The 41,147-nt window shown below is 68.3% G+C and carries 37 protein-coding genes and 3 pseudogenes; 16 read left to right on the top strand and 24 right to left on the bottom strand.

What is annotated here, in order from left to right:
- The first annotated feature begins 353 nt into the window (after nt 1-353).
- Nucleotides 354-968 carry a transcriptional regulator gene (locus tag AB1I47_RS11150; protein WP_354683811.1) on the top strand — a complete coding sequence of 205 codons (615 nt, stop codon included), beginning with the start codon at nt 354-356 and terminating at the stop codon, nt 966-968.
- Between the two features lie 30 nt (nt 969-998).
- Here the strand turns inward: AB1I47_RS11150 and AB1I47_RS11155 are convergent, their stop codons facing one another.
- On the bottom strand, nt 999-1,946 hold the full coding sequence (locus tag AB1I47_RS11155) for a helix-turn-helix domain-containing protein (protein ID WP_354683812.1): 948 nt from the start codon (nt 1,944-1,946) through the stop codon (nt 999-1,001).
- Nucleotides 1,947-2,450: 504 nt separating this feature from the next.
- On the opposite strand from AB1I47_RS11155, the gene AB1I47_RS11160 reads away from it, so the two are divergent.
- From AB1I47_RS11160 to AB1I47_RS11170, 3 genes are all read left to right on the top strand, one after another.
- Nucleotides 2,451-3,266 carry a transcriptional regulator gene (locus AB1I47_RS11160; RefSeq protein ID WP_354683813.1) on the top strand — a complete coding sequence of 272 codons (816 nt, stop codon included), beginning with the start codon at nt 2,451-2,453 and terminating at the stop codon, nt 3,264-3,266.
- Nucleotides 3,267-3,547: 281 nt separating this feature from the next.
- A complete protein-coding gene (locus tag AB1I47_RS11165) occupies nt 3,548-5,251 on the top strand; it encodes a hypothetical protein (RefSeq protein WP_354683814.1) in 1,704 nt (567 codons plus the stop codon).
- 165 nt (nt 5,252-5,416) lie between these two features.
- Entirely contained in the window at nt 5,417-6,538 is a 1,122-nt protein-coding gene (locus tag AB1I47_RS11170; protein ID WP_354683815.1) for a hypothetical protein, read from the top strand.
- A 59-nt stretch (nt 6,539-6,597) separates the two neighbouring features.
- Here AB1I47_RS11170 and AB1I47_RS11175 read toward each other — a convergent pair whose 3' ends face one another.
- Both AB1I47_RS11175 and AB1I47_RS11180 read right to left on the bottom strand, forming a co-directional pair.
- Nucleotides 6,598-7,947, bottom strand: coding sequence for a CitMHS family transporter (locus AB1I47_RS11175; RefSeq protein WP_354683816.1), 1,350 nt, complete (start codon nt 7,945-7,947; stop codon nt 6,598-6,600).
- A gap of 251 nt (nt 7,948-8,198) precedes the next feature.
- Nucleotides 8,199-9,239, bottom strand: coding sequence for an isocitrate/isopropylmalate dehydrogenase family protein (locus tag AB1I47_RS11180; protein WP_354683817.1), 1,041 nt, complete (start codon nt 9,237-9,239; stop codon nt 8,199-8,201).
- 313 nt (nt 9,240-9,552) lie between these two features.
- On the opposite strand from AB1I47_RS11180, the gene AB1I47_RS11185 reads away from it, so the two are divergent.
- Nucleotides 9,553-10,503 (top strand): LysR family transcriptional regulator, encoded by a 951-nt coding sequence (locus AB1I47_RS11185; RefSeq protein WP_354683818.1) that lies wholly within the window; start codon nt 9,553-9,555, stop codon nt 10,501-10,503.
- A 15-nt stretch (nt 10,504-10,518) separates the two neighbouring features.
- Here AB1I47_RS11185 and AB1I47_RS11190 read toward each other — a convergent pair whose 3' ends face one another.
- Both AB1I47_RS11190 and AB1I47_RS11195 read right to left on the bottom strand, forming a co-directional pair.
- Nucleotides 10,519-10,653 carry a hypothetical protein gene (locus AB1I47_RS11190; protein WP_475572028.1) on the bottom strand — a complete coding sequence of 45 codons (135 nt, stop codon included), beginning with the start codon at nt 10,651-10,653 and terminating at the stop codon, nt 10,519-10,521.
- 108 nt (nt 10,654-10,761) lie between these two features.
- Nucleotides 10,762-11,865, bottom strand: coding sequence for a malate/lactate/ureidoglycolate dehydrogenase (locus AB1I47_RS11195; protein WP_354683819.1), 1,104 nt, complete (start codon nt 11,863-11,865; stop codon nt 10,762-10,764).
- Nucleotides 11,866-12,055: 190 nt separating this feature from the next.
- Between AB1I47_RS11195 and AB1I47_RS11200 the strand changes: the two genes are divergently transcribed.
- On the top strand, nt 12,056-13,750 hold the full coding sequence (locus AB1I47_RS11200; protein ID WP_354683820.1) for a thiamine pyrophosphate-binding protein: 1,695 nt from the start codon (nt 12,056-12,058) through the stop codon (nt 13,748-13,750).
- A 23-nt stretch (nt 13,751-13,773) separates the two neighbouring features.
- Here the strand turns inward: AB1I47_RS11200 and AB1I47_RS11205 are convergent, their stop codons facing one another.
- The gene (locus AB1I47_RS11205; protein ID WP_354683821.1) at nt 13,774-14,472 is read right to left on the bottom strand and encodes a GntR family transcriptional regulator; all 699 of its coding nucleotides are present in this window, start codon (nt 14,470-14,472) and stop codon (nt 13,774-13,776) included.
- Nucleotides 14,473-14,650: 178 nt separating this feature from the next.
- Between AB1I47_RS11205 and araD the strand changes: the two genes are divergently transcribed.
- The 6 genes from araD (at nt 14,651) to AB1I47_RS11235 (ending at nt 20,892) form a co-directional block, all read left to right on the top strand.
- Nucleotides 14,651-16,390, top strand: coding sequence for an L-arabinonate dehydratase (gene araD, locus AB1I47_RS11210; protein ID WP_354683822.1), 1,740 nt, complete (start codon nt 14,651-14,653; stop codon nt 16,388-16,390).
- 33 nt (nt 16,391-16,423) lie between these two features.
- A complete protein-coding gene (locus AB1I47_RS11215; protein WP_354683823.1) occupies nt 16,424-17,143 on the top strand; it encodes a ribonuclease activity regulator RraA in 720 nt (239 codons plus the stop codon).
- A gap of 58 nt (nt 17,144-17,201) precedes the next feature.
- Complete coding sequence (locus AB1I47_RS11220) at nt 17,202-18,203, top strand: Bug family tripartite tricarboxylate transporter substrate binding protein (protein ID WP_354683824.1); 1,002 nt, start codon at nt 17,202-17,204, stop codon at nt 18,201-18,203.
- Between the two features lie 182 nt (nt 18,204-18,385).
- On the top strand, nt 18,386-19,387 hold the full coding sequence (locus AB1I47_RS11225; protein ID WP_354683825.1) for a tripartite tricarboxylate transporter substrate binding protein: 1,002 nt from the start codon (nt 18,386-18,388) through the stop codon (nt 19,385-19,387).
- A 42-nt stretch (nt 19,388-19,429) separates the two neighbouring features.
- Nucleotides 19,430-20,368 (top strand): 2-hydroxyacid dehydrogenase, encoded by a 939-nt coding sequence (locus AB1I47_RS11230; protein ID WP_354683826.1) that lies wholly within the window; start codon nt 19,430-19,432, stop codon nt 20,366-20,368.
- A gap of 200 nt (nt 20,369-20,568) precedes the next feature.
- On the top strand, nt 20,569-20,892 hold the full coding sequence (locus AB1I47_RS11235) for a hypothetical protein (protein WP_354683827.1): 324 nt from the start codon (nt 20,569-20,571) through the stop codon (nt 20,890-20,892).
- Here the strand turns inward: AB1I47_RS11235 and AB1I47_RS11240 are convergent.
- The 14 genes and pseudogenes from AB1I47_RS11240 to AB1I47_RS11305 all read right to left on the bottom strand — a co-directional run bounded on the left by AB1I47_RS11240 (nt 20,776) and on the right by AB1I47_RS11305 (nt 34,626).
- Nucleotides 20,776-21,807, bottom strand: coding sequence for a vWA domain-containing protein (locus AB1I47_RS11240; RefSeq protein WP_354683828.1), 1,032 nt, complete (start codon nt 21,805-21,807; stop codon nt 20,776-20,778). The genes AB1I47_RS11235 and AB1I47_RS11240 overlap by 117 nt on opposite strands.
- Nucleotides 21,804-22,358: a tetratricopeptide repeat protein gene (locus AB1I47_RS11245; RefSeq protein ID WP_354683829.1), complete on the bottom strand. Its 555-nt coding sequence runs from the start codon at nt 22,356-22,358 to the stop codon at nt 21,804-21,806. The genes AB1I47_RS11240 and AB1I47_RS11245 overlap by 4 nt, the downstream gene beginning before the upstream one ends.
- On the bottom strand, nt 22,355-23,347 hold the full coding sequence (locus AB1I47_RS11250) for a vWA domain-containing protein (protein ID WP_354683830.1): 993 nt from the start codon (nt 23,345-23,347) through the stop codon (nt 22,355-22,357). The genes AB1I47_RS11245 and AB1I47_RS11250 overlap by 4 nt, the downstream gene beginning before the upstream one ends.
- Nucleotides 23,347-24,198: a calcium incorporation protein MxaA gene (locus AB1I47_RS11255; protein WP_354683831.1), complete on the bottom strand. Its 852-nt coding sequence runs from the start codon at nt 24,196-24,198 to the stop codon at nt 23,347-23,349. Before AB1I47_RS11255 ends, AB1I47_RS11250 begins: the two co-directional genes overlap by 1 nt.
- A gap of 50 nt (nt 24,199-24,248) precedes the next feature.
- Nucleotides 24,249-25,121: a DUF58 domain-containing protein gene (locus tag AB1I47_RS11260; RefSeq protein WP_354683832.1), complete on the bottom strand. Its 873-nt coding sequence runs from the start codon at nt 25,119-25,121 to the stop codon at nt 24,249-24,251.
- A gap of 12 nt (nt 25,122-25,133) precedes the next feature.
- Nucleotides 25,134-26,153: an AAA family ATPase gene (locus AB1I47_RS11265; RefSeq protein ID WP_354683833.1), complete on the bottom strand. Its 1,020-nt coding sequence runs from the start codon at nt 26,151-26,153 to the stop codon at nt 25,134-25,136.
- A gap of 119 nt (nt 26,154-26,272) precedes the next feature.
- Nucleotides 26,273-26,935, bottom strand: a pseudogene (locus AB1I47_RS11270) (HAD family hydrolase); the annotation flags it as partial.
- A gap of 52 nt (nt 26,936-26,987) precedes the next feature.
- Nucleotides 26,988-28,205 (bottom strand): annotated as a pseudogene (gene pabB, locus AB1I47_RS11275) (aminodeoxychorismate synthase component I); the annotation flags it as partial.
- Nucleotides 28,206-28,233: 28 nt separating this feature from the next.
- Nucleotides 28,234-28,767 (bottom strand): formaldehyde-activating enzyme, encoded by a 534-nt coding sequence (gene fae, locus AB1I47_RS11280; RefSeq protein WP_354683834.1) that lies wholly within the window; start codon nt 28,765-28,767, stop codon nt 28,234-28,236.
- Between the two features lie 48 nt (nt 28,768-28,815).
- Nucleotides 28,816-29,637: a formylmethanofuran dehydrogenase subunit C gene (locus AB1I47_RS11285; protein WP_354683835.1), complete on the bottom strand. Its 822-nt coding sequence runs from the start codon at nt 29,635-29,637 to the stop codon at nt 28,816-28,818.
- Nucleotides 29,634-30,548 (bottom strand): formylmethanofuran--tetrahydromethanopterin N-formyltransferase, encoded by a 915-nt coding sequence (gene fhcD, locus AB1I47_RS11290; RefSeq protein ID WP_354683836.1) that lies wholly within the window; start codon nt 30,546-30,548, stop codon nt 29,634-29,636. Before fhcD ends, AB1I47_RS11285 begins: the two co-directional genes overlap by 4 nt.
- A gap of 23 nt (nt 30,549-30,571) precedes the next feature.
- On the bottom strand, nt 30,572-32,281 hold the full coding sequence (locus tag AB1I47_RS11295; protein WP_354683837.1) for a formylmethanofuran dehydrogenase subunit A: 1,710 nt from the start codon (nt 32,279-32,281) through the stop codon (nt 30,572-30,574).
- On the bottom strand, nt 32,278-33,636 hold the full coding sequence (locus AB1I47_RS11300; protein ID WP_354683838.1) for a molybdopterin-binding domain-containing protein: 1,359 nt from the start codon (nt 33,634-33,636) through the stop codon (nt 32,278-32,280). The genes AB1I47_RS11295 and AB1I47_RS11300 overlap by 4 nt, the downstream gene beginning before the upstream one ends.
- Nucleotides 33,637-33,888: 252 nt before the next feature.
- Complete coding sequence (locus AB1I47_RS11305; RefSeq protein WP_354683839.1) at nt 33,889-34,626, bottom strand: HisA/HisF-related TIM barrel protein; 738 nt, start codon at nt 34,624-34,626, stop codon at nt 33,889-33,891.
- Between the two features lie 12 nt (nt 34,627-34,638).
- Here AB1I47_RS11305 and AB1I47_RS11310 point away from each other — a divergent pair, with 12 nt between their 5' ends.
- The 3 genes from AB1I47_RS11310 (at nt 34,639) to AB1I47_RS11320 (ending at nt 37,433) form a co-directional block, all read left to right on the top strand.
- Nucleotides 34,639-35,637 carry an ATP-grasp domain-containing protein gene (locus AB1I47_RS11310; RefSeq protein WP_354683840.1) on the top strand — a complete coding sequence of 333 codons (999 nt, stop codon included), beginning with the start codon at nt 34,639-34,641 and terminating at the stop codon, nt 35,635-35,637.
- A complete protein-coding gene (locus AB1I47_RS11315; RefSeq protein WP_354683841.1) occupies nt 35,627-36,733 on the top strand; it encodes a hydantoinase/oxoprolinase family protein in 1,107 nt (368 codons plus the stop codon). The genes AB1I47_RS11310 and AB1I47_RS11315 overlap by 11 nt, the downstream gene beginning before the upstream one ends.
- Before the next feature lie 109 nt (nt 36,734-36,842).
- Nucleotides 36,843-37,433 (top strand): amino acid kinase family protein, encoded by a 591-nt coding sequence (locus AB1I47_RS11320; RefSeq protein ID WP_354683842.1) that lies wholly within the window; start codon nt 36,843-36,845, stop codon nt 37,431-37,433.
- 23 nt (nt 37,434-37,456) lie between these two features.
- Here AB1I47_RS11320 and AB1I47_RS11325 read toward each other — a convergent pair whose 3' ends face one another.
- From AB1I47_RS11325 to AB1I47_RS11340, 4 genes are read right to left on the bottom strand one after another with little or no spacing between them, the layout of a single operon-like run.
- Nucleotides 37,457-38,164, bottom strand: coding sequence for a (5-formylfuran-3-yl)methyl phosphate synthase (locus AB1I47_RS11325; protein ID WP_354683843.1), 708 nt, complete (start codon nt 38,162-38,164; stop codon nt 37,457-37,459).
- Nucleotides 38,161-38,748: a DUF447 domain-containing protein gene (locus tag AB1I47_RS11330; protein ID WP_354683844.1), complete on the bottom strand. Its 588-nt coding sequence runs from the start codon at nt 38,746-38,748 to the stop codon at nt 38,161-38,163. The genes AB1I47_RS11325 and AB1I47_RS11330 overlap by 4 nt, the downstream gene beginning before the upstream one ends.
- Before the next feature lie 31 nt (nt 38,749-38,779).
- Nucleotides 38,780-40,165 (bottom strand): DUF6513 domain-containing protein, encoded by a 1,386-nt coding sequence (locus AB1I47_RS11335; RefSeq protein ID WP_354683845.1) that lies wholly within the window; start codon nt 40,163-40,165, stop codon nt 38,780-38,782.
- Entirely contained in the window at nt 40,144-40,743 is a 600-nt protein-coding gene (locus AB1I47_RS11340; RefSeq protein WP_354683851.1) for a flavoprotein, read from the bottom strand. Before AB1I47_RS11340 ends, AB1I47_RS11335 begins: the two co-directional genes overlap by 22 nt.
- Before the next feature lie 103 nt (nt 40,744-40,846).
- On the opposite strand from AB1I47_RS11340, the pseudogene AB1I47_RS11345 reads away from it, so the two are divergent.
- Nucleotides 40,847-41,147, top strand: a pseudogene (locus AB1I47_RS11345) (RNA-guided endonuclease InsQ/TnpB family protein); the annotation flags it as partial.

Genomic DNA, 41,147 nt, shown 5'->3' on the forward strand with positions numbered 1-41,147 from the left:
ACCTTTGCTTCGCGCCAGTCGGTTTTTGAGACGCATGGTCAAGTGCGAGAGACCGCCGAAGCTAGAGTCTTGCGTCGGCATTGCGCGCAACGCGGTAGTGCCGATCTCAAGCCGGTGTCACGGCAATTCTTCCGCAGGATGCAGCAGACATGAAAGGGAACGCTTTTACCCGCGATGAGCTGGACGCCTATTTTTCGTCCTTCGTAGGGATGGAGGGAGGCAACCCTGCAGCAGCGGTCTGGATTTGCGATCATGTGCCCACCACGGTGGGCTTGCCGCTGGCGGCGCCGCTGGCTCCGCAGCGATTGCCGAACGCCTGGGACGCGCACTTTCGAGTCGCTCACGCACGCGATATGGCAAGGTGGCAAACGCACCAGCGCATCGCGCGCATCATGTCGGCCGCCTGGGAAATGGTGTTGTTCGGCCGGCGCGATAACTGTAGCTCGCAGCGCTATCTGGCCGAGTATCTCTACCGTGCGCGCGGTTGGGAATTCAAGCTGAGCCTGTTTCCGCTGCCAATCCGCGCGGACAACGGGCTGCCCTGGAAGCGGCTGTATGGCGCGCAGCCCGAGCTCAACCCGAAGGTCAATTACCTGTCACTGTGCCGCAACGGCGGGCGCTTTCGCTTCATCAGGGCATTGCGCCGGCGCCAGCGCCCCAAGGTGGTGATCTGCCTGGGCGAGCGTCACGAGGATGACTACCTGCATGCGTTTGGCATGCGCGGCCGGCCGTACACGGAGCATATGCTGAAGCCGGCCGACCAGGCGCGGCTACTGCGGGTCTACCAGGACCAGGGCACGCACCTGATTATCTGTCCCGCGGTGGCCGGCGCTGCCGGCCTGGCGTCGGACGTCCTGCTCAATGCGATGGGGCACTTCATCAGTCAGTGGCTGACGATCGCCGATTTCCAGATGCGTCCGGAAGTGCCCGAGCGACATCGGCAGGCAGAGTCAGAAGCCGCGGTGTGACACCGTCTGGCCACAGCGGCCGTGCTGCCATCACGCGGCATGACGCTGTATCCATTGCTGATAATCCTTGCCCTGGACGGCGTTCGCGGCTTGCCAGAAGGCGCGGTTGTCGGCGTCGGTGGCGTAGGCTCGCAGGTCGCGCGGTGACATGCCGAGGGTGCGGCGGAATGCGCGCGTAAAGTCGGACGGGCTGTTGAAGCCCAGCCCGTAGGCGATGTCGTTGACAGCCAGGTGAGGGTAGCGCACCAGCTCCCGCGCGGCAGCGCGCAGCCGGCTCTTGCGGATATAGGCTTGCACGCCGCCTTCGGGTTCGAACAAGCGGTAAAGGGTGGCTCGCGAGATTTCCAGCTTTGCCAGCAGCCGCGCGGGTGACAGTCCGGCCTGTCCGGGATCGGCGTCGATCAGCCGACGGGCGCGTGCCAGTACAGCGCTGCGCACCGCGGCGCGAGCGTTGCCGTCCAGGCCCGCGCCCTGGCGCAGGGAGCCGACCAGCAGCTCTACGCCGGTGCGCATGGCGTGCACGGCGGCCTCCGGTGTCATGGTTGGCAGATCGTGACTGAGTGCGACGGCGTGTGCGACGGCCAGTCGGCTCAGCGGTGTGTCGGTCTCCACGATGCGTCCGTGCGCGGCCTCGGCTTCCATGAAAATTTCATCCATGGTGATGCGCGGCACGAAGAATGAGAGCGCGCGTGTTGCCTCGCGCCGCATCTCAACAGGCTGCCCAAGGTCCGTCAGCAGAATACCTCCGTGGCGCGGCTGTGGGTTGCGGCGCTCGCCCGCCACTACGCCAGCGCTGCCTTCGACGAAGACCTGTATCGCGTGGTGCCGTGCAGAGTCAGTCGAGATACGCGCCAGGCTGCGTTGCAGCGTGACGCCGTCACAGCGGCAGTCCGTGAACGACATGTCCGCGATCAGATAGCGGTCGATGGCTGCGTGGAAGGGCGCAAGCAGGCTATCGCGCGTGACTTGCAGGTCCATGACGTGCCCGACGCGTTGTCGCCACGCAAGTATCTGACCCTTGGCGGCCTGCGATCCATCGGCACCTACCTCGAAGTGGCTGTGCGGCAATCGTTCAGGTTCGCTGCGCGTGAGCTGGGCATGGTGGCGCGATGGGGCAGTGTCGTTTTGCACGATCGAGGACGCGAAGCTTGATGACTGTTCCCAGACGGTACAGAGCATTGGCATGTGAGGGTTACTTTAACCCAAAGGCACCTACCTATGTGTGACAGCCGGGCACGTTTGTAGCTTGACTTGCTACGCGCTCATTGGGGCCGTATCCCGCGCGCGTATTTGCCTTGGTATCGCGCTCAGCGTTACCCCGCTCAAGAAGGGAAACGAGATGACAACGCCTCCCTCGAATGGGGGGAGAAAACAGTCGGATTCGCGCGCAGAATCCGGCCGCTGCCTAGTTTGTTGTGGTGCAACAAAACGCTGAGCAGGCCTCAGCGTTTTGGCATCCTTCACTAACCACGCGGGAGAGGCATGAAAACAGAACTTAACTCTGTATTTACGCGTGAGCAATTGGACCAGTATTTCGCGTCGTATGTAGGGATGGAAGGGGGAAATCCCGACGCGGCAGTCTGGTTCTGTGACAGTTCACCGCATCCGAAGGCCGTGTCGCTCGTAGCGCCACTGGTGCCGAAGGCGTGTCCCAGTGCGTGGGACGATGCGTACCGCGACAAGCACCGCGACCACATGGAGCGCTGGCAGTCGCACCAGAAGATCGCGCGGATCATGGCGGCGGCGCGCGCGCAGATCTTCAACGCTTCGCTGGGCGAGCGCGACTGGAAGGATTACTTCGATCATCACCTGTACGAGCCGCATGGCGCGGAGTTCAAGCTCAGCCTGTTTCCGCTGCCAGCGCGCCTGATCAACGAGATCCCGTGGTCGAAGGCATTCCGCGGCCAGCCCGAGCTGGTGCCCAAGCAGCGGTATCTCGACCTGTGCCGGGACGGCAAGCGCTTCGCGTTCATCAATGGCATCCGCCGGCTCTGGAAGCCAAAGGTGGTGGTATGCCTGGGCGAGCGGCACACCGACGATTTCATTCATGCGTTCGGCCTCGAGCAGGTCCGTGCCACCGATCACATCCTGCAGCCCGCTGATCTCGCCAAGACACTGCGCGTGCTGGAGCACGACAGCACCACGTGGATCATCTGCCCGGCACTGGCCGGCGCAGCGGGACTGACGTCTGACGTTTTGCTTGACGCGATGGGGCAATACATCGCGCGCTGGCTGAGGCCGAAAGACTTTCCCGCGCCCTGCGCCAGTGCGGACAGACAGATGGCGAGGTCGCAATGAGTGAGCGTGAGCGCGTGTTCGCGATGCCGCGATTTGCGGCTAAAAGGCTGCACGCAAGGCCGGACTTTCCCCCGCCAAGTAGGGGTGACACCGATTTGGGTATTTGTTTATCTCTGTGCTGGCGTGAACTGCAAGCTGCTGCCGCAGGATCCGTTCCGCCAATTCAAGCGTGGCACGACAGGCAGCGTAGGGCGCTGGAAACCGTGCGCAGCGGGATCCCGTCGCAGCATTCCCACACCATCCATCGACGTATCGAAGTATCGATCTGAGGAGAAAGCAGCGTGCAAACCAAAACCCGAAACATCTTCACTCTGGGCATCGTATCTGCCGCCGTGGCCGCGCTGGTTGCTTGCGGAGGCGGGGGCGACGACGATTCGCCCACGACGCCGCCGCCTTCCGCCACGGTGAATGGCAAGGCGGTTGACTTCTACCTGGCTGGCGCGACTGTCACCTTCACCGATTGCGAGAGCAAGACCGCGACGACGAATGCGACCGGCGACTTCACCTTCCCGGCCGGTTGCACCAGGAGCGCGCTGCGCGTGACTGGCGGCACCGATATCGGGACCAACCAGCCGTTCACCGGCGTGCTGCAGGCACCGGCCGTGGACTACCAGGCTGGTGTGACACCAGTGGTCTCGCCGCTGACCACGCTGGTTGCGCAACTGGGCCCGGAGCAGGCCGCGGCACTGGCGACCAGGCTCGGCCTGGAAGGCAAGAACCTGGCCACGCTGGATCCGATGCTGGACGCAGCGGCACTCCAGGCCGCGGTCGTGGTACAGCAACTGGTGGATCAGGTCAGCAAGACGCTGACAGGGCTGGCCCCGGGCGGCACGCTGACTGCCGAGGAAGCGGCCGCGGCGGCGGCGAAGGCGGTCGCCACCACCGTGGCCGGCGCGACGGGCACGGCTGACCTGACCAGCAGCGCGCTGGTGACGACTGTGGTGTCCACCGCTGTGCACAACGCCCAGCCCGATCTGCCCGCGAACCTGCAGTCGAACATTGACGCCGTGGCCACCAACGTGGCCGCACTGGCCGCTCCGCTGATCACGGCCCAGGTAACGAGCGTGGACGCGGCGATGGAAGGCATCGACCTGGGCAGCAACCCGGCCGATACGCTGGCGGACCTGCAGGCAAGCGGGGCGCTCAACGTCGTGTCGGAAAGCAACGCGTCCACGACGACCACGGACCTGGTCGAGGCCGTGACGCCGGCCGCGCTGACGGATGCGTCGAACGCGAGCGGGCTGGCCGCGCTGGGCGATGCCGTGTCGACCGGCGATGTCGCGGCGATCGATCAGGCGGCCGCGAACCTGGGCAACGCGGTGAACGGCAACGCGATCGACGCGGTGGCGAACGCGGTGAGGCTGACCAACTACATCCAGCTCGCCAACCTGACGATCAACGGCTTGTCCTACCCGATCGAAGACGCGGTCACGGTCACGGGCGGCACGCTGAGCTCGATCCAGGTGGCGGTGTCGCAGCAGGGTGATGCCTTTGCGGGTGGCCCGTCGCAAGTGCGCGCCGCCCTCAGCTACACCTACGGCGGCAACCAGGTCGATGTCATTATCGAAAACGTGACGCTGACCTTCAACGGCTCGCAACTGGTCGATGCGGTGGTGCCGGCCAACACGACGTACTCGTTCCAGATCAGCGGCAACGTGTCGGCGCAGGCAACCCTCACCAATCAGGTGGCGGACAGCCTGTTCTCCAGCGTCAACGGCGGCTCGCTGAACCTGCCGTTCACGGTGTTCCTCGGCAAGCTCAGGGCCGCTGGCGCGCTGAGCCAGGCGCAGATCGATGCGCTGACGCCGACCGCGGTCAGCACGTTCCCGCTGTCGTTTGCGACGACGGGGATCAGCGGCAGGGACGTCAAGCTGGGTATGCTGGTCGATGGCAGCGTGCAGAATGCGAAGACGGTCAACATCAAGAGTGGCGAGGCAAAGGTGACCGGCGACGGCATCAGGACTACGGTCACCCTCAACCCGTGACCGGCGCGTAGTGCTGCCTTCCCTCGCCTGGGGGAAGGCGACGCCCCGGTCATCCGCACGCATGCCCAAGGGCAAGCACCGCGGGTGGCCGGGTTCTTTTGTGTCCGCGTCGAGCCTCCGGGGCGCGCCAAGCATCAGGCTTGCCCCGCGGCTTCGGAGTTTCCTATGCAGCTGTTTCGCAAGCGCCGGCTGGACCAGGCGTGTGCCCTGATGCTGGGCCTTTCATGCGCAGGCGCGGCCAGCGCCGCGCCGGACGATGTCTTCATGCAGGCCGAGCCCGCCACGGGCGAATTCACCTCGGTGCGGGTGGAGGCCAGCTACGACATGGTCAATAGCACGGTAGACATCTTCAATCTGCGCGGGCGGCAGGGCCCCGTGTCGGACAACGCCGGCGACTATCGCGGCGGCAAGCTGATGCTGGGCTACAAGTTCTCGCCGTACATATCGACGTCGGCCACCTACTGGCGCCGCGGCATCGACTACGGACAAGACCACAACCAGATCGACAGCTGGATGCTGGCGCTGCACTACGACCCGCTCGCCGAGCCCGGGGCACGCGATCGTGTCATGGTGCGCTTCTCGGTATGGGGCAACCATGCCGGCACGCTGGACCGCTCGTCGCCGGTCACGGTTCGCAACACGACCTTCAACAGCCTCACGGTAAAAAGCGCGAATGACATCCAGGCGCAGGCCGATGTCATCTTCTCGGGCGAGCTGACCGAGCGCAACCAGCTCACGGGCTTTATCGGCCTGGGCGTCAGCCGCGTGACCATCGACAGCATCCAGACGCGGCTGCAGCGAGGCAACTGCAATTTCAATGTCGCCATCGGCGCTGACAATATCGCCAATGGCTCGCTGGCCGCGCCTTGTACCGCCGGCAACGTCACGCTGCAGTCGGCCTCGTTCTCGACCGATGCCGGCCAGTTCGGGCTCGATTTCAACGACGATTTCAACTACACGGCCGGCTACCTGAACCTGGGCGGGTCCTGGCGCTGGAAGTACGAGCGCTTCAGCGCGCGGCTGGGCTACCAGTTCCAGTACCTGTTGCGCAGCAATGTCGACAGCCGCACGCGCAGCTACGGCTTCTCGCCGATTCGCTCCAACCATACGCTGGGGCTGGAGCTGGCGTACGGGGTCACGAAGAACGTTGAAGTGTTCCTGCGCGGGCAGGCGTCGCTGTACAACTTTGTCGGCACCATCCCGTTCCTCTACAACGCCGCGACCGCGGGCAAGCTGGACCGATACTACGGCTACGGCTCGATCGGCATTCGCTTCTCGGGGTTCTGAAGCGGGCGTCGATGCCGTAGCGCAGCGCAGGTGTGTGGGTGGTGTAGCGAGGTTCTGCCTCAGGCCGCCCGGCCGACGATGGGGATCACGCCGAACGCAACCGTGGCCAGCATCATGACCACCGCCGCCGACAGCGCCCACAGCAGCGTATAGCGCTGGTGATCGCCAAACTCGACCTCCGCCAGTCCCACCAGCAAATACGTCGACGCGACCAGCGGGCTCAGCAGGTGCACCTGCTGCCCGATCAGCGACGCGCGCCCGATCTCCGCCGCGCCGATGCCATAGACCGCGGCCGCCTTGGCCAGGATCGGCAGGATGCCGAAGTAGAACGCGTCGTTCGAGATAAAGAACGTGAACGGAATGCTCAGCACGCCGGTCACCAGCGCCATGTAGGGGCCCATCCAGTCGGGCACGGCGGCGATGACGCTGTTGGCGATCGCGTCGACCATCTTGGTGCCCGACAGGATGCCGACAAAGATGCCGGCGGCGAAGATCAGCGCCACCACCGGCACGACGTTGGCGGCATGCGCGCCGATGCGCGCCTTCTGTTCCTGCAGGCTGGGGTAGTTGACCATCAGCGCGATGGCGCAGGCGACGATAAACAGCGCGGGCAGCGGGAAGGTGCCGAGGATCAGCAGCGCCATCAGCCCGAGGGTCAGCAGCAGGTTGAACCACAGCAGCCTGGGGCGGGCGATCTTCGGATCGGTGGCCATCAGTTCGGGCTCGGCGTGATCCGCATGACCGGAATGACCCGCCTGAGCGGAATGCCCGGCCCCGCCGCTCATCAGCGCGATGCTGCCGAGCCGGTTGCGTTCGCGGCGGCCGAGCAGGAATGCCACGAACAGGCCCCAGAAGCCGGTGACCACCATCGGCAAGATCATCGGCACGAACAGCGACCCCACGTCGACGCCCAGCGCGCTGGCGGCACGCGCGGTCGGGCCGCCCCAGGGCAGGATGTTCATCAGCCCGCCGGCCATCATGATCACGCAGGCCAGCACCAGACGGCTGATGCCCAGGCGTTTGTACAGCGGCAGCATGGCAGCGCAGGTGATCATGTAGGTGGTCGAGCCGTCGCCATCAAGCGACACCAGCACGGCCAGCACGAACGTGCCCATGATGATCTTGACCGGGTCGCCGCCCACTACCTTCAGGATCGCGCGCACCACCGGATCGAACAGGCCGGCATCGATCATCAGCCCGAAATACAGGATGGCGAACATCAGCATCACGCCGGTCGGCGCCAGCTTCTTGACGCCGTCCAGCATCATCGGGCCGAGTTCGGGGCCGAAGCCGCCGATCGCGCCGAACGCGATCGGAACGAGGATCAGCGCCACCATGGCGGAAAGCCGCTTGGTCATGATCAGTGCCATGAACACGATCACCATCGAGTAGGCGAGCAGGGTCAACATCGTCTTCTATATCTCTTTTGCGGGTCGGTCCGAGTGGAGCGCCAACGGGGGCGACCGGGGACTCGGTGAAGGCGTGCGTCCGTCGGGGCGCACGAGGTTAAAGGCGCAGCCGATCCCGCCGGCGCGCCAGTGCGTGCCGGGATATGGATGGACCGCGGAGGGTGGCAGTCTTGCGCGCATGCCCGTGCGGGCAGCGCCGGCAAGACTGGTCGCGCCGCGCGGCAGGCGTCGCCTGCCGCAGCGGGCGTGGATCAGCTGCCGGGCGCGATGCGCTTGACTACCGCGTCGGCAAACTGCAGCGTGGTGGCCGTGCCGTGCAGGTCGCCGGTCTTCACGTTGTCTTCGCTGAGCGTCAGCTCGATAGCCGAGCGCAGCCGCGTCGCCAGGTCCTGGCGGCCGACATGGTCGAGCATCAGGCCGGCGGCCAGCATCAGCGAGATCGGGTTGGCAATGCCCTTGCCGGCGATGTCGGGCGCCGAGCCGTGCACCGCCTCGAAGATCGCGGCATGGTCGCCGATGTTGGCGCCCGGTGCCATGCCCAGCCCGCCGACCAGCCCGGCGATCTGGTCCGACAGGATGTCGCCGAACAGGTTGGTACAGAGCAGCATGTCGAAGCGCCACGGATTGAGCACGAGCTGCATGGCGCAGGCGTCGACGATGATGTCGTCCATCTCCACGCGGCCGGCGTAGTCCTTCGCCACTTCGCGCGCCGCTTCCAGGAAGATGCCGGTGAGCGCCTTCAGGATATTGGCCTTGTGCACCACCGTGATTTTCTTGCGGCCGTTTTTCACGGCGTATTCGAACGCGAAGCGCGCAATGCGGCGGCAGGCGTCGCGCGTATTGGTGCCGGTGGACACCGCCACCGCGTGCGGATCGTCGCCGACCGGAATGTAGTAGTCATGCGCCACATAGAAGCCGCCGACATTCTCGCGCACCAGCACCAGGTCGATATTCTCGAAGCGGCCCGGCACCAGCGTGCGGGCAGGGCGCACATTGGCATAGAGGTTGAACGCTTCGCGCAGGCGCACATTGACCGAGCGGAAGCCGCCGCCCACCGGCGTCGTCAGCGGCCCCTTCAGCGCGAGGCCGGTGCGGCGGATGCTGTCCAGCGTGTCGTCCGGCATCGGATCGCCGCTGTACTCGACGCCGGCCATGCCCGCATGCCTGACATCCCAGGCAAACGGGGCGCCCAGCGCATCGAGCACCCTGACGGTGGCATCCACCACTTCGGGACCGATACCGTCGCCGGGGATCAGCGTGGCCGGGATCTGATTGCTAGCACCGTTTTCCATTTGCTTTCCTGTCGTGAAGTGTGAGTCGGCTGGCCGGCCAATGCGCTCGGCGCGTTCCCGCAAACCAGGGGCCAGATTCTAGGAGAGGAAGGCTGTCAGCTAACTGTCAATGTGCCGGCCTGGTCATCGGGGTTTACGCTGAGAAGCGGAAAAAGGTTGGCGCGGTGCCGTGCACGAAGCCCAACGGCGCCGCGCTGAAGTGCTTTCCAGAGTTGGACTTTGTGACCGGCGCTGCGCGCGACCGGGCTGCCATCGGCGCGCCGACGGTTAGAATCGGCGCTGACCCGCACGCTGACCGGAATGCGCAACGCCCATGAGCGCGAATGCTCCCGCCCCATTGAATTCTGAAGACCTGGCCTGTTTCGTCTGCGTTGCCAACACGGGCAGCATCTCGCGCGCGGCGCTGGAGCAGGGCGCCGACCAGTCCACCGTCAGCCGCCAGATCGCCCGGCTGGAAGCCAGTTTCGATACCCGGCTGTTCCATCGCACCGGCCGCGGCATGATCCTGACCGAGGCGGGGCAAACGCTGCTCGGCTATGCGCGGCAGGTCTCGGCCACACTCGCCGAGGCCCGCGAGGCGATCCGGGCATCGACCGCGCAAGGTCCGGCGCAACTGATCATCGCGGCGATGCCGACCATCGCCAACACCGCGTTCGCCAGCATCGGGACCGCCGTCAAGCAGCGTTTCCCCGCCACCCGCGTGCGCTTCGTCGAAGGGCTGGCCAGCCCGCTGCTGGGATGGCTGGCCGCCGGCGAGGTCGACGTGGCCCTGATCTACCTGCCGGACCAGCACGGCGCGCTGAAGGTCGACGTGCTGCTGGAGGAAGACCTGACGCTGGTCACGCCGACTTCATGGGGCCATATCGGGCCGACCTTCCGCTGTGCCAGTCTGGACGAAGTGCCGCTGATCCTGCCCAGCACCGGTCACGGGCTGCGCGTGCTGGCCGAGAACCTGGTGGCGCGCGCGGGCAAGTCGCTGAACATGGCGATGGAGTGCGATGCGTCGAATACCGTGTCGATGCGGCTGGTGGAAGACGGCTGCGGCGCCACGCTGCTGCCTTTCGCCGCGGTGGCGGACCGCGTGGCGCAGGGGCGGCTGCGCTGCGCCAGGCTGATCGAGCCGGTGGTGACGCGGCAGGTGGCGCTGGCCACCGCGCGCAACCGGCCGCCGGTGCCGGAACTGTGGGACATCATGCAGACCGTGCGCCAGTCGGTCCGCAATACGGTGATGTCGGGGGCCTGGCCGGGCGCGCGGCTGGTCTGAGGGCTTCTTCTTTCGTCAGCTGGTGAAGCGCTCGCGCAACGCCTGCGTGGCCTGGCGCAGCATCACGTGGTCCAGCCCGACGGCGACAAAGCTGGCGCCCATCTCCAGGTAGCGCCGCGCGTCGGCTTCCACCGGTGTCAGCGTGCCCACCGCCTTGCCGGCCCGCTGCGCGGCCGCAAAGATGCGCGCGATCTCGGCCTGCAGGCGATTGCGTCATGGGCGGGCGAAGCGGAAGAGGTTGGGTTGGATGGGGGCGGGCTACGCCGCGAGGCGCGACAGCGGCCCGGGCGAGGTACCGCGTGCTGCCTGCACGCGCGCCGCGGCGTCATCGAGCTGGGCGAGCGTGCCGCTGTCCACGGGAATAGCTTCGGCACGTTCGCGCCGGCGCTGCCGTTCGGGCTCGCCGGGCAGGGCGATGCCGTCATGGCCTGCCTGCTTTCGTGACGACCGCACCCAGTCGGCGAAGGCCAGCACTTCATCGCCGAAGCTGGTGCTGGTGCCGAGCCGCGCGGGGTCGAACACGATCGCCAGCATGTTGTTCCACACCGCGTGGCGGTGGGTCAGCGTCTCCGGGCGGATGGTGTGGCCACCCGTGACGGCGGCGCCGAGCAGTTCGCACATGACCGCCAGCGCATAGCCCTTATGGCCGCCGGACTCGCCGCCGAATGCCTGCAGCGCGCCGTGCGCCTCGCCTTCGGCGGGAAACATCACGCCGGGGTTTGTGGTCGGCGCGCCATCCGCATCGAGCAGGCAGCCGGCCGGCACGTCGACGCCCTTGTTGTTGGCTACGCGCACCTTGCCCAGCGCGATCGCGCTGGTGGCGAAGTCGAGCACCAGCGGCGGCGCGCCGGCCACCGGCACGCCGATCGTGAAGGGATTGGTGCCAAAGCGCGCCTCGCTGGCGCCGTGCGGCGCGACGATGGGCCTGGACAGCACGTTGACGAAGTGGATCGAGATCATGCCTGCCGCGCACGCCTGCTCGGCCCAGTGCCCGACGCGCCCGAGATGGTGCGACTGCCGCAGCCCCATCACGCAGACGCCATGGGCTTGCGCGCGCTCGATGGCCAGCGTCATGGCTTCCTCGGTGACGGCCTGGCCCATGCCGCGGTTGCCGTCGAGGCTGAGCATGCTGCCGGTGTCGTGCAGCACGCTGACGTGGCGGTTGAGCTGCAGCTCGTCGGCCTGCCACGACAACACGTACTTGGGGATCATGCCCACGCCGTGCGAATCGTGGCCGGTCAGGTTGGCGGCGACCAGGTGATCGGCCGTCAGGCGCGCTTCGCGGGCGTCGGAGCCGGCTGCCAGCCAGAGATTGTTGACCCAGCGGTGCAGGCCTTCAGTCGGAATATGGTGTTCGCTCATGTCTTTTTCTGGGATGGTCTGCAGAGTTGGTTGGCTGCCGGACGCTGCGGGCTGCCAGCAATCTACCGTTCAGCAGCGGATCGAGCCTTGCATTTTCTGCATAGCAGGCATGCAGGAAGACGCGGGCAGTGGCAGCGGAGGCAAGGCAACAATCTGCGCTGTGCATCCCCATCGTATCCGCTGACCCGCCATGACGCCTCAATCCGCCTTGTCCTATTCCTCCGAACCCCACACGCCAGCACAGCGCACCGGCGGCCGCGTGCTGGTGGATGCGTTGCGCCTGCATGGCACCGACCGCATCTACTGCGTGCCGGGCGAGAGCTTTCTCGACGTGCTGGACGCATTGCACGACCAGCCCGCCATCGAGCTGGTGGTCTGCAAGCATGAGGGTGCGGCGGCGAACATGGCCGAGGCCGACGGCAAGCTGACCGGCCGCCCCGGCATCTGCTTCGTGACACGGGGGCCGGGCGCTACCCATGCCAGCATCGGCGTGCATATCGCCGCGCAGGATTCGACGCCGATGATCCTGTTTGTCGGCCAGATCGCGCGCCAGCACATGGGGCGCGAGGCGTTCCAGGAAGTGGATTATGTAGCGATGTTCGGTGGCATGGCCAAGTGGGTGGCGCAGATCGACGATCCCGCGCGTATCCCGGAACTGGTCGCCAGGGCCTTCCAGTGCGCGACGTCGGGCCGGCCCGGTCCGGTGGTGCTGGCGCTGCCCGAGGACGTGCTCGATGGACTGTGCGAATGCGCCGATGCGGCACCGTACCGGCCGGTCACGGCGTCGCCGTCGCAGGAAGAGGCCGAGGCATTGCGCGCCGCGCTGGCCGGCGCCGAACGCCCGCTGTTGATCGCCGGCGGCGCGGGCTGGACCGCGGATGCGGCCGGGGACTTTGCCGCGTTCATCAAGGCATGGGACCTGCCGGTGGCCTGCGCCTTCCGCCGCCAGGACGTCTTCGACAACCGCGATGCAAACTATGCCGGCCACCTGAGCCTGGGCGTCAACCCGCGCCTGGCGCAGCGTGTGCGCGATGCCGACCTGATCCTGGCATTCGGCACGCGCCTGGGCGACATCGCGACCGACGGCTACCAGTTGCTGGAGCCGCCGCGGCCGCGCCAGCGGCTGGTGCATGTCCATGCCGACAGCGCGGAACTGGGCCGCGTGTACCAGGCCGAACTCGCGATCCAGGCCGGCATCGTGCCCGGCACGCGCATGCTCGCAGGCCTGGCCGCCCCCGAATCGCCGCGCTGGGCGCAATGGACCCGCGCCGCGCGCGCCGACCACCTGGCCTTCGCCGCACCGCCGGCGCCGAACGAAAAGCTGCGCGGTGTCGACCTGACCCAGGTCATGCAGCATCTCAACCAGACGCTGCCCGACGATGCCATCCTGAGCAACGGTGCGGGCAACTACACCGTCTGGCTGCACCGCTTCTATGCCTACCGGCAGCCGCGCACCGAGCTGGCTCCCACTTGCGGCGCGATGGGCTACGGCCTGCCGGCAGCGATCGCCGCCAAGCTGAGACATCCTGAACGGACCGTGGTCTGCCTTGCCGGCGACGGCTGCTTCCTGATGTATCCGCAGGAACTGGCGACCGCGGCGCAGGCGGGGGCCAATGTCATCGTCGTGCTGGTCAACAACGGCATGTACGGCACCATCCGCATGCATCAGGAGAAGCGCTATCCGGGGCGCGTCAGCGGCACGGGCATCCGCAATCCGGATTTCGTGGCGATGGCGCGCGCTTGCGGCGCGTGGGCCGAGCGGGTCGAGCATGCCGACGGGTTTGCCGCTGCCTTTGAACGCGCCCGCGCCGCCGGCACGCCGGCGTTGCTCGAACTGGTGACCGATCCGCGCCAGATCACGCCGGCGATGTGGGTGGAACGGTGACGCGGGCCGGCGCAGGGGCCGCCTCAGCGGAAATAGTCCGAGAATCGCGCGCGGATGTCGTCGATATTGGCCAGCGTGCCGGACAGGTGCGCGCGCAGCGCGGCCTCGGCGCGCGCCGGATCGGCGGAAGCGATCGCGTCGACGATGGCGTCGTGGTCGCGCAGCACGGCCAGCGCCTTGCCGGGGATGGGCAGGTGCAGGCGGCGCAGCCGGTCCAGGTGGCCGCTTTGCCGGCGCACCAGGCCCCACAGGTCCGGCACCTTGGCGGCGTCATAGAGCTCGCGATGGAAGGCCTGGTCGGTGACGCTGAATTCGTCGAGGTCCTGCAGCTCGAGCATCATGCGCTGCCGCGCGACCGTGGCGCGCAGCCGTTCGACCAGCACCGGGTCGGCCTGCTGCGCCAGCGTGCGCACGATCTCGAGCTCGACCGAGCGGCGCAGGAAGTGCGCCTGCGTGGCGAGGGCGACGTCGATCGGGCTGACCACCGTGGCGTGCTGCGGAAAGATATCGATCAGGCCTTCCTCGCCCAGGCGGATCAGCGCATCGCGCACCGGCGTCTGGCTGGTCCCGTACTGCTCGGCCAGTTCCGGGCGCGACAGGATGGTGCCGGGTGGCAGGGCCAGCGAGAGGATCTGGTCGCGCAGGTGTTCGAACACCTGCGGGGCGGCATGGCGGGTGCGGTCGAACTGAAAGCGGGCAGGCGAGGAAAGTGCGGCTGGCATGGCATGAAGCTGGGCCGGGGCGCCTGAACCGCCACACTGGCGGTCCTGGTGCGTCCCGAATGGTCGGGATTCTAAGGGATTCGTCTCGAATTGACGTACTAATATATTAGTGCTTTAATGTTTTTCATTAAGCCCGGCCCGATGCACGGGGCATCTGACAACAAGGTGGAAGAGACAAATGACGGCTCGCAAGAAGACGCCGGACGCGCTGCGCAGCGCGCGCTGGTTCGCTCCCGATGACCTGCGTTCATCGGGCCATCGCTCCCGCATCATGCAGATGGGCTACTCGCCGGGCGAGTGGATGGGCAAGCCGATCATCGCCATCATCAATACGTGGTCGGATATCAATCCCTGCCACGCCCACTTCAAGCAGCGCGTTGACGATGTCAAGCGCGGCGTCCTGCAGGCGGGTGGCTTCCCCATCGAACTGCCGGCGATCTCGTTGTCGGAAAGCTCGGTCAAGCCGACCACCATGCTCTATCGCAACTTCCTGGCGATGGAGGCCGAAGAACTGATCCGCTCGCATCCGGTCGACGGTGCCGTGCTGATGGGCGGCTGCGACAAGACCACGCCGGGCCTGCTGATGGGCGCCACCAGCGCGGGCGTGCCGGCCATCTTCGTGCCGGCCGGACCGATGCTGCGCGGCAACTACAAGGGCAAGGTGCTGGGCTCGGGCTCGGATGCGTGGAAGTTCTGGGATGAGCGCCGCGCGGGCAATCTCAGCGAGGCGGCGTGGACCGGCATCGAAGGCGGCATCGCGCGCAGCCACGGCACCTGCATGACGATGGGCACGGCCAGCACCATGACGGCCATCGCCGAAGCGATCGGCATGACGCTGCCGGGCGCCTCGTCGATCCCGGCCGCCGATGCCAATCACATCCGCATGTGTTCAGAGGCCGGCCGCCGCATCGTCGACATGGTGTGGGAAGACCTGACGCCGCAGCGCATCCAGTCGCGCCAGTCGTACGAGAACGCCATCGCCGTGGCCATGGCGATGGGCTGTTCCACCAACGCGATCATCCATGTCATCGCCATGGCGCGGCGCGCCGGCCATGACATCGGGCTGGAGGACTTCGATGCCGCCAGCCGGCGCGTGCCGGTGATCGCCAATATCCGTCCCAGCGGCGACAAGTATTTGATGGAGGACTTCTTCTACGCGGGCGGCCTGCCCGCGCTGATGAACCGCATCAGCGACCGCCTGCATCTCGACGCGCCGACCATCACCGGCCGCACGCTGGGCGAGTCCATCGCCGGGGCCGAGGTCTATAACGACGACGTGATCCGCACGCCGGAGAACGCGCTTTACCAGGAAGGCGCGCTCGCCGTGCTCAAGGGCAACATCGCGCCGGACGGCTGCGTGATCAAGCCCAGCGCCTGCGAGAAACGGTTTTTCAAGCACACCGGCCCCGCGCTGGTATTCGACGACTACCCGTCGATGAAGGAAGCGGTGGAGCGCGACGACCTCGACGTTACCGCCGACCATGTGCTGATCCTGCGCAACGCCGGTCCGCAAGGCGGGCCAGGCATGCCGGAGTGGGGCATGCTGCCGATCCCGAAGAAACTGGTGAAGCAAGGCGTGCGCGACATGCTGCGCATGTCCGATGCGCGCATGAGCGGCACCAGCTACGGCGCCTGCATCCTGCACGTGTCGCCGGAATCGTATCTCGGCGGGCCGTTCGCGCTGGTGCAAAGCGGCGACCTGATCTCGGTCGATATCGAGCAGCGCAGCATCCACCTGGAAGTGTCCGATGAAGAGCTGGCGCGCCGCCGCGCGCAATGGACGCCGCCGCCGCCGCGTTTCGAGCGCGGCTATGGCTGGATGTTCTCCCGGCATATCCGCCAGGCCAACGAAGGCTGCGATTTCGACTTCCTGCAAACCGACTTCGGCGCGCCCACCGGCGAGCCGAGCATCTACTGACGCGGCCACGCGCGGCCGCCGGCAAGGACCACCATGACCCAACTCAGCCCCTCCGTACGTGAACAGCTCAAGACCGTCAGCACCGCCACGCTGTGCACCGCGCTGTTCAAGCGCGGCCTGCGCAACCAGTTCATCCAGGACGTGCGTCCGCTCAACCCCGAGGGCGGCAACATGGTGGGCGAGGCCTTCACGCTGCGCTACATCCCGGCGCGCGAGGACCTCAACCCGATCACGGTGTTCCAGGATCCCGCGCATCCGCAGCGGCAGGCCATCGAGCAATGCCCGCCGGGCGCGGTGCTGGTGATCGACAGCCGCAAGGACGCACGCGCGGCCTCGGCAGGGTCGATCCTGGTCACGCGCCTGATGCAGCGCGGTGGCGCGGGCATCGTGACCGACGGCGGCTTCCGCGATTCGCCCGAGATCGCGCGGCTGGCCATTCCCGCGTATCACCACCGGCCGTCGGCGCCGACCAACCTGACGCTGCACCAGGCGCTGGAATTCAACGTGCCGATCGGCTGCGGCGATGTGGCCGTGTTCCCCGGCGACGTGGTGGTGGGCGACGGCGAGGGCGTGATCATCATCCCCGCACATCTCGCTGAAGACATCGCCGCCGAGGCCGTGGAGATGACGGCGTTCGAGGACTTCGTGACCGAGGAAGTGAACAAGGGGCGCTCGATCATCGGGCTGTATCCGCCCACCAGCGAGCAGGCGCGCGAAGACTTCGCGGCCTGGCGCGAGGCTACGGGGCGGTGATCGCACGCACGCCAACCACACAGACAGGCCGGCACGACCGGCCACGGGAGGAGACAACATGCAACAACGCTTTATCGCCGCGACACGCGGCGTCCGCGCCTTGGCCGCGTGCCTGGCGCTCGGCATCGGCGCAGCCTGTGCGCCGGCCCATGCCGAGGACAAATGGCCGTCGCGCCCGATCACCTGGGTGGTGCCGTTCGCCGCCGGCGGCTCGACCGACATCGTCGCGCGCACCATCGGGCAGGAAGTCTCGCGTGCGCTTGGGCAGCCGGTGGTGGTGGAAAACCGGCCCGGCGCGGCCGGTGCCGTGGGGGCGGGGTATGTGGCGCGTGCCAGGGCCGATGGCTATACGGTGTTCGGCGGCACCATCAGCACGCATGCCATCAATGCGAGCTTGTACAAGAACCTGTCGTATGACCCGGTGAAGGATTTCGAGCCGGTCAGCCTGGTTGGGTACGTGCCGAACGTGCTGATGGTGAATGCTGAGTTGCCGGTCAACAACGTGCAGGAACTGATTGCCTACGCGAAGAAGCAAAACGGCCTCAGTTTCGCTTCTTCCGGCGCGGGCACGTCGACCCACCTGGCCGGCGAACTGTTCGCGGACCTGATCCATGTGCCGATGACCCACGTGCCGTACAAGGGCAGCCCGCAGGCGGTGCAGGATGTGGCCGGGGGCCTCGTGCCGTTCCTGTTCGACCAGCTCACTGCGGGCGAGGCGATGATCAAGGCCGGCAAGCTGCGTGCGCTGGCGGTGACCTCGCCCAAGCGCTCCGCGCTGCTGCCCAAGGTGCCGACCATGGCGGAGGCCGGTGTCAGCGGTTTCGAGATGGTTTCGTGGCAGGCGTTGTACGCCCCGCGCGGCACGCCGAAAGAGGTGGTGCAACGGCTCAACGCCGAAGTCGTGCGTGCGCTGAAGCAGCCCGCCGTGCAGCAACGGCTGACGCAGCAGCTCGGCATGGAAATCGTGGGCAGCACGCCTGGCGAGTTGTCGGCGCTGATGGACAAGGAAATTCCGCGGTGGGCGGCGCTGGTGAAGAAGTCGGGGGCGCGAGCGGAGTAGGTGGGTAGGAAGGGGCATCAGACCGTCCCGGGATGCCAAGCTGTCGTGCAGCCCCAAGGTCTTGAACCACCGAATGTGTACTCCCTCTCCCGCAAGCGCGACGCAAGCGGGAGAGGGAGCAAACCGCCAGCCGTCAGCCGTCAGCCGACATTTGCAAAATGAACTCACAGGCAGGAGACACCATGAAAACCACCCTTCATTCCACCGCACCGAAATACTCATACCTGGCCACCATCCTTGCCGCGGCCGCGCTCTTCGCACTCGCACCCACCGCCGCCCATGCCCAAACCTATCCCACCAAACCAATCACCATCGTCGTCCCCGCCTCGCCGGGCGGCGCCATCGACCTGGTGGCGCGGCTGGTTGGCCAAAAGCTGACCGCGGCCTGGGGCCAGTCGGTCGTTGTCGATAACCGCAGCGGTGCCACCGGCATCGTCGGCACTGACCTGGTGGCGAAGGCGCCCGCGGACGGCTACACGCTGGCGCTGGTGGCCAGCAGCCATGCCATCAATCCGAGCATGGTGCGCAAGCTGCCGTTCGATACGGTGAAGAGCTTCGAGCCCGTGGTGCAGACGCACGTGGTGCCGCTGATGCTGGTGGTGTCGCCTTCTGTCCCCGCGAAGTCGGTCAAGGAACTGATCGCCTATGGCAAGTCCCATCCCGGCGAGCTGTCGTTTGCGTCGAGCGGATCGGGCGGGGCGCCGCACTTTTCCGGCGAACTGTTCAAGAGCATGGCCGGCCTCGACATGGTCCATGTGCCCTACAAAGGCAGCACGCTGGCGCATCCGGACCTGACCAGCGGGCGCGTCTCGCTGATGTTTGACACCGTGGCCGCGATCAGCCCGCAGGTGAAGGCGGGCAAGGTCAGGGTGCTGGCCGTCACCACCACCAAGCCCGCGGCGATCGCGCCGCAGGTGCCGACCATGGCGGAAGCCGGCCTGCCGGGCTATGACACCAGCACCTGGGGCGGTTTCCTCGCACCGGCCGGCACGCCCAAGGCAGTGATCGACAAGCTCAATGCCGCCATCAACCAGGCCCTGGCCGCGCCGGACGTGCGCGAACGCCTGCTGGCGGCCGGCATCGAGCCCGCCGGCGGCAGCCCCGCGCAGTTTGCCGGCTTTATCCAGATCGAGATGGTCAAGTGGGCCAAGGTGGCCAAAAACGCCGGCATCCAGCCGGAATGACGCGACGGATCGACGCTCTCTGCGAAAAAGGAAACATAGCGAATGAAACCCCGCCTGCTGCAGCACGGCCGACTGCCCGACGCCATCGAAGCGCGTCTCGCCGAGCACTACGATACCCATCCGTTCTGGACCGAGACCGATCCCGCCGGCTTTCTCGCCCGCCACGGCGGCGAGTTCGTCGCCCTGACCACGCGTGCCGCGATCGGCGCCGATGCCGCGCTGCTGGCGGCGTTGCCGTCGCTGCGCGTGATCTCCAGCTTCGGCGTGGGCCTGGACAAGCTCGACCTCGACACCGCGCGCCGTCGCGGCATCGCCGTGGGCTACACGCCGGACGTGCTGAACGACTGCGTCGCCGATACCGCCTTCGCGCTGCTGATGGACGTGTCGCGCAAGGTCAGCGCGGCGGACCGCTTCGTGCGACGGGGCGAATGGCCGAAGGGGCCGTTCCCGCTGGCTACCCGCGTGAGCGGCAAGCGGCTCGGCATCATTGGCATGGGCCGCATCGGGCGCGTGATCGCGCACCGCTCCGCGGGTTTCGACATGGAGGTCCGCTATCACAGCCGCAACCGGTCCGATGATGCGCCTTATGCCTACGAGCCCTCGCTGGAGAACCTGGCACGCTGGGCCGACTACCTCGTCATCGCCACCGCCGGCGGCCCGTCGACGCGCCACCTGGTTTCCGCCGCTGTTCTCGACGCGCTGGGGCCGCAAGGCTTTCTGATCAATATTGCGCGCGGCACGGTGGTGGACGAGGCCGCGCTGGTCGATGCCCTGGTCCACCAGCGCATTGCGGGCGCCGGCCTGGATGTTTTCGAGGATGAGCCGAACGTTCCCGAGGCGCTGTTCGCGCTGGACAACGTCGTGCTGCTTCCGCATATCGCCAGCGCTACGTTCGAGACGCGCCAGGCGATGGCGGAACTGGTGTTCGAGAACCTGCAGCAGTTCTTCGCCACCGGTGCCGTCAGCAAGTCGGCGATCTAGCGCCGTGCGGGGTGGTATTGCGGGCGGGCAAGCGTGCATTCGCGTCGCGCACGGCGATTCCTTGATACGCTGCTAGGGGTGGAGCCGGTGTAATGCCTGCCGGCGCAGCGCCCTGAGTGATGTTTCTGACACAGCAGGGACCGGCACCGTCCGGAGGTGGGGCAGGCGATCTACAGGCTGACGCAGATGTAGGAGTCATCATGCAAGAGCTTGCCTTTCGCACCCTGCTGTACCGCTACTTTTTTTTCGGCTGGATGTTCCGGGACGTGAGCCGGGGCGATCCCGTCGAACGCTCGGTGGCCTGGCGATTCAACCAGGCCCGCGCACCCTGGCTGCTGACCTATATGCGCCGCTGGCTCTGGTGCGGACTGTTCTTCTATGCGCTCGGCGGCGTGGTCGAGCTGATGCTATGCGCGCCGGGCCTGTCCGCGCTGTTCTATGTGCCCAGCGTGCTGAGCGTGCCGGTCAATGTCGTGATTGGCGTGTTGTGGGTCGGGTTGAAGGCGCTTCCCGGCCCGCTGTGAGGCCGCGCGCCGAGCGCTGCGGCGTGGCAGAAAATGCCACGTCAGGAGGACCAGCGCTAGCAGCCCCGGGATCCAGCGCAGATCGGTGCTGACCGGCGTCCGGCGCGCGAGCCGCGCGTCGAGCAGCGCGCTGGTCAGCGCCCCGGGCGCATCGAGGCGGCGGTAGCCCAAGCCGGCCTGCCTTGCCAGCGACGCCAAGTGCGACTCGTGCAGGGCGGAAAGATGCTCGCGGCTCTGTCCAGCCACAACGGCACCGGACACGGCATCGCGTTGCACCACCTCGTCGGCGCGCCAGTAGCCGACGCGATTGCCATCCGCATCGGACTTGGGAATCGGCACCGGCGTCAGGCCTCCGACCCCGACCACCCATCCGCCTACCTCCCCCGGCGTGACGTTCAGTGCGGAATGTTCCGACGGACGAAGCGGCGGCGACTCATGGCCATCGGTGATGAAGACCACACTTGTGCCGGCACCAATGCTGCCGGCCATGCGCAGGGTCCAGTACAGTCCCTTGGTGATGTTGCTCGCATTGACCCACGCCATGCGGCTGTCGATGCGGTCCAGCGACGCTGTCAGGACCTCGTAGTGGGCGCAGATTTCCAGCGGCGTCAGCAGTGGCAGCGCACGATAGTCGGCAAAGACGGCCCAGCCGACCTCCGAGCCGCAGGGCAAGTGCTTCAGTGCCTCGTGCGCGGCGACGCGCGCGTAGGCCAGGCGGCTTACCGGTGCTTGCGGATTGCCCATGTCCTCGGCGTTCATGCTCTGCGTGACGTCGAAGGTGACCATATAGCGGAAGGTGCCGCGCGGCAGGGTCAGCGGCGGCATCCAGATTGCCGCCGCAAGGCACAGCAACGCCAGCGTCACCGGCCAGCTCCCGCGCGCGAACGCCAGACCATGCAGCGACCGCGGCTTCAAGGCAGGTCTCCCGGCGGCAGGCCCGGCACCTTGATGCGCAGCCGCTCCTTGGGCATGTCGTCGGTTTCGGCGCCGAATACGTCCTGAACCTCGGGCGCCAGTCGCAGCGCGCGTTCGAGGTTGTAGCGGGCGTCCCAGTCGTCGGGATTGGCGCGCAGCAGGTCGCGGTAGCGCTGCTTGGCAAGTTCCACCAGCGCCTGCCCCTGGAAGGCGTCATTGGCGGCGGTTTCGCGTCCCTGGCGCAGCAGCATATTGCCTAGGTTGAACAGCGCCGCCTGGCCGACGGCATCGGTCCCGCCGCGCTGGATCAGGCTGTTGTAGGTTTCGAGCGCGGCGTCGTGCCGGCCGGCGCGGGCCAGTGCGTTGGCCTGCGCAAGCCTGGCCTCGGGGATGTTGCCGGCGACTGTGCTGGCATCGGCGCCAGCATTCGCCGCGGCCACGGCTTGGTGGATCTGGGTCGCCTTGCGCAGTTGCAGGGCCTGGTCGGCGGCCAGCGCGCCGAAGATGAGCGCGGCCGTGGCAAATGCCAGATGGATGGTGCGCCGCCTCATGTCCAACTCCGCAGGTGAAGGCAGCGCAAACCGAGCAGCAACGCGCAGCAGGCGAGCGCCGCGCTGAAGGCATAGGGGCTGCCATCCTTGCGCGGTACGCGCTCATTGATCGACAGCGGCAGGTTCTGCTGGCGGCCGACTTCCGCGATGGAGGCCGCCATGGCGGCGGCATCGCCCGCCTCGTAAGCATGGTAAGGGGTAGCCAGCGTCTGGAAGAAGCGATGCAGCGCGAGTTCCTGCGATGCGTCGTCGTCCGGTGCCTTGGCGTGCAGGCTGGGACTGATGCCGGTGCGCAGGTAGATCCAGTACAGCGCGATGCGGTGGCGCGCCAGGCCGGCCTCGATGCGCTTGCGCGTGCCGGGATCGAGCCGCGCTCCGCCGTCCGACACCATCAGGATGATCCGGCTGCCGGAATAGGGGCGGCCGTCGAACTCGGCGATCGCGGCCAGCACCCCCCGGCCGATATCGGTATTCACCAGCCCACGGCCGATATGGGTGGCGGCGAGACCGGCCTCGATTGCCGGCTTATGGTCGGTGAACGGCAGCACGCGCAACGGACCGGTGCTGAACATCAGGAACGCAAAGCGGTCCTCCGGCCGCTGCCGCACAAAGCGGGTGAGCAGTTCGCGCGCGACATCGCCCTTGGTTTCTCCGTGGGTGCGCAGCGCCGCCTGCTCGCCCTCGGCGACGATCGCGGCATTCATGCTGGCGCTGCGGTCCAGCAGGATCACGATCTCCGCGCCGTGGCCGGTGCGCGGCACCAGCGATTCGGAGCGCCCGGGACTCGCCAGGCCGATGATGGTGCCGGCCATCGCCACCACCGCAAGCCCCCGCCACAGCACCCCGGCGGCGCGGCCGATGCGATCCGGCGGCAGCCAGGCCAGGCTGGGGAACGCAAGCATGTCGTCGCGCCGGCGCCGCAGCGGCAACAAGGCCAGCGGCAGCAGGGCCAGCACCCAGGGGTGGACAAAGTCAAAGGGAAAGGTCATCACCGCGCGCGCTTCTCCGCCAGGTACAGATCGCGACAGAGCGCCCGCAATGGAAAGTCCTCCGCAGCGGCCTCGCCCGAGAAGAAGCGCTGATCCGAGCGGGCATAGAAGTGCTGGAGCTGCTTGCACAGCGGTTGCAGGTGCGGCGCCTGCGCCAGCAGCGCGGGCAGCGTCGCGGCACGCAGGACCGTGCCGGCAGTCTCGTTCAGGGCCTGATGCAGGCATAGCCAGGCTTCGGACTGGGCGGGATCGAGATGCCGCATGCGGCGCCAGGCCCGCGCGAAAGGCAGGCGCCTGCCATCGTGCCGGTTGCGCCAGGTCCACCAGCCCAGCCAGGCAAGCCCGGTGGCCGACAACGCGGCGAGCCACAGCCCCAGCCACCGCGCGATCGGCGCGGTCGGCAACAGGGGCACCGGCCGGTCGGGCTGCATCTCGAGCAGGCTGCCTTTGCCGAGCACGGCCTGCGGCGTCAGCGGACCGATGCTGATCAGCTGGGTGCCGGTACGCAGTGCCGGTCCCCGCGTCATCGGCAGCGACAAGACCGGCAGCGCGATCGCGGTCAGCGATTGCGGCGCGTTCACGATCTGGTAGGTCACGCGCATCCAGCGCCGGCCTTCGGCATCGGTCTCCCACTGCACCGGACGCCGCTCCAGCCAGCCGCTGACGCGCTCCGCCCGTGGCAGCGCAGCCGCTTCGACGGAGCGGCCGTCCGCGGGCAGCAGTATCCGCTGCGTGACTACATCGCCGAGCACATAGCCAAAGGCGCGGGACGGCTGTACCACTACGGTGGCTGGCGCGGGCGTGCTTTCCTGCGCCGGCGCGGCGGCAGCCAGCGTGGCGGCCGTGATCATTGCCGCGCAAGCAATGCACGCAAGCCAGGGGAGGAGGAAGCGACGATGCGTCATGCCACGGCCTCAAGAAAATAGCGGGACAGTGCCTCAGCCTCGAATGACCCATGCATATAGACCGGCCGCAGCCCTCGCGCCAGGAACAAGGCATCGAGCCGGGCGCGCCGCTGCGCCACCGCGTCGCGCCAGCGGGCGCGCAGTGCCTGGCCCACCCACAGCGTGCGCTGGCTGCCGGTCTCCGCATCGCGCACGGCGAGCAGCGCATTGTCTGGGGGCGGTTCGGTCTCGGCCGGGTCCCAGGTAACGATCGGCACCACATACGCCTGCGACAGCAGGTCGAGAATGCCGTCCATCGGCTCCAGCGCCCAGTGGAAATCGGACACCAGGAATACCAGTCCATGCCGGTCCGCCAGCCGTGCCGCCGCCTGCGCCAGCCCTGCGGCACCGCCCGGGCGTGCCGAAGGGCCGTCGCCCGCGCCATCCCGCAGCCTCGCCGACATGGCGTAGCCGGCGCCGCGGCTGTGACGCGCCGGCACGAACAGGTCCATACGCTCGGCTGCGTCGAATGCCAGCATGCCGACGGGGTCGCCGGCGCGAAAGGCACTATGCCCCAGCCCTTCGAGGAAATCCGCGGCCACGTCCAGCTTGCTTGCGCGCGCGCCGAACCGCATCGAGGCCGACACGTCGACCACGGCGTGCACCGGCACGCTGACGCGCTGCCGGTGCACGCGCACCAGCCATTCCTGCCGGAGATTGCGCACGCTTGCGCGCAGGTCGAGCCGTCGCGGGTCGGGATTGTCGAGCAGCCGCATATGCGCGGCGAATTCCTGGCCGGGACCGAGGCTGGTTCCGCGATGCGAACCTGGCCGGAATCCGCCCGCCCGATGGGGCAGCCGGTAGTGGAATTCGTGCGGGCCGCTACGCATGGCGCGATGGCGTCAGGGCGAGGCAATGGTGCCTACGATCTTCTGCACCAGGGCTTCGGACAGCTCTGCCCGGCGCAGCTCGTAGACGGGTGTGAAGAACACGCGATGGCCGAGCGCCGACGGCAACACCGCATGGACGTCTTCCGGTACAAGGTGGGTGCGCCCCGCCAGCCATGCCACCACGCGCGCTGCCCGCAGCAGCGCGCTCATGCCGCGCGGGCCGGCGCCGGCAAGAATCAGCCGCTCCATGTCGACACCGTCCAGCCGGATGCCGAAATGCTGCGGCGTCTCGCTGGCCTCCCATAACTGCAGCACGTAGCGCCTGATGGTGGGGCTGGCCTGGATGCCGCGCTGGATAAGCGCGGCAATGTCGTTCAGTTGCGCCCACGGCAAGATGGCCGGTTCGACCTGCTGCAGCAGTGCGTCGGTATCGTGGAAGGCCGGGTCGAAGACCAGCGCCTCGCGTATGCCGAGGTCGGCAGGCGTGCCGATGTTCAGCTCGAACATAAAGCGGTCGCGCGCGGCGGAGGCCAGCTCGAAGGTCTCCTCGCGCTCGACCTTGTTGCGGTCGGCGAACACCGTCATATGCGGAAAGCGGTATTCGCGGTTGAAGGCCGACACCGAGCGCTCGGCCATCGCCCGCAACAGCAGCGACTGCACCTGCGGCCGGGCCCGGTTGATCTCGTTGAAGAAGAATGTGGTCAGCCGCTCGCCATGGCGCAGCAGGGGGCCTGGGTCGATGCGTGGCTTGCTGTCGGCGTCCACATAACTGTGATAGACCAGGTCGCCGGGCATCAGGTCAATGGTTCCTTCCACACGCTCGAAGGCGCCGCCGATCGCGCGGGCGAAGGCGCGCAGCACGGTGGTCTTGCCCACGCCGACGTCGCCTTCCAGCAGCACATGGCCGCGCGCGAACAGCGCGACGTTGATCAGGCGGATGATCTGCGGCTGGCCGATCACGGCTTTGGCCACTTCGCGCTCCACGGCCCCGGCACGCTCGCGCCAGTCCTGGAGTTTCTCCTCTGCTGTCATGGGCTCCCCTTGACGCAAACGTGGACCGATAGCGATGCGGCGGCCGGCGGCTGGCACGAAGTGGCTGCCTCTCGTCGCGCCGTCACAGCGGCATCGCCCTGCGCGGGCGGCCCGACCTGTTCGAGGATGGGCCAGCCCCGCGCCTGCGCGATGGCCCGCAGGCGCGCATCGGGGGCTACCGCAATCGGGTCGCTGACCTGTTCCAGCAGGGGCAGGTCATTAACGGAGTCGGAATAGAAGCGGGTGCGGGCAAAGTCGTCCCAGTGCCGGCCTAGCGAGGCCAGCCACTGCGCTACGCGGTTCACCTTGCCGGCGCCATAGCTGGGGGCGCCGGTCATCTCGCCGCTGAACGGCGCCAGCGGGCCATCGCCGCGGGTGGCGGCGCGCGATGCCACCAGGTGCGGCACGCCGAAGCTGTCGGCAAACGCGCGCGCGACGAAGTCATTGCTGGCGGTGACGATGCAGCACAGGTCGCCGGCGGCAAGATGGTGTCCGACCAGCGCGCGGGCCGGCAGCGGAATCGCCGCCGCGATCCCGGCCGTGAAGTCGGCGCGCCACGCTTCGAGATCCTGGCGCCGGTAGCGCGCCAGGATCGACATGCAGAAGCGCTGGAAGGCATGGACGTCGAGCCGGCCTGCCAGGTAGTCCTGCGCGAAACGCAGGTTCTGCGCGGCGAAATCGGCCTCGTCCAGCACGCCGATTCGCATCAGGTAGCGGAACCAGCTGGTCCCGCTGTCGAAGGGGATCAGCGTATGGTCGAGATCAAACAGGGTGAGCTGCATGGCGCGACGTGGAGTTTGTCATGGGCTGCCCGCCCGGCCTGGCGTCATGCGCCAGCCCTGTCAGGAAGCGGGCTTTCAGTGCGCATTCCTCGTACTCAGCCGCCGCATCGCTGTCGGCGACGATGCCGGCGCCCACGCCCATGCGTCCGTGGCGCAGGCCGCCGCGTTCCGGTCCCAGCGTCAGGGTGCGGATCGCCACCGACAGGCAGAAGTCGCCGCAGGCGCGGCCGTCGCCCGGGGCGGGTGCGTCGACCCAGCCGATCGCGCCGGTATAGAGCCCGCGCGGCGTCGTTTCCAGCGCGGCGATCAGTTCCATGGTGTGGTGCTTGGGCGCGCCGGTGATCGAGCCGCAGGGAAACAGCGCGCGCAGCAGCGTTGGCATCGTCACGCTGTCAGGCAGCACGGCCTCGATGGTCGACGTCATCTGGAACACGCTGGCATAAGGCTCCACCGAAAACAGCGCCGGCACCTTGACCGAGCCGGTGCGCGCCACGCGGCCGAGATCGTTGCGCAGCAGGTCGACGATCATCAGGTTCTCGGCGCGGTTCTTGATATCGGCGGCCAGCGCGCGGGAGATCTCGGCATCTTGCCGGGCGTCCTTGCCGCGCGGCGCGGTGCCCTTCATCGGCCGGGTGGTCAGCCGGCCGCGCTCGTGGCGCACGAACAGCTCCGGAGAGCAGGAGAGGATAAAGGGCTGCACCGGATCGTGGGGCAGCGCGATCAGCGCGCCGTAGGGTACCGGCTGGCGCGCGCGCAGCCGGCGGTAGAGCGCGAGCGGCGAGCCGGAAGCCTCGAAGCCGAGCCGGTAGGTGTAGTTGACCTGGTAGGTCTCGCCGGCCTGCAGCGCCGCGTGGATGCGCGCGATCGCGGCGCGGAAGGCAGGCCAGTCGACGCTGGCCCGGATGGTGCCGACGCCGGCACACGAAGGTACCGACCCGTCGGCGCGCGCGAGCCAGCTCTCGACCTGCGCGGCTGACAGCTTCTGCAGCTGGCGGAACAGCAGGATGCGCAGCGCCGGAGGCTGCCGGCCGGCATGCAGCGGGGCTACGCCGTGCAGCGCCATGCCCCACTCGTAGTCGCCCAGCAACAGGGCGTGCGCGCCGCCGCGCATGGCCGCATCGGCTTGCTGCCATGCCTGCTCCAGCAGCGCCGGGTGCTCGCAGCGGATTTCGCGCAGCAAGCCGGTGTAGAGGCGGCTGGTGGGCGCCTGCGCGCTGGCGTTGGCGTCGTCGAGGAGCGCGTAGCAGTCGCGCCGGGGATCGAAAGCCATGATGGTCGGCCTGCGCATGGCGCCGGCCTCAGCTCCAGTCGTCCATGTCGTGCCGGATGGTCGCCCGGTTGGCGATCAGTTCCTCGACCGTCGGCTCGTTATTGAGCGCGCGGCGGATCGCCAGCTTGGTGGCCTCGTAGTTGGTGCGGTACATATCGCGCTTGTCCAGGTTGGCGTCGGCCGCGCAGCGGGGATCGATCCAGACCAGGCTGATGATGCAGAGCTCGTTGGCCTCGTCCTTTGGCAGGATGCCTTCGATCAGGCAGTCGACCACCGCATCGGCGGTGGCCGACTGCACCACGCCGCCGTACAGGTCGATATTGGCCATGTCCTTGAGCGTGACCTTGGGCACGATAATCGTGGCCGGCCGCACCATCTGGTTGCAGGCGCGGATCGCGAACATCGCGGTATGGCCCTTGCTCTGCGCCATCATGCCGGCGAAGGCGTGGCCGACCGGGCCATCGGTGCGGCCCAGCACGATCTCGGGCATGGCGTCGGTGAATTGCCCCGGGGCCGCCAGCACGGTGGCCTCGCCGGTTCGGAAGATCAGGGAACTGGTCATGGTTGGGTTCTCTTTCGGATTGAAGGATGTGGGCGGGTGAGTGGCGGTTCAGCCGAAGCTCAGCAGCTCGCCCTTGCCGTCCACCGCGAGATCGCCGACAAAGCGGCGCGGCCGCAGGGCCGGCAGGGACGCGAAGTGCCCGCAGTGGCGCGCCAGGCTGCGCGCCAGCAGGCGCCAGAACACGTCGAAATCGCTGTCGACGGGCACGAAGGTGGCCGGCGGCTGTGCTTTGCCCGTGAGCGCCACCACGGTGCCGCGGCGCATGCCATAGCCGAGGTGATCGCCCACGGCGCCTGCCACGGCGATGGTGCCCGCGACCATGCGCGAGGCGGCGAAGGCGCCGACATTGCCGGCGACGACCGCGGTGCCGCGCCGCATGCGGTCGCCGAAGCGCTCGCCGGCATTGCCGCCGATGTTGAGGGTGCCGCCGCGCATGCCGTCCATCTCGCCCGGCAGCGCGGCGGCGGCGAAGTCGCCGGTATGCCCGCCGACCGCGAGCTCGCCGCCGGCCATCCCCGCGGCAGTGAAGTCACCGGCGTCGCCGCTGGCGCGCAGCGTGCCGGCCAGCATGCCGCAGCCGAGGTAATCGCCGGCATTGCCTTCGATGCGCAGCGTGCCGCCATCCATCTGCCACCCGATCCGGTCGAAGCGGGCAAGGTCGCCTTCGAAGGCCAGGCTGGGTGCGTCGTCGGGGGCGGCATGCGGCGCCAGCGCGAACAGGTCGCCCACGGCGATGCGCTCGTTGCCGTGCCACAGCGGCATGCGGGCCACGGCGTCGGGGGCCAGCCCGGCCAGCGCGGCAGGGGTCAGCCGGCGCAGGTCCACCCGCAGTGCGGGCGCGGCGGCCAGGCGCAGGGTCAGCCCGCTCATGCGTGTTCTCCGACGCCGGCAAGCCGATGCAGGTGGAAATGATAGGGGCCGAGCTTGCCGCCATAGTTGCCGGCGGAAATGCCGACCAGCCCGCTGGCGTCGCCGCGGGCGGTCAGCGCGTCGATGCCGGCGCGCATGGCCGCGGCCACATCGGCGTCGGTCAGGCCGTCGATCACGATCTCCAGCACGCAACGTGCCGCCGCGCCGAGCCGGCTGCCGGCCACCAGGGTCGCGAGGCCCGGGCAGAAGGCGTCGTTGGTGGAGGCGCTCATGCCGGCATACCTGGCGCCGATCTTGGAGCCCGAGCGCACCACGCCGCCGGGAAAGGGCAGGATCACGTTGGGCAGGCGCCGCATCGCCACCACCGCGGCTTCGGCCGCGGCCAGCGCGCTGTCGGTGTCGCGCGCCAGGAGCAGCAGGTTGCCGCCGCCCACCGCCTTGGTCACCGCGGTGGTTTCCTGGCACACGAATTCGCCATCCATCACCGGCACGCGCCAGTAGCGCACGCCGTCGATCATCTTGGCGATCTGCCAGCCATCGCCGAAGAAGCGCAGGTTCTTGCCCAGCGCGATCGCTTCGCCGTCGCTGAGCCCGGCATACACCGCGGTAGTGGGGCAGGTCAGCACGCACTGGCCGACGCGGCGCTCGACCTGCTTGGCCAGTTCCTTGCCCGACATCGAGAACAGCAGCACCGCCACGCCGGGGCGTCCATCGGGCGAGTCCGCCGCGTCGAGCTCGCGTTCGACGCCGGCCTCGCAGCCGCAGGCGATCACCGAAGTCGCGAAGCCCGTCAGCGAGGCGGCCGCATGGCGGGCCCAGGTCAGGTTATGGGCGGTGATCACCAGACGGGTCGCCTTCATCGGGAAGGCCTCCGCGAAGGTGTCGTCGATGGTGATTCCGTTGATCAGCATGCCGGTGGTCCAGGAAATGACTGTCAGCCCGCGGGCGCCGGCTGCGCGGCATCCCTGCGGTAGAGCGGGTCGCACTGTGCCGGCAGCAGCCGCCCGCCGTTGCAGCACGCGCACAGCTCGTCATGGCCGATGGCCGCGTGCCCGAAGTTGACCGACAGGTGGTGGTCGCTGTACTGGCGCAGGGTCTTCTCGATGCCGCGGTCGTAGTCGGGCTCGACAAAATGCGTGCCGCCCGCCGGGGTGGCGACGATGCGGCCCGCGCGCGCCACCAGCGTGCCGTCCTTGAACACGTATTCGGGCGTGCTGAACATCGCTTCGCGGTCGGCGTCGTCGCGGTACACGGCGAGGTCGGCGGCGGCTCCGGCACCGAGGTGGCCGCGGTCGCGCAACCCGAGCAAGCGCGCCGGCGCGGCGCGCGTCAGTACCGACACCTCGTAGAGCGTCAGTTCGCGCCGGATGTCGGGCAGGCTGCAGCCCGCGGCGACCTCGGGATGCAGGCGGGCCAGCTGCTCGTCGCGGAACGGCTTGTCCATCAGCAGCCGGATCAGGTGCGGGTAGCTGGTGAAGGGCCCGCCGTTGGGGTGATCGGTGGTCAGCGTGACCTGCCACGGATCCCTGACGCTGAGGAACAGCTCCAGGCCGATCGCCCATTGCAGCGCATTGACGTAGCTTTGCTCGCGGTAGCGGAACGGCACCACCCCGCAGCCGGCGTCGCATTCGATATCCGCGCCGATCCACTTGCGCGGCTGCGCCAGGTCCGCGTTGCGGAACTGCATCATGGTGTCCCCCGACGCGGTCACGGTCTGGCCGAAGATGATCTGGCCGACGTCGACCGAGATGTTCGGGTTGGCATTGACCGCATCGGCAATGCGCAGCGCCGCCGACGAGAACTTGCGCGGCCCCTCGGTGCCGTAGCTGTGGAACTGCACGTGGGTCAGGTGGCCGGGCAGGCCCTCGAGCGCGTCGATGGTGGCCAGCGTCGATGCCACATTGCCGGGCACGCCGAGGTTGCTGGCGTGGATGTGCAGCGGATGCGGCACGCGTAACTCGGTCAGCGCGCGGCTCAGCGTGTGCAGCACCTGGCGCGGGGTGATGCGGTAGTGCACGTGCTGGTCGTCGACATCGAGCTGGCGCTGGTTGAACTTGAACGCGGAGATGCCGCCCGGGTTCACCACCTTGACGCCGAGCGCCTTGCTGGCGTTAATGGTCCAGCCGACGTAGTCGCGCAGGCGCTCGAACTCAGTGCCTTCGGCCAGCATGCGCAGGAACAGCTCGTCGTTGCCGAGCATGACATAGGCGCCGTGGTCGAGGATCGGCACGTCGCCCATCTCGAGATGGGTGTGGCGCGCGTTGGACGGCATCATCGCCGGCTCGAACGCGGCGGTGTAGCCCATCTGCGCGTAGCGGTAGCCGGTGGCCAGCGTGCCGGGCGCGCAGGTGCCGCACGAGGCCAGCTCGAGCGGATTGTCCACGGGCGCGCTGTCGCGGTGGTCCTCGGGCAGCAGCATGCGCGCAAGGTTGACCTTGCCGCCGCCGATATGCGAGTGCATGTCGATGCCGCCCGCCATCACCACCATGCCGCTCACGTCGATGTCGCGGTCCGGCACCTGGTTCGGCGGCAGCTCGACGAGGCGGCCGTCGCGGATGCAGAGGTCGCGTAGCTGGCCGTCGATACCGTGCGCGGGATCGTAGACGCGTCCGCCGCGCAGCCGGACGGTGTGCGCTGGGCTCATGATGAGGGCTCCGGCATGGGTTGCGGTGCCGGCAAACGCTCAAGCAATTGCGCGGCCACTTGTGCGACGGTGGGCAGGCCGCCGTCGTCCAGTACCGGCGTGAGCGGCAGCGTCACGCCGCCGTCAGTGCGGAACAGGTGGCCCCGCGCGCCGATGCCCGGTGTCGATACGGGAATAAAGACGCCGGGCCGGCCCGCCAGCGCGGCGGCCAGTGCGGGATGTCCCAGGGTGATCGCGGGCAGTGCGGTGGATGGGGGCGCCAGTTCAGGCGTGAAGCTCGCCACCCACAGCAGCGCGTCGGCGTTGCCGTCGCGCAGCAGCCGCTGCGTGCCGTAGCGATGCGGATCGTGCGAGAGCCCGCCGCGGTGGACGCCGGTGCGCAGCGGCAGCCCGCTCAGCCATGTGACGACCTGGTTGGCGGTGTTGGCACCGTCATCGCCGCCCAGCGACAGGCCGCCCGCACGCGTGCCGCGGTTCAGCGCCTTGATCAGCTGGTGAATGCGTTCGATCAGCAGCGCGGCATGGCCGCCGTGCGCGTGCGCCGCCAGCGCCGAAGGGTTCCACACCAGTGCCGCGTAGCGGGCTGCCTTTAGCCGGGCCGCCAGCTCGCGCAGCGCCGGCGGCGCGATGCCGTCGTCAGCCAGCGCGCGCGGCAGGCACAGCGCGTTCAGCAACGCGAGAGTCTGGAACAGGTCGTCATGCAGCGCCACCGTGTCGAGGCGCGTGCCGGGCAGGCCGTGCGCGGCAGGGTCGGCCGGCGTGCCAAGAAAGACCAGCTCGCGCTCCGGCACCGGACCCGCTTCGGCCATGCCGCAGCGGCGGAAAAATTCCGGATGCTTCGCGCTGGGCTGGGTGCCGATGCAAAGCACCAGGCCGGCCCGGTTGCGGATCTCCGCCAGCGTGGTAGTGAAACCGCCGCGATCCTGCAGGGCGCGCATGCTGTGCAGCATGATGTCGCCATGCGCGTGGTCGAGGATGGCGCCGGTGCGGTTGGCCAGCGTGTAGAGTGCGCGCATGCCGGCCACATCGGTGGCCAGGCCGCCGAACAGCGGCTGCCGGCTGCTGCCAAGCAAGCGCGCGGCGGCGTCGAGGGCGGCCGCTTGCGTCACCGGATCGCCATCGATCAGCGCTGGCGCCGGCTCTGCTTTCGCGGCAAACCATCCGAGCGCCTGCGTCGCGCGCGGGCAGTGGCCGTCGCGCAGCGCGAGGTGGGCACCGGTGTGATCGCCCGCGTGATCCCTCGCAACGACGCTCACGTCATCGCACAGCAGCGAGCAGAACGGACAGGTCCAGGGGGCGCCGCCGGAACGATCGCCGCCGGGCGCCGGCGCGGGAGAGGAGCGAGTGGAAGTCATGCCCCGCTCGTGCAAGGCCTGTGCCAACCGTATCCAACACTATCCAGCGCTATGCAGCGGCGACGTACGCAGCGCCCGCACGCTTCAGTCCTGCGTCGCCACGCGCGTTGCCCCGCACCGCCTGTTGCATCGCAGCGGGACAGATTGTGTGTCGCGGACGTTGCAGAGTGTCACCTCGGCGGCCTGCCGCGCGGGTTTTGCGGTGGCTCCCCGTGCTTGGCACGGAACGTGTGTGAGGAGGGCGTCGCAGGCTTAGCTGTCGGCCGGTGCGGCGGGGGCGATGCGCAGGTCATGGATGGCGGAAGCAACCAGCCAGGCATGGGCACCGCTGCGCGCGGCGGCGTCGAGGTCGGCGCCATCGCGGATGCCGCCGGCGCCGATGAGCTGGCGCGCGGGGCCCGCCTGGCGGCGGACCTGTTCGAATAGTGCCAGGTCGGGACCTTCGAACGCGCCGACCCGGTCGAGCGTCATCACGATGACGCTGCCGGGCCAGTCGCGGTTGTCCTGCCACCACGATGCCTGTCCGAGCGGCGAGCCGTGGCGGCGGTCCAGCGACAGCAGGGCCTGCGGAAGTTGCAGGAACGGCGAGGCGAGCGGCTCGCCGGCGCTGGCGCGTATCGATTCGCTGCCGAACACCGGCCGTATCCGGGCCGCGGTGCTGTCGATGCCATCGCTGGCGCCAAGCCGGGCCAGTACGCCGGAGGCGTCGGCGGCATCGGCAAAGCCGGCGTCGAGCCAGAGTTCGACGCCGGGCAATGCGTGGCACAGCGCGGCGAGGGTGTCGCATTGCGCAGGCTTGCCGGTCAGCGCGTCGAGGTCGGCGATGTAGAGCGTGCGCGCCGCGCAGTAGCCCAGCATGGCGCGCGCGATCGTGACGGGATCGCTGCCTGCGCACAGGCCGGAGCGGATGGGCAGGTACTGGTTTCGCTGGCCCCTGACGGCGCGGACTACCTGGGCGTCGAGCAGGTCGATGACGGGGACGATGTGCATGGACTTGACGTGATGACTCGTGTATTCGTGTATGAATATATCAGCGGCGGCGGTGTCGAGCGCCATGTCACGCCCGAGCTGCTGGCGCAGGGCAGGCTGATGCGCGACGCCATGATCGGCGACCTGGCGCGCATCGACGACGTGACGGTCAGTTGCGCCGTATCGCCAGCCGAATGGCGCGAAGACTGCTACGGCGCGCTGAACGTGGCGTACTGCCGGCGCAGGACCGGCGAGACGCCGCTGGCCTTCGTGCGCCGGCAGGCCGCGCGGCACGATGTGAGCTGGGTGGTGGCGCCGGAATCCGGCGGGACCCTGTTGCGTTTGCGACGCGCCGTCGACAGCGCGGGTTGGCTTGGCAGCAGTGCCACCGCAATCGCGCTGGCCGGCAGCAAGGCCGCCACCGTGCGTCACCTGCGCGGGCTGGGCATCGCCACGACGCGGCCATGGCGCGACGGCGATGTGCCGCAACCGGACTGCGGCCGATGGGTGGTCAAGCCCGACGACGGCGCCGGCGCGGTCGCCACCCGCAGCTACAGCCGTTTCGACGCCGCGCACGCGGCGTGGCGCCAGCGCCTGGCCGCGGGCGAAACCGTCGTGCTCGAACCCTGGGTCGAAGGGGTCCCGCTCAGCGTGTCGATGCTGTGCGGACCGGGCGGCGCCGAGGTGCTGAGCATCAACCGCCAGCGCATCCGCGTCGATGGCGACGGCGTGGTCCATTACGACGGCGTGCAGACCAACATCATGGATCCCGCGGGCCCACAGGGCCGCGTGCTGGCCCGGCTGGCCGAGGCCGTGGCCGGCGGGGTGCCGGGCCTGTCGGGCTTTGTCGGCATCGACGTCGTGCTGCATCCGCGCCAGGGCCCGGTGGTGATCGAGATCAATCCGCGCGTCACCTGCGCCTATCGCGGCCTGTCCGCGGCGCTGGGGCGCAATCTCGCGCTGGAGATGCTGGCCAGTCACCAGGTCTGTGCCGAAATGCAGGAAACCAACGGAGCGTCGAATGGAGGCTGAAGGCCGCAGCGCCGCGGTGATCTATGGCTGGGACCTCGGCGGCGCCAACATCAAGGCGGCCCGGCTGGAGCACGGCGCGGTGCGCGATGTCGCGCAATGGGCCTGTCCGCTATGGCAGGGCCTTGGCCACCTGGAAGAAGCACTGGTGCGCGCGAGAGAGCGTTGGCCGGATTGCGGCCGCAGCCGGGATGTCGCGCATGCGGTCACCATGACGGGCGAAATGACCGATTTGTTCGAGCACCGGCAGGCCGGCGTGGTCGCGCTGGCACAAGTCATGTCGGATAACTTCGGCGAACGCGTGCATTTTTATGCCGGCGAAGCCGGCTGGCGCATGCAGCCGCAAGTCGAATCGGACTGGGCGAGCATCGCCTCGGCCAACTGGCTGGCGACAGCGAGCCTGGCGGCGACGCGGTGCCCGGACGCCGTGCTGGTCGATATCGGCACCACCACCACCGACATGATCCCGCTGGCAGGCGGGCGCGTGGCGGCGCACGGACGCGACGACGCAGGGCGGCTCGCCAGCGGCGAACTGGTCTACCAGGGCGTGGTGCGCACGCCGTTGTGCGCACTGGCGCCACGCATCGCGTTCGGCGGGGTGCTGGTCAATGTCATGAACGAATGGTTCGCCACCACGGCGGATGTGTACCGGCTGACCGGGGAACTGCCCGCGCTCCACGATGCGCACCCCAGCGCCGATGGCCGCGCCAAGACGCCGGAGGCGACGCGCCAGCGCCTGGCGCGGATGATCGGGCGCGATGCGCACGAGGCGCCGGCTGCCGACTGGCTGGCACTGGCCGGGCAATGGCGCATGGCGCAGATCGCGGAGCTGGGACACAACCTGCTGCGCGTGCTCGATGCGGCCGGGCTGCCGGCCGAGGCGCCGCTGGTGGGGGCCGGCTGCGGCCATTTCCTGGTGCGCGAGCTGGCCGGCCGGCTGGGGCGCCGCTATCGCGCCTTCGAGGACCTTGTGGGGATCTCCGGGGCGGCCGCGCCATGGGCCCGCGTGTGCGCGCCGGGCGTGGCGGTTGCCGTGCTGCTCGAGCGCGCCCTGCGCGGCGTGGCGGCCGGTGAGGAGGCGCTGCCATGCGCAGGATAGCGGCGCGTCGCCGCAAGGCATCCATGCCTGCGGAGGGGTTCAGCCAGCGCGATAACGGTTGTAGGGTTGAGGCAGACGGCAAACGGCACGGCAGCGAACGGGAGCCTGTATGTGGGTGGTGAAAATCGGCGGCAGCGTCGCGCGCGATCCGCTGTTGCGCGACTGGTTGCAGGACCTGAGCGAACTGGGCGGCGGCCGTATCGTGGTGGTGCCTGGCGGCGGCGGCTTTGCCGACCAGGTCAGGGAGCACCACGCGGTATGGGCGTTCGATGAGGTGGTGGCGCACAACATGGCGGTGCTGGCCATGGTGCAATACGGCATGATGATGAACGGGCTGTGTCCCGGGCTGTCGCTGGCGGTCGACGAGCAGGACATCCACCGCGTATTGCGCGAGGCCGGCGTGGCGGTCTGGCTGCCGTTTGCGCTGCTGCGCGAACAGGCCGACGAACTGACCTGCTGGGATGTCACGTCCGACAGCATCGCCGCCTGGCTGTCGAACCGGCTCAATGCCGAGAAGCTGGTGCTGGTCAAGTCCTGCCCGCTCGAACCGGAAAGCACGCTGCAGGACCATATCGCACAGCAGGTGGTCGACCGCCAGTTCGGCCGCCACACGCGCGGCGCGCCGTATCCGATCACGCTGCTGCACAAGAGCGACCTGGCGCGGATGCGCGACCTGCTGCTTTACTCGACGGGAAGCTGAACGGGAAGACGCCGGCGCGCGCGTCAGGCCGCTTGTATCGCGGCCGCTTCGGCCTGGCCGCTCAGCGCCGCGCGCAGCGCCCGGACCTTCGCAGGAGCAAGCCGGCTGGCGCGTGCGCCCTCGCACAGGGCGCTACGGAAGCCGGCAATGTCAGGGGCCAGCGCGCGCAGTTGCGGCACGTGTTCAAGCCGCAGCGCGCCGGCCAGCCCCACCTTGCAGCCCAGCGCGCTGGCGCTGCCGATCATGCTGGCCAGCGTGGCATGCCCGACGCAATCGAACAGGCTGCCCGCCTGCTTGTCCTCGGTATCCGCCATCACGGCAGGAAAGCCCAGCGCGCACGCGTATGCCACCAGCGCCAGGTCGAGTCCGTGGTCGGCGAGAAAGACTGGCACCACTTGCCACGGCAGCCGGGCGAGCTGCTCCAGCGCGGCGCCGGCGTGCGGCCCCGGCGCGAGGCCCACCTTGACATAGTCGACGCCGCAGCCGCCGATCATATCGGCCATGCGCAGCATCGCGGCATGCTCGCCGGCGGCATGGTCGCCGATGGTCGCGCTCAATGGCAGCCCCGGCCAACCCCGGCGCACGGCCTGCACGACCTGTCTGACGGTGTGCGCCGGCAGCGCGCCCAGCGCGCCGGCGCGCGGCTCTTTGAGGTCGAGCAGGTCGGCGCCGGCGGCCGCGGCATCGTACGCTTCTTCCAGGTCGCGCACGCTGGTGAGCAGGGCGGTCATTGGCTTTCCTCTGTGGTGCGGGTTGTCTCTCGCCTGGCCGCGTGCGCCGCGATCGCAGCGCGCAGCCATTGCCAGGCCTCGTGTTCATCGGGCCCCGCGGTCTTGTCGATGGCGATCTGCAGGTACGCCATCTCGTGCGCGATCTTGTCCGGCGGCAGCAGGTGCAGGCGGCTGACCAGCACCGCGCCCTCGATCACCGCGGCCTGTGCGCGGTTGAATCCGGCAAAGCCGGCGTGGCGGCCTTCGTGCACGCAGGCCATGCGCAACGTGGGGCGCGCCTCATCGCCGCATTCCTGCACCAGCACCAGTTCGAGATGCCCGAGCGCGGACTGCAGCCTGGCCCCGGCGATGCGCTCGGCAGCCACGGTGGGCCAGTCGCGCCGGCCGGTCACGCAGCCGGCAAAGACGCGCACGTCGGTGGTCAGGTTCACCACCGCGTGCCCGCTCGCGACGATGTTGTCGAGCGTGGCCGACGGCCTGAACGGCATCAGGATGACTTCGCCATCACGGTAGCGCACGCCCATGGGCGCGATATGGACCACTCCGTCGCGGTTGACGGTGGTGACGACGGTCTCGTGGATCATGTCGTTCGGCATGGAAGGTGGAATCGGACCATCAGGCCCGTTTGCGCATGGTGGTTCCCGGCGCGCACCATTGCGCCAGGTCTTCGCTTTCCTGATCGACCGCGCAGCCCCAGTCCAGCGCCTGGTCCTGTACGTAGCGCTTGCCAAGACGCCAAGCGATCTCGGCCCGGGCCAGCTCGACGCCGATGTAGAACGCGTGGCTGCCGTCCGACTCGAGCTGCAGGCGCGGGAACAGCGAAAACGGATCGCCGGCCACGTGATGGCCATCGCGGTTGAAGATATGGATGCCGCGCTCGGACACCTGCACGCGGAAATTGGGGTCCCGGATCGCGCCCGCGGTTTCGGCGATTTCGTCGGCGCTGTAGGGGTAGGGCACCTTGGCGTGCAGGCTCATCATCTGGTCGGTGATGCCCTTGGGCAGCATGCGCTGCTCGCGCGCCAGGTACATCACGCGCCGGGCGATATCGGCTTCGCGGATGGCGCGGCGCGCGTGCGGGCTGACCTGCGTGGTCAGCACCGCCTTCGCCTGCATCTCCGCCGCGATGCCGAACAGCACCGCGTTGATGCCGCAGGTGTCGGCCTCGGTCAGCTCGGTCACATTGCCTACACCCAGCATGATCGGCGCATCCGGAAAGCGCTGGCGCAACCGCTCGTAGCGCCCGAGCGAGGCCAGCAGGCCGAACGGGATCGGGTCGAGGATGGCGTCGGCCAGGAATGGCCGGCCGCGCTGCTGCATCTGCTCCACCGCGGCATGCAGCGACGCTTCGTCGCTCGGCTCGCGCGGAACCAGCACCGGCACGGCGGCGACCTCGTCGGCGATCCACAACGTGTCGAGCGACAGGCTCAGCAGGTAGTCGGCACCGGCGCGGCCGCCGCGCAGCAGCTCGTCGCCATTCATCGAATCGACGCTGACGGCGAAGCCCTCGGCCTTGAGCGCGCGCACAGTCTCTTCCAGGTGCGGGAACGGCGTGGCGGGCAGGCAGCCGATATCGATCACGTCGGCGCCTTCGGCGCGGTGCTGGCGGGCGCGCGCCAGCACCGCGTCGATATCGAGCTGCGGCGCGTCGACGATCTCGGCAAAGATGGCGATGTCGTATTGCGACAGGTCGGCCGGCCGCGCCTTGCGGTTGAAGAACTGGGGCAGGTCCTTGAGCTCTTCCGGGCCGCGCTCGACCGGGATGCCGTAATGCTGCGACAGCGCGTCGAGGTCGCCGCGGCAGCGTCCCGGCACAATGATCCGGTCGGCGGCCACCGGCGGCGCGAGCCGCCGGCGCACCATGTCGGCGGTCATCAGCGCCGCCACCTGCAGGCCGAGTTCGCGGATCTCCCAGGTGAACGGCGCCGGCGCCATGCTGTCGAGCACGCGCTCCAGTCCTTTCTCGGCCAGGCGTCCGGTCAGGAAGACAATGTGTTCCATCTGAGTGACAGTTGCTGCAGTCGCTGGTCGAGCGCGCTGCGCAGTTCTTCGATCGAACACACCACGCGGCTGTGGTCGATCTCGCGCAGCCGCCTGACATTGTCCAGTTCGATATTGCGGGGATGCAGCGTGACCCAGCCATGCGGGCTTTTGGTCACGACCACCGGTTCGGTATCGCATGCAAAGACAATGCCCGGCAGGCCGAGCTTGCCGGCCTGGGCGAAGATATTGGTCGGCAGCGTATCCGAGATGCCCAGCGCGCATTTGGCCACGGTGTTGCTGGTGGCGGGCGCGATAACCACGGTGTGGTAGTGCCCTTCGTAGAGCGTGCCGACCGGTACCGCACTGTGGCTCTTGTCGCGGAACACGCGAAAGCGCGGCTTGAGCTGCTCGATGCGGATGTCATAGAGCGCCAGCACTTCCTCGCCGGCGCGCGACAGGAACAGGTCGACATCAGGCAGCTCGCGCGCGAGCGCCAGGCTCTCTTCGAGGAAATGGCCGGAGCCGGTGATGGCCCAGGCAAAGCGGGGCTCGTCCCCACCGGGCTGCGCGAATTCATCCTGGTTGTCAGGCAGCATTGCGGCAGTGGTCATCAGATTTGCTCCGAGAAACCCCGCCTTCAGGGCGGGGAGTGAAAGGAGTGCTGCCGGCAGCAAGCACTTCCAATTTAGAATGACCGGCATGCTTCTGGTCTATCGCTACCGGGTGAAGTCGCTGAATGGCCTGCTCAATCAGCAGAGCCGCGCGGTGAACTACGTCTGGACCTGCAACGACACGCAGAAGCACGCGCTCAAGTGGGGCAAGAAATGGCCCACGGGTTTCGATCTGAACGTGTTGACGACCGGCACCAGCAAGGAACTGCGCATCCATTCCGGCACCATCAACGCGGTTTGCGAGCAGTACGCCAAGTCGCGTAGCCAGCACCGCCGGCCGTACCTGCGCTATCGCGGCCGCAAGTCGCTCGGCTGGGTGCCGCTCAAGG

The organism is Cupriavidus necator, assembly GCF_040578825.1.
In the GTDB taxonomy this organism is placed as follows: domain Bacteria; phylum Pseudomonadota; class Gammaproteobacteria; order Burkholderiales; family Burkholderiaceae; genus Cupriavidus; species Cupriavidus necator_E.

Excerpts from the sequence above, each read along its gene's own strand:
- AB1I47_RS11285 (WP_354683835.1), bottom strand. The coding sequence starts at position 29,637 with ATGAGCGGGCTGACCCTGCGCCTGGCCGCCGCGCCCGCACTGCGGGTG.
- AB1I47_RS11305 (WP_354683839.1), bottom strand. The coding sequence starts at position 34,626 with ATGCACATCGTCCCCGTCATCGACCTGCTCGACGCCCAGGTAGTCCGC.
- AB1I47_RS11300 (WP_354683838.1), bottom strand. The coding sequence starts at position 33,636 with ATGACTTCCACTCGCTCCTCTCCCGCGCCGGCGCCCGGCGGCGATCGT.
- AB1I47_RS11245 (WP_354683829.1), bottom strand. The coding sequence starts at position 22,358 with ATGAGGCGGCGCACCATCCATCTGGCATTTGCCACGGCCGCGCTCATC.
- AB1I47_RS11325 (WP_354683843.1), bottom strand. The coding sequence starts at position 38,164 with ATGACCGCCCTGCTCACCAGCGTGCGCGACCTGGAAGAAGCGTACGAT.
- AB1I47_RS11200 (WP_354683820.1), top strand. The coding sequence starts at position 12,056 with ATGACGCCTCAATCCGCCTTGTCCTATTCCTCCGAACCCCACACGCCA.
- AB1I47_RS11160 (WP_354683813.1), top strand. The coding sequence starts at position 2,451 with ATGAAAACAGAACTTAACTCTGTATTTACGCGTGAGCAATTGGACCAG.
- araD (WP_354683822.1), top strand. The coding sequence starts at position 14,651 with ATGACGGCTCGCAAGAAGACGCCGGACGCGCTGCGCAGCGCGCGCTGG.
- AB1I47_RS11230 (WP_354683826.1), top strand. The coding sequence starts at position 19,430 with ATGAAACCCCGCCTGCTGCAGCACGGCCGACTGCCCGACGCCATCGAA.
- AB1I47_RS11175 (WP_354683816.1), bottom strand. The coding sequence starts at position 7,947 with ATGTTGACCCTGCTCGCCTACTCGATGGTGATCGTGTTCATGGCACTG.
- AB1I47_RS11315 (WP_354683841.1), top strand. The coding sequence starts at position 35,627 with ATGGAGGCTGAAGGCCGCAGCGCCGCGGTGATCTATGGCTGGGACCTC.
- AB1I47_RS11340 (WP_354683851.1), bottom strand. The coding sequence starts at position 40,743 with ATGCTGCCTGACAACCAGGATGAATTCGCGCAGCCCGGTGGGGACGAG.
- fhcD (WP_354683836.1), bottom strand. The coding sequence starts at position 30,548 with ATGCTGATCAACGGAATCACCATCGACGACACCTTCGCGGAGGCCTTC.
- AB1I47_RS11260 (WP_354683832.1), bottom strand. The coding sequence starts at position 25,121 with ATGCGTAGCGGCCCGCACGAATTCCACTACCGGCTGCCCCATCGGGCG.
- AB1I47_RS11295 (WP_354683837.1), bottom strand. The coding sequence starts at position 32,281 with ATGAGCCCAGCGCACACCGTCCGGCTGCGCGGCGGACGCGTCTACGAT.
- AB1I47_RS11205 (WP_354683821.1), bottom strand. The coding sequence starts at position 14,472 with ATGCCAGCCGCACTTTCCTCGCCTGCCCGCTTTCAGTTCGACCGCACC.
- AB1I47_RS11255 (WP_354683831.1), bottom strand. The coding sequence starts at position 24,198 with ATGATCACGGCCGCCACGCTGGCTGCCGCCGCGCCGGCGCAGGAAAGC.
- AB1I47_RS11215 (WP_354683823.1), top strand. The coding sequence starts at position 16,424 with ATGACCCAACTCAGCCCCTCCGTACGTGAACAGCTCAAGACCGTCAGC.
- AB1I47_RS11150 (WP_354683811.1), top strand. The coding sequence starts at position 354 with ATGGCAAGGTGGCAAACGCACCAGCGCATCGCGCGCATCATGTCGGCC.
- AB1I47_RS11225 (WP_354683825.1), top strand. The coding sequence starts at position 18,386 with ATGAAAACCACCCTTCATTCCACCGCACCGAAATACTCATACCTGGCC.
- AB1I47_RS11155 (WP_354683812.1), bottom strand. The coding sequence starts at position 1,946 with ATGGACCTGCAAGTCACGCGCGATAGCCTGCTTGCGCCCTTCCACGCA.
- AB1I47_RS11185 (WP_354683818.1), top strand. The coding sequence starts at position 9,553 with ATGAGCGCGAATGCTCCCGCCCCATTGAATTCTGAAGACCTGGCCTGT.
- AB1I47_RS11235 (WP_354683827.1), top strand. The coding sequence starts at position 20,569 with ATGCAAGAGCTTGCCTTTCGCACCCTGCTGTACCGCTACTTTTTTTTC.
- AB1I47_RS11220 (WP_354683824.1), top strand. The coding sequence starts at position 17,202 with ATGCAACAACGCTTTATCGCCGCGACACGCGGCGTCCGCGCCTTGGCC.
- AB1I47_RS11320 (WP_354683842.1), top strand. The coding sequence starts at position 36,843 with ATGTGGGTGGTGAAAATCGGCGGCAGCGTCGCGCGCGATCCGCTGTTG.
- AB1I47_RS11250 (WP_354683830.1), bottom strand. The coding sequence starts at position 23,347 with ATGACCTTTCCCTTTGACTTTGTCCACCCCTGGGTGCTGGCCCTGCTG.
- AB1I47_RS11265 (WP_354683833.1), bottom strand. The coding sequence starts at position 26,153 with ATGACAGCAGAGGAGAAACTCCAGGACTGGCGCGAGCGTGCCGGGGCC.
- AB1I47_RS11180 (WP_354683817.1), bottom strand. The coding sequence starts at position 9,239 with ATGGAAAACGGTGCTAGCAATCAGATCCCGGCCACGCTGATCCCCGGC.
- AB1I47_RS11310 (WP_354683840.1), top strand. The coding sequence starts at position 34,639 with ATGACTCGTGTATTCGTGTATGAATATATCAGCGGCGGCGGTGTCGAG.
- fae (WP_354683834.1), bottom strand. The coding sequence starts at position 28,767 with ATGACCAGTTCCCTGATCTTCCGAACCGGCGAGGCCACCGTGCTGGCG.
- AB1I47_RS11335 (WP_354683845.1), bottom strand. The coding sequence starts at position 40,165 with ATGGAACACATTGTCTTCCTGACCGGACGCCTGGCCGAGAAAGGACTG.
- AB1I47_RS11195 (WP_354683819.1), bottom strand. The coding sequence starts at position 11,865 with ATGAGCGAACACCATATTCCGACTGAAGGCCTGCACCGCTGGGTCAAC.
- AB1I47_RS11330 (WP_354683844.1), bottom strand. The coding sequence starts at position 38,748 with ATGATCCACGAGACCGTCGTCACCACCGTCAACCGCGACGGAGTGGTC.
- AB1I47_RS11170 (WP_354683815.1), top strand. The coding sequence starts at position 5,417 with ATGCAGCTGTTTCGCAAGCGCCGGCTGGACCAGGCGTGTGCCCTGATG.